The organism is Curtobacterium sp. GC_Cur_3, assembly GCF_026544205.1.
GTDB lineage: Bacteria > Actinomycetota > Actinomycetes > Actinomycetales > Microbacteriaceae > Curtobacterium.
Genome location: NZ_JALNUI010000005.1, coordinates 55,984 through 111,399, shown reverse-complemented (window position 1 = coordinate 111,399; position 55,416 = coordinate 55,984). Strand labels below are relative to the sequence as shown.

The window sequence follows — 55,416 nt, the reverse complement described above, 5'->3', positions numbered from 1 at the left end:
GACGTCGTGCTCGGCCCACCACGAGCGGAACTCCTCGCTGCGGGTGGAGAGCTCCCCGACGAGCGTCACGAGCCCGGGTTCGCAGGGGTTGGCGACAGCCGCGGCGCGCAGGATCGCGACGGAGTCCCGCGCGGTCTGGGACCAGTCGACGAAGAACGTCCGCGCGGCGGGGTCGAGGAACGTGAAGCGCGCGGTGTTCACGGGGCGACCGGGCCCGGCGAACATCGGCGCGTACAGGGCACGGCCGAGCTCGTTCGCCGCGAGGACGTCCCCGCGCTCGTTCCGCACCCACGCCGGCGCACCGGTGATGGCGTCGAGGAGTCGTTGCACGCCGGGACGGATCCGGGTCGGCATGGTCTTGTGCATGGTCTTCACGCCGGAGTTCGCGAGCCGGGCGAGGTCCCACAGGTGGGTGCGCTCGTCCTCGTCGAGCTGCAGTGCCCGCGCCAGCCCCTCGAGCACGCTGTCGGAGACGCCCTTGAGCGTCCCGCGTTCGAGCCGCGTGTAGTAGTCGACGCTCACGCCCGCGAGCATCGCGACCTCGTGCCGCCGCAGCCCGGGCACCCGTCGGACCCCACCGCCGAACGACGGCATGCCCGCCTGCTCGGGCGAGATCCGAGCCCGCCGTGTGGACAGGAAGTCGCGGATCTCCCCGCGCACGTCGATACCCATGCGGCCCAGGCTACGTGCTGGTGCCGCGAGCGTGACAGGCACTGGCCGTACCTGGCCCCGCCGCCCCTGGCACACACCGGACGAGGGGCGTTGCATGGAGCCATGACCGACACCACCTGGTTCATCACCGGCTGCTCCACCGGACTCGGACGCGCGTTCGCCGAGGCCGTCCTCGCTGCGGGCGGCTCCGTCGTCGTCACCGCGCGCGACGCCTCCCGCGTGCAGGACATCGCCGACACCGCCCCCGACCGCGCTCTCGCCCTGGCGCTCGACGTCACCGACCCCGCTGCCGTCACGGCCGCGGTCGCCGCCGCCGAGGAGCGCTTCGGCCGCATCGACGTGCTCGTGAACAACGCCGGCTACGGGTACCGCGCCGCCGTCGAGGAGGGCGAGCCCGAGGCCGTCCAGACCCTCTTCGCCACCCACGTCCACGGCCCGACGGCCCTGATCCGCGCCGTGCTGCCCGGGATGCGCGCCCGCGGGACCGGCACGATCGTGAACATCTCCTCGATCGGCGCCCGCATCTCCCCCGAGGGCTCCGGCTACTACTCGGCGGTCAAGGCCGCGCTCGAGGCCCTGTCGCTCTCGCTCCGCAAGGAGCTCGCCCCGCTCGGCATCGACGTCATGGTCGTCGAGCCCGGCGGCTTCCGCACGGACTTCGCGGGCCGGTCGCTGACGCAGTCCGCCACCCCGATCGAGGCCTACGCCGACACCGCCGGCAAGCGCCGGATCGAGCACGACACCGCGCACGGCACGCAGGCCGGCGACCCGGCGAAGGCCGCGCAGGCGCTCATCACCGCGGTCGAGGCCGACCAGACGCCGTTCATGCTGCTCCTCGGCAACGACGCGTCGGACGGCTTCCGCGCCGCGCTGGACGCGCTGCGCGCCGAGGTCGACGCGTGGGAGTCGGTCAGCCGGAGCACCGACTTCTAGGGGTCCGGCTTCTCAGGTCCGCATCTGCCGGACGGGAGGCTCGTGGCGGCGTCGTCGTGAGCCTCCCGTCCGTCATCTGGCCGCGATCGTGACGCTGGCGACGCGGTGACCGTCCATGGCGGTCACCTCGAGGCGGTGGTCGCCGACCTCGACGACGTCACCGACGGCCGGGACGCGGTCCAGGTGCACCTGCACCAGACCGCCGACCGTCTCGTAGTCACCGTCGGGCAGGGCCGGTCCGCCGTCGGCGTGCAGGTCCTCGAGGACGGTCGCGCCGTCCACGTCGTCGCCCTCGGACACCGGGGCGTCGTACTCGTCGCGGATGCGGCCGACGAGGTCCTCGAGCAGGGCCTCGAGCGTGACCATCCCGGCGCTGCCGCCGTACTCGTCGACGACCAGGGCGATCTGCTGCCCGGCGGTCCGCATCTCGGTGATCGTGCTCGAGAGCGACTTCGTCTCCGGGAACGCGGGGACCGGTCGGGTGATCGTGGCGACGGATGCGGCAGGGTCCTCCGGTCGGAGGAGGTCGCGGAGGTGCACGAAGCCCGTGACCTCGTCCCGGGAGCCGCCCGTGACGACGTAGCGGGTGTGACCGAGGTCGAGCGCGCGGTCGGTGGCCTCGGCGATCGTCAGGTCGTCCTCGAGCGTGGCGACGTCGAACCACGGCCGCATGGACTCGCGGAGGATCCGGCCTTGCGCGTCGAGGGCACTGCGCGCGATGCGTCGACCCTGTTCGTCGATGGCGCTGTGGTCGGACACCAGGCCGCGGAGCTCCTCGGTGCTCATCGACTCGCTGCGCGCGTTCGGGTCGCCGCCGAGCAGCCGGACCACCGCGTTCGTGCTGGCGGACAGCAGCCAGATCACCGGGCGCATCAGGACCGCGAAGCGCTCGAGGGTCGGGACGACGGCCATCGAGAACCCCTCGGCGCGCTGCAGGGCCAGGCGCTTCGGCACCAGTTCGCCGAGGACGAGCGACAGGTAGGCGATGACGAGCGTCATCGCCACCAGGGCGACCGTCTCGGCCGTGGTCTGGGACAGCCCGAGGCCCTGGAACACCGGGGCGACGTCGGGGGCGATCGAGGACGCACCGTACGCGGCGGAGAAGAAGCCGGCGACCGTCACGCCGATCTGCACGGCGGACAGGAAGCGGTTCGGGTCACGACCGAGTGCGGCGACACGGGCGCCCCGGGTGCCGCGGTGCTCGAGCTGCTGGAGCTGGGACTCGCGGAGGGAGACGAGGGCGATCTCGGCGGCGGCGAACACCCCGCCGACCAGGACGAAGACGACGACGAGCGCGAAGGCGATCCAGGTGTCGGCGCCCATCAGCGGTGCGGGTCTGCGTCGAGGTGCGGGCTCGGACTTCGGGGGTCATTCATGCCTGAGAGCCTGCACAGGTCATCTGGACGACCGCCGCGGTGGTGCTGTGGAACGGCCTAGAGCGCGCGACCCGTGTGCGACTCGATCCACGCGCGCGGGTCGACCGGCAGGGTGCCGTCCATCAGGACCTCGAGGTGCAGGTGCGCACCAGTGGAGACGCCCGAGGACCCGACGCTGCCGAGGAACTGGCCGGCGTCGACCCGGTCGCCGACGCGCACCGGGGAGGAGCCCGGGATCATGTGCCCGTAGAGCGTGGAGACCTTGCGGCCGTCGACCACGTGGTCGACGATCACGGTCTGGCCGTAGGAGAAGTAGATGCCGGACACCCGCACGGTGCCGGCGGCGACCGAGCCGATCGGGGCGCCCATGCCGGGGTTGAAGTCGAGGCCCTGGTGCAGGGACGAGCACGCGCCGCACGGGGCCGAGCGCCAGCCGAAGCCGGAGCTCATCCGGACCGGGCCGGGGAACGGCGAGCGGACCGCGCCGCCGTCGGTGACCTCGGCGCCGCTGTTGACCGCGCCGGCGGTGACCGCGCCCGTGCCGCTCGGTGCCGCGACGACGACCTGCTTGGCCTCGTTCACCGTGAAGCCGTCACGGGAGGTCGAGGCACTGGCGACTGCCTGGGTCACGGCGTAGTCCTGCGTGCGGACCGTCGGCGCGATGGTCGACGTCGCCATGGAGGTGTTGGCGCTGGCGTGCGCGGGCATCGCGGCGGAGGCGAAGAGCACGACGGCGGCGACGGCGCTCACGACGGTGAGGCGGCTGGTGCGCCGGGTGCGGGTGGCGGCGGGGATGCTGGCTGCCTCGGTGCTGCGGGTGCGTGCTGCGGGTGTCGTCGGCGTGACGGCCTTCGGCGCCCTGGCTGCCTTCGGGGCTTTCGTGGCCCTGGCGGCCTTCACGGGCTTCAGGGCCTTCGCCGGCGCGGCTGCTCGCGGGGCCTTCGCCGGCGCGGGGGCCGCCTGCGGCTGCTCCGGCACGACCGGCGCGGTGGCGGCTGCGCGCTCGGCCTGCAGGGCCGCTCGACGGGTCAGGTGCACCACCGGGGTGTCCGGGTGCTGGTCTGCGTCGCGTGGAGTCGTCATGGCCGTCGACCATTCTGCACGAAGCTGTCCGGTTGTACAGCCCCCAATCGGCGTCAGGAGGCGTCGGGAGTGCGGTGCCGTCGCGGGTCTCCGGCGTGGTGACGCCGTTCCAGCCGCCCCGAGACCCAGCTGGCCGGGACCAGCAGGAAGAGCCAGTACGGCCCACCGGCGGGCACGATGACGGCTCCGATCAGTGCGACCACGAGCGAGATGAAGGTCACGGCGCCGTCGATCGGGTGGAGCAGGGCGCGGCCGTCCTCGCGGAGGAGCTCCGGGTCGCGCCAGACCGCCCACTGCATCACGGTCATGCTCAGGCTGGTCGCGGCGATCGTGCCGATGTACAGCGCGTTGACGCCGGCGTCGTGGGTCGTCTGCGCGATGAGGTTCGACGCGAACGGCAGGAACGCGATGCTCGCGAGCCAGACGAAGTTCACGCGCAGCACCAGGGGCGAGTACGAGCGCGTGGCCTCGAACAGGCGGTGGTGCGAGAACCACAGGCGCGAGATCACGATGAAGCTCACGAAGAACGCGATGACCGTGCCGACGTGGTCCGCCAGCAGGTCGCCGAGGGACTCGTGCTGGATCTCGTCCGCGATGTCGACGAGCGGCAGGAGCAGCAGCGTGATCGCGATCGCGACGGTGGCGTCCGAGAAGTTGACGAGGCGGTCGAGCCCTCGGTCGGTCCGGAGCGTCGGCGTCATGGCGTCAACCTAGCGGCACGCGGGCGCTCTGCACCGGACATCAGTACTGTCCAGGGCACTCAAGCGGAAGGACCCCTGATGGCCCGAACGCCCCGGGAACGCCACGACCCCGTGGACCTGCAGCACGCCGAGGTCGTCCTCGCCGGCACGCAGGAGCTCCTGCCCGTGCTCCGCGCCGCAGCGGTCCGCGCCGGCGTCGACGCCACGCGCATGCGGGTGGTGGGCGTCGACGACCTGCCCGACCCGACGGACCACGCGGAGGCCGAGCTCGCGGTCATCGCCATCCGCCGACCCGGCGACGACCCCGCCTTCCACCGCGCACAGGACGCTGCCGAGAGGATCGAGCCGCTGATGGCGCCGAACGCTGTCCGCATCGTGGTGACGGTGTCCGGTGCGACGCGGCTGGCGCCGAAGCTCGAGCGGACGCTCACCACCGAGGTGCTGCACCAGATGGGGGCGGCAGCTGCACCGTTCGGGTTCCGGCGCCCCTTCCGGAACCTGCGGAAGCGCCTCGGGCTGGCGGCGCTGCAGACCGCCGGCGTCCGGGTCTTCCGGATCACGATCGGGCACTGAGACGCCGGTCTCCGGGTCGCGCGCGCCGGGCTGGGTGCCTCCCGTCAGACGGTCGGCCCGCCGCGGAGTTCGAGCGCGATCTGCTCGGCGTCGACGTTCTTGAGCACCGACTCCAGCACCTCGGCGTCGAACGTGCCGTCGTCCCGGGCGTCGAGCAGTGCCGCACGCTGGGCGTCGAGGACCCGCAGCCGCCGGACCTTCTCCTGGCCGAACCACGCGCGGAGTTCGGCGGGGTCGGCGGCTTCGAGCTCCTCCCGGGTCCGCGGTGTCGACGGGGTGGGGGCGTCCGCCTGGGTGGGCGCGTCCGCCTGGGTGGGCGCGTCCGCCTGGGTGGCCTCAGCGGCCGCGCGCATCACCACGAGGAGCCGACGGCGCTCCTCGGCGTCGGCCTCGGCGCGGTCGGCGGCCGGAGGGCTGATCCGTCGCAGCAGCGGACCGATCGTGCCGCCCTGGAGCAGCAGGGAGAACCCGGCGACGGCGAAGGCGACGAACACCAGCAGCGACCGCTCCGGGGTGTCCTGCGGCAGCGTCTGGGCCGCGGCGACGGTCACTGCGCCGCGCATCCCCGCCCACACCACCGTGGTGCCCTCACGCCAGCCGAGCGGGGCCTTCCGGAAGTACTGGATGTCCGCGAGCATCTGGCGGACCCGGCCGCCGAACCGCTCGAGGTCCCGTTCGGAGGGCGCGCGGTTCCCGAGCCGGTGCCCCTGGAGGGCGGCACTCGCGGTCTCGTGGTCGGCGTTCCGGTAGTCCTGCAGCCGGCCCTGCATCCGAGCCTGGCGTTCGGCGCTCCGTGTCAGGCCGAAGAGCAGCGGGACGACGTACGCGGCCCGCACCAGGACCGTGAGCACGAGGGCGCCGAGGGCGATGAGGAGCGCCGGCCCGACGCCGGCGTGGTCGTGCTGCACGTCGCCGATGATCGACGCGAGCTCGAGCCCCATCACCAGGAAGACCGCACCCTCGAGCACGAACTCGACCGTGCCCCAGTTCTGCGCGTCCGACAGGCGGTGGTTCGGCGGCAGCACGCGCGGCGCCCGGATGCCGGTGACCAGTCCGGCGACGACGGCGGCGACGAGGCCGGAGGCGTGCAGGGACTCCGCGGGGATCGAGGCGACGAACGGCACCGCGAACGACAGTGCCGTGTTGACGGTGGGGTTCGCGACGCGTGCGCGGACGACGAGGTTCAGCCACCCGACGACCAGGCCGATGGCGACGGCCACCGCCACCGCGAAGGCGAAGTCCCCGACGGCGCCCCAGAACGAGAAGGTCGCGCCCGCGGCGACGATCGCCGTGCGGAGGAGCACCAGCGCGGTGGCGTCGTTGAGCAGCGATTCGCCGTCCAGGATCGCGACCACCCGCCGCGACACCGAGGTCTGCTTCACGATGGAGGTCGCGACCGCGTCGGTCGGGCTGACGATCGCACCGAGGGCGATGCCCCACGCCAGGCCGAGCTCCGGCACCACCCAGGCGAAGAACAGCCCGAGCACCAGGGAGCTCGCGACGACGAGCACGACCGACAGACCGCTGATCGCGCCGAACTCCCGCCGGAAGTTCATCGTCGGCATCGAGACGGCGGACGAGTACAGCAGCGGTGGCAGCACCCCGGCGAGGATCCACTCCGGGTCGACCTCGACGGTCGGGATCCACGGCACCAGGCTCGCGACGATGCCGACGGTCACCAGGACCAGGGGCGCGGCGACGCCGATCCGGGGCCCCAGCACGGCGGCGCCCGCGATCACGAGCAGGGCGACGATGCCGACCACGAGGAGTTCTGTCACGTGCCCAGGGTGGCATCGATCGGCCTCCACAGGTCGGCGTCTCGGGAGCCTCCTCCACAGCCCATGTATCTTGATGTCGAGATACTGCTCACCGCGAGTAGCGTGGAGCCACCGACGCGCGAACAAGGGAGTACCCGCCAGCATGGCCAAGATCATCTACACCCTCACGGACGAGGCGCCGTTCCTCGCCACCCACTCCTTCCTCCCCGTCATCCAGGCGTTCGCCGGCACCGCCGGTGTGGACGTCGAGACGCGGGACATCTCCCTCTCCGGCCGGATCATCGCGCTGTTCCCCGAGCGGCTCAGTGCTGAGCAGCGGATGGACGACGCCCTCGCCGAGCTGGGCGACCTCGCCAAGACGCCAGAGGCCAACATCATCAAGCTGCCGAACATCTCGGCCTCGATCCCCCAGCTCAAGGTCGCGATCACCGAGCTGCAGTCCCAGGGCTACGACCTGCCCGACTACCCGGACGAGCCCAGCACCGACGCTGAGCGCGACGTCCGAGCCAAGTACGACACCGTCAAGGGCAGCGCCGTCAACCCGGTCCTGCGCGAAGGCAACTCCGACCGCCGCGCACCGCTGTCGGTCAAGAACTACGCCCGCAAGCACCCGCACCGCATGGGTGCCTGGAACGCCCACTCGAAGACGAACGTCGTGACGATGGGGGTCGACGACTTCCGCGCCAACGAGAAGACGTGGGTCGCGCCCGCCGACGACACCCTGACGATCACTTTCGTCGCGTCGGACGGCTCCGAGCAGGTCCTCAAGCAGTCGATCCCCGTGCTCTCCGGCGAGGTCATCGACGGCACCGTCCTGCACGTCGGGCCGCTCGAGCAGTTCCTCCGCGCGCAGATCCAGCGCGCCGCGGACGAGGGCATCCTGTTCTCGGTCCACCTCAAGGCCACGATGATGAAGATCTCGGACCCGATCATCTTCGGCCACGTCATCCGCGCCTTCTTCCCGGACGTCTTCGACCGCTACGGCGCCGACCTCGCCGCCGCCGGCCTGACCCCGAACGACGGCCTCAACTCGATCCTCGTCGGGCTCGACGCCCTGCCGAACGGCGCGGAGATCAAGCAGGCCTTCACCGACGGCATCGCCGCCGGCCCCGAGCTCGCGATGGTCGACTCGGACAAGGGCATCACGAACCTGCACGTCCCGAGCGACGTCATCGTGGACGCCTCGATGCCCGCGATGATCCGCACCTCCGGTCACATGTGGGGCCCGGACGGCGACGAGCACGACACCCTCGCCGTGATCCCGGACTCCAGCTACGCCGGCATCTACCAGGCCGTGATCGAGGACTGCCGTGCGAACGGCGCCTTCGACCCGTCCACCATGGGCTCGGTTCCGAACGTCGGCCTCATGGCGCAGAAGGCCGAGGAGTACGGCTCCCACGACAAGACCTTCGAGGTCCCCGGTGACGGCACCGTCCGCGTGACGAACGCCGCCGGTGACGTCGTCATCGAGCACCAGGTCGCCCAGGGTGACATCTGGCGTGCGTGCCAGACCAAGGACGTCGCCATCCGCGACTGGGTCAAGCTCGCCGTCACGCGGGCCCGTGCCTCGGAGACCCCTGCCGTGTTCTGGCTCGACGACAGCCGCTCGCACGACGCCGCCCTCATCGAGCTCGTGCACCGGTACCTCGGCGAGCACGACACCGACGGCCTCGACATCCAGGTGCTCTCCCCCGTCGACGCCATGCGCTTCTCGCTCGAGCGCATCCGCCGCGGCGAGGACACCATCTCCGTCACCGGCAACGTGCTCCGCGACTACCTCACGGACCTGTTCCCGATCATGGAGCTCGGCACCTCGGCGAAGATGCTCTCGGTCGTGCCGCTGCTCGGCGGTGGCGGACTGTTCGAGACGGGTGCCGGTGGCTCCGCCCCGAAGCACGTCCAGCAGCTCGTCCAGCAGAACTACCTGCGCTGGGACAGCCTCGGGGAGTTCCTGGCGCTCGCTGTCAGCCTCGAGCACCTCGCGGGCGTCACGGGCAACCAGCGCGCGAAGATCCTCGGCGAGACCCTCGACCGTGCCACCGGGACCTTCCTCGAGCAGGACAAGTCCCCGGGCCGCAAGCTCGGCTCGATCGACAACCGCGGCAGCCACTTCTTCCTCGCGAAGTACTGGGCCGAGGAACTCGCCGCCCAGACCGAGGACACCGAGCTGGCAGCGGCGTTCGCGGAGATCGCCCGGCAGCTCGACGCCCAGGAGCAGACCATCGTCGACGAGCTCGTCGCGGTGCAGGGTGCCCCGGCCGACATCGGCGGCTACTACCACCCGGACGACGCCAAGACGAGCGCGATCATGCGCCCGTCGGCGACGCTGAACGCGGTGCTCGCCGCGCTCTAGGCGCGACCAGGCCCACCGACAGGAGGCCCGGTGCCAGCTGGCACCGGGCCTCCTGTCCGTCCGCGCACCCGTCCGGCATCGGGGAGCCCGCCGAGTGGTCACGAATCGGTCGGGTCGGGCGGCGGGACCGGCGGGTCAGCGGGACGGGACCGGCGGCCCGACCGTCAGCAGCACCACGAAGACGAGCGCCACCAGGACCACCCCGACCAGCGCGGCGACGAACGGGTGTGCCACCACGAGGAAGAGCAGGCGGTCGAGGGGGCCGGGGCGCCGACCCGGAGACGCGGATCGACGCCAAGGTCCGTCGAGCATGCCGCGGCGGGCGACGCCGACCTCGAACGGCAGCGTCGTGTACGGCACGATCGCGCTCGCCCAGCCGAGCAGCGTCGTGCCGAACGACCACCGCTGGTTCACCGCGACGACCGTGGCCACGACGAGGTAGGCGAGGAACACGAAGCCGTGCACGCTCCCGCCGATGCGCACCGGCAGGTCGCCCAGCCCGGCGCCGTACTTCAGCACCATGCCGACGAGGAGCATCGTCCAGGTCACGAGTTCGGCGACCGCGAGGACACGGAACAGGGAGCGAGGCGTCATGCCCTCCATCGTCCCGGACGGGTCTTGGGAACCACCGCTGAGATCGCACTTGGTGTCGGCTCCCGGAGACCGGAGGCGACACGAAGTGCGATCTCAGCGCGAGCACCGCGAGAGGAACGACCCGCCGCCCAGCGGATCGGAACGATTCGACCGCGCCTCGGGTAGCGTCGTCGGCATGTCGATGACGACCAACACGACCACGGACGCAGCACGCACGCTCCGCGTCGGGGTGGTGGGTCTCGGGTTCGCCGGGACCACGCACCTCGATGCCTACACGGCACTCCCGGGGGTCGAGGTGGTGGCGCTCGCGGGGCAGGAGACCGCGCGGCTGGCCGAACTCGCCGAGACCCGGCACGTGCCGCACACGTACGAGGACTGGCAGGACCTCGTCGCACGGGACGACCTCGACATCGTGTCGATCGGCGTCCCGAACGCCCTGCACCACCCGATCGCGGTCGCTGCGCTCGAGTCCGGCAAGCACGTCTTCTGCGAGAAGCCCCTCGCGACGACCGGCGACCAGGCGCAGGAGATGGTCGACGCCGCGCTGCGGAACGACCGCGTGCTCGAGGTGGCCTACAACCACCGTCGCCGCGCGGACGTGCAGTTCCTGGCGGCCCACCTGCAGAACGGTGGCGGCGAGAACCCGCTCGGCCACGTCTACCACGCCCGCGCCAGCTGGCTCCGGCGTGCTGGCATCCCCGGGATCCGCAGCTGGTTCGCGAACAAGGAGACGGCCGGCGGCGGTCCGCTCATCGACCTCGGCTCCCACGTGCTGGACATCGCACTGCACCTGATGGGCGAGCCCCGGGTCGTGACGGCGAGCGCGGTCACGTACAACGAGCTCGGCCGCGCCGGTCGTGGTGGCAGCGAGCACACGCCGGTGTCCGCCACGACCGACCGCCCCTTCGACGTCGAGGACTTCGCCAGCGCCCTGCTGCGCTTCGACACCGGCGCGAGTCTGCTGCTGCAGGCGAGCTGGGCGTCGTACTCGAAGGACGCCGAGGACATCGAGGTGGAGCTCCTCGGGTCGACCGGCGGTGCGCGGCTGTTCGTCCGCGACTACGCGACCGAGGGCACCGTGACGCTGTACTCCGACGAGCAGGGCGTCCCGACGGTCACCCGCCCCGCCGTGCAGGTGCCGTCCGGGCACCACCAGCGGGTCATCGAGGAGTTCATCGCGACCATCCGCAGCGGCCTGCACGACGGCCACCACGGGGAGTTCGCACTGCACCGGAGCCGTGTCGTCGACGCGATCTACGCGTCAGCGGCTGCCGGACACGAGATGGAGGTACCGGCATGACGAACATCGTCGTCTGGAACGAGAACGTGCACGAGAGCCGCGGCGACACCACCGTCCTCGGCCACTACCCCGACGGCATCCACGCCGTCGTCGCGGACGCCCTGCGCGCCCACCACCCCGACGCCGACGTCACGACGGCCACGCTCCAGGAGCCCGAGCACGGCCTGAGCGCGGAGCGCCTGGCGTCGACGGACGTCCTGTTCTGGTGGGGCCACGTCGCCCACGACCAGGTCGCGGACGAGGTCGTCGACCGCGTGGTGCGGGCCGTGCACGCCGGCATGGGGCTCGTGGTGCTGCACTCCGGGCACTACTCCAAGCCGTTCACCCGGCTGATGGGCACGACCTGCTCCCTGAAGTGGCGCAACGACGGGGAGCGCGAGCTCGTCTGGACGACCGCTCCCGAGCACCCGATCGCCGAGGGCGTCCCGCACCCGATCGTCATCGACCGCCAGGAGATGTACGGCGAGTACTTCGACATCCCCCGCCCCGACGAGGAGGTCTTCCTGTCGACCTTCACCGGCGGCGAGGTGTTCCGCTCGGGCGTCGCCTACCGTCGCGGCCGCGGACGGGTCTTCTACTTCTCGCCCGGCGACCAGGAGTACCCCGTGTACCACCACCCGGACATCCAGCGGGTCCTGGCGAACGCGGCGGGCTGGGCGGCGCCCACCACGGAGCGTCGTGACCTGACCGCCGACCCCCACCCGCGGGACTGGTTCCTCGGCGCGGGTGCGGGTAGACAGGACGGGTGACCACCACCACGGATCAGGGCGCCGACCACCGGGACGCCGTCGTCGAGGCCCTCGAGGTCCTCGGCAGCGGCCCGGAGGAGCGGTTCGACCGCATCACCCGCATGACGCAGCAGGCCTTCGGCGTGCCGTTGAGCTTCCTCAACCTCGTCCACCACGACCTGGTGACGGCGCAGTCGACGCAGGGCTGGGAGCAGGGCGGGAGCGTCCCCGCGAGCATGGTCTTCTGCTCGACGACGGTGATGCAGGGCGAGCCGGTGGTCGTCCCCGACGCGACCCTCGACCCGCGCTTCAGCTCTCTGCCCGCGGTCACAGGTGAGCCGGGCATCCGCTTCTACGCGGGAGCCCCGCTGACCATGCCCGACGGCACCCCGGTCGGGACGCTCTGCATCATGGACCCGCGGCCGCGCGAGCTGTCCGCCGAGGACCTCGCGCTGCTGCAGGACCTGGCCCGCTGGGCCGAACGCGAGCTCGGCCAGGCGATCGACCTCGACCGTGTCCGGAGGACCCTCGACGGGCTCGTCCCCGAGCCCGTGTCGGTGCCCGGGTACGACCTCGACGTCGTCACCGCGCGCAACGAGGACGGCGGCGACGTCGCCGACTGGCGCGTCGCCGACGACGGCGCACTCCACCTGACGATCGGGTCCGTCTCGGCGGCCGGCCGTGCCGCCGGCCTGCTGGCCGCCAACGTCCGCGGGGCACTCGTGGCGCGCGCCGACCGCTCGATCCAGGACGGTGGCCCCGGACTGGAGGCCCAGGTCGCCGCCGACCTGGACGCTGCGGGAGCCGTCGTCTCGCTCTTCCACGCGCGGCTCGACCCGGAGTCGGGCCACGTCGAGCACGTGGACGCCGGGCACGGCCTCGCCGTGCACCTGCACGCCGACGGCCGTCACGACGTGCTGCGGTCCCTCGACCTGCCGCTCGGCCTGCACGCGCCCACGGAGCGACGCGCGACGGGCACCCTGGTGCTCGACCCGGGTGACCGGCTCGTGGTGTTCTCCGAGGGGCTGCTCGGTCTCGGGGGGATCCCGGACGTCGACGCCGTGGTGGCCCTGGCGGCGACCGAGCCGGACGGAGCGGCCTTCGGCGACCGTGTCCGCGCACTCCTGGCGACGGCTCCCGGCGGGGACGTCACCGTCGCGGTGCTCGCCCGCCGCTGACCCCGGCGAGCGTCAGCGCGACGACGACCGGGTGGGACGGGTCAGCGCCACGACGAGCAGCGTCGCCAGCAGCCCGAACCCGCACAGCTCGACGCCGAGTCCGGCGAGCCGCCAGTACGCGCTGCCCACGTGCTGGGGCTGTGTGACGGCATCCGGCCACCACGAGTCGATGAGCGGGAAGGTGCCCGGGAACGGGTCGAGCGCCAGCACGACGAGCCCGCCGAGGAGCATCACCACCCCGAGCGCCGCCATCGCCCCGAGGCTGCCCCGGAGCATGCGCACGACGAGCGCCGCAGCGATGCCGACCAGGCCGGCGACCGCGACGAGGAACGCCACCACGAACACGCTCTGCGGCACCAGCGAGAACCAGTCGAGCACGGCGGTCGGCACGAGCAGCCACCGCCCCGTCCGGGCCCAGCGCGCGGGGTTCCGCCATCCGTCCATGCCCGGAACCGTAGGGCACGCGTCCTGACGGTTGCCGGGAACGTCCCCGACAGGTGTCGCCGTACGGGCGTCCCGGTGGCCCTCGGTACGCTGGGTGCATGGCGCAGGACGGCCGGTCACGGCAGCAGCGGGCAGGGGACACCCGGGCCGCGATCGTCGCCGCGGCCGCCCGTGAGTTCGACCAGCGCGGCTACGTCGGCACGTCGATGGACGCCGTCGCCGAACGGGCCGGGGTCACCAAGGGTGCCCTGTACTTCCACTTCACGTCGAAGGCCGACCTGGCCGGGGCCGTGATCGCCGAGCAGCACGCGATCTCCCGGCGCTACGGCGAGGCCGCCTTCGCGAAGTCCTCGTCGCCCCTCGAGACGCTGATGTGGATGTCCCAGGGGCTCGCGACGCAGATGGTGTCGGAGGTCATGGTGAGCGCGGGCATCCGGCTCTCGACCGAGGCCGCCACCACCGACGTGGCCCGTGCGGCGCCGTACACGGACTGGATGTCCGTGATGTCGGACCTGGTGCGCGCGGGCATCGCCGACGGCCAGGTGCAGGACACCTGGGACCCGGAGCTGGTCGGGCGCGTGGTCGTCCCCGCGTACACGGGCGTGCAGACCGTCTCCGACGTGCTCGCCGGCCGCAGCGACCTGTTCGAGCGGCTCCGCGAGCTCTGGACGGTGCTGCTCGCGGCGATCGTCACGGACCGCGTCCGCCCGGAGATCCCGCGGCTCGTCGGGATCATCGCACCGACCGTGGCCCCCTGAGACCACGACCGGCCGTTGCGGTACGTGGGTCCCCCCAAGCGGCACCCACGTCATCCGACACTGTGAAGCTACCAAGAGTCCGATCCACGCTGAACTCCCCCGTTCGCGGGGAAACGGCGCCCGCTAGCCTGTCGCGATGCCCACCCCCGCCGCCGAGGTCGCCGTCGACGTGCCGCTCGTCCGGGCCCTGCTCGCCGACCAGCACCCCGACCTCGCCGGCCGCCCGCTGCGCGTGGTCGCGAACGGCTGGGACAACGTGGTCGTCCGGCTCGGCGACGACCTGGCGGTCCGACTCCCCCGCCGGACGGCCGCCGCGCGGCTGATCGAGCACGAGCAGCGCTGGCTGCCGGAGATCGCCCGCCGGGTCGCGCCCGTCGTCCCGGTGCCCGCCCCCGTCCGCCTGGGCCGCGCGGCGCTCGGCTACCCGTGGTCGTGGAGCGTCGTCCGGTGGCTCCCCGGCGAGGTGGTCGGCGAACGGGCCGCGGGACCCGGTGTGGCCGCAGCGCTCGCCGCGTTCGTCGACCTGCTCCACGTGCCCGCGCCGTCGGAGGCCCCGGTGAACCCGTACCGTGCGGTCCCGCTCGCCACGCGGAGCGACGCGGTGCTCGACCGGCTGGCGACCGCTGCCGTGCCCCGCGCCCGCGAGCTGGCCGCGCTCTGGCGGACCGCAGCGGCGCTGCCGACGCACACCGGGCCTCCCGTCTGGGTGCACGGCGACCTGCACCCGTTCAACGTGCTCGTGGAGCGCGCACCCGGAGGCGACCGCCTGTCGGCGGTCGTCGACTTCGGCGACGTGACTGCCGGGGACCCGGCCGTCGACCTGGCCACCGCCTGGCTGACCTTCGACCGGGAGGGCCGGCGCACCTTCCGCGCACAGGTGGCGGCCGACGACGCGACCTGGACCAGGGCCCGTGGCTGGGCCGTGTCCATCGCCTCGGCCCTGTGGACCAGCGACGACAGCGCGTTCCGGACCGTCGGACGCCGCGGGATCGACGCGACCCTCGACGACTGAGCAGAACGGCGTTATCGTCGCTCCACACCATCCGTGCACGTGAAGAATCGGAGGGGCCTGATGACCCTCGAGTTCCGCGTCCAGCACGACGTCGACATCGACGCCGCTCCCTCCTCCTCCGCGCCCGCCCGCTCCGGGCTGCGCGGTCTCCTCGACCGGATCGCCGTCCGCCGGGCCGCCGCCAGGGCCCGTCGTGACGCGACCGAGATCGCCGAACTCGCGGACCTCGGTCGGCTGCTCTCCGACGCCCGCGCCGTCGTCGAGCACGGCTGGATCCAGCACGCGTGGTTCGCGTACGTGGACGCCACCGGGCGCACGCGCACGGCCTCCAGTGCGGCGGCCATGGACGTCGTCGGCCGGCCGCTCGTCGGCGCGTGCCTGGTCGGTGCCGTCGTGTCGGCGGCTGGCGGGCCACACGCGGTGCACGCCCAGCCGGTGCAGCGCGCGCTCGACGTCGTCTGGCACGCCCTCGCGTCCGCCGAGGGCACCCCGGTGCTCTGGTGCCCGGCACCGGACGTCCGGATGGGCCGGGTCCGCGACCTGACGAGCTGGAACGACCAGCCGACGCGCAGTGCCACCGACGTCGCGTCGCTGCTGCTCACGGCGGAACGCGTCGCCGTGGCCGAGTCGGAGCGCGTCCGGGCACGAGCGGTGGCACGATCGACCGCATGACCGACTCCCCCGCCACCACCCAGGCCGCCGACCGCTCTGGCGTCCCTCCCGTCCGGAGTGCGCCGGCGTCCGCGACGCCGGCGGCCGTCGGCACGTCGCGGCTCAGCGACGAGGGCCGCGTCCCCGTCACGGACCAGGCCCAGGTGAAGGCCACGCTGCACCGGTACCTGCAGAAGCACCGGGCGGCGCTGGTCGGCAAGCTCGACGGGCTCGCGGAGCGGCAGGCCCGGTGGCCCGTCACCCCGACGGGCACGAACGTGCTCGGGGTCGTCAAGCACGTGGCCTCGGTGCAGCTGCTCTACTTCGGGTCCGTGTTCGACCGGCCCTTCCCCGATCCCCCGGCCTGGGTCACGGCCGAGGACGACACCGACATGTACGCGAGCCTCGACGAGACGATGGCCGACATCGTCGCGTTCCACGACGCCAGTGCCGCGCACGCCGACGCCACCATCGCGGCACTCGACCTCGACGCCCGCGGGGTCGTGCCCTGGTGGCCGGAGGACGTCCGCGAGGTCACGCTGCACCGGATCCTCGTGCACATGGCGTACGAGACCGCACGGCACGCTGGCCATGCCGACATCGTGCGCGAGATGCTCGACGGCCTGGCCGGGGACGGCGACGGCAACCTGGCGGACAGGACGACCGACGAGTGGCGCGACTGGCGCGACCACCTCGCCGACATCGCGGAACGAGCCGGACTGCGCAGCTCGGGGCTGTAGCCGACATCAGACGACCGCGCATCTGATGTCCCAATACTGATATGTTCCAACTCCGGGGGAAGTGCCTCCCGTGGGGAAGGGACACCCATGAAGAAGATGCTCGTGACCACCGTCGGGGCCGCACTGCTGCTGTCGCTGGTGACACCCAGCGCCGCGCATGCAGAAAGCGGTGGAGGGGCGAATGCCGATCGCGCTGCGTCGGCTCGGACCGTCGCGCACGTGGGCGGCGGGTACTGGGAGTACGGAATCGCCAACGGGTTCGTGCAGTCGTTCTACAGCCACGCCTCGAAGACCCACAAGGCCACCGCCTGTGACGGAGCCAACCGTTGCACCTACACCGGGTGGAAGGCCAAAGGCGTGTACGCCAGTGCCATCCGCGACAAGACCGCAACGGGGAACACGGCGTACTGGGGCGTGAAGTAGGACGGAACGGCTGTCCACCCGGGGGTCGCGTCATCCGTGGCCCCCGGGTGTCTGCCTCACGGACATGCACAAGAACTTCCCCCGCTTGCTCGTCATCAGCACACTCCTCCTGAGTGCCGTGCTCTCCGTGAGCGTCGCGTTCGTCGCGTGCGTCGATCGTGACCGAGAGACCTTCCCGACGGCACGCAGCGCGATCGTCGTCCTGGACGTCCCGGAACACGCCGACCTGTGGCGGATGGTGCAGACCTCGGCCGAGGCGACGCACTCGAACACCTACCGGGTGCAACTCGACCCTGATTCCGCTGGCGGACACCTGGTCCGAGCGGCGGTTGGGAACCGAGAGTCGTTCGACTCGGTGTTCCGCCAGGGGCGGCATCGAGCGTTCGCCGATGGTCAGACATCGACGCTGGTCGGGTCGTCGTCGACTGAGCGCGGGCTCTACTTCAGCACCATGTCCCGCGTCCAGGCGGAGGACCTCGTGCGGGGCATGCGAGAAGCCGGCGTCGAAGTCCGCCTCGACGGCGCCGGTTGGGACACGAGCCTGGCCTTCACCGCATCGCGTCCGGGTGTCGTGATCGGCTTGGTCTCCACGCTCTTCGCCCTCCTGCTGCTCGGTCAGACCAGGGGGCTCCTGGTTGCGCGACACGTGGCACTCAGGGAGGTCGTCGGTCGGCGTGGACTCGCCAGGGACCTCTCCGGCGTCCTGGCCACCGCCGGCGGCGTCGCGGTCGTCGTCGGGATGATGGTCGCCACCATCTCCGCGACGCCCCTGGTCGGAGGGCAGGTGATGCCCTTCCTCGTGATCAGCGAGACGCTGTTCCTCATCTGTGCCGTGGTGTTCGCCTCCGGGATCATGACCGGGTCAGCCGTGCGCGCGGCCGACCGGATGCGCGCGGCCTTCAGCGGATGGCGTCCGTGGCAGAAGGCTGGCCACGTGCGATGGGCGGCGCAGGTCGCGGCGATCGCGAGTGTTGCGTTCGCCTCCGTCCCGATCGTCTCCACTGTCGATCTGCTCGACGAGTACGCGCGGAGTTCGCCGCTCGTCGCCCGTTGTGCCGCGTGTGTCCCCCCGTTGCTCTCGGGGACCCTGCGCCCCGAGGACATCGATGCTGCAGCGCCGCGTTTCACCGCCATGGTGAACGAACTCGATGCAGCGGACGGCATCCTCCTCGCTCGACATCCGTCGGACCCGGTGCCGGCGAGCTCCGCACCGGAGACCGGGAACTCCGTCATCGTGAACTCCGCGTTCCTCCAGCGATTCGGCTCGTCTGGGATGCCTTCCGGCGTCGACGGCACCCGAGACCAACCAGGGGCGTGGTCGATCTTCGTACCAGAAGGGGCCGCGTCTTCGACCGGTCCCCTGGTCGACGAGTGGAAGGCCTGGTTCGCGTTCCAGCGCGAGGTCGACCCGGACCTCGTCGAGGCCGACGCCCCGACCGTCGGGACGTACGAACCACAGGAGGTCTTCGACCTCGGAGGCGAGACGAGTGCGACGCCGTTGTTCGCCGCGGCACCGGTCGTCGTGGTCGTCGATGCTCGTGCCCGCCTCCTCAGCGGTGACTTCTACACAGCGGCCGCGTCCTCCGGACAGCTCCTCATCGACACGCCTGATCCGCGCGCGGCGGCCGAGCGCTTCGGACTCTCTACGGTGGTCGGGTCCTTCGTACCGCTCGTCGACGTCCTCGCGTCGAACAGGGTGGTCGTGGTGACATCGCTGCTCGTGAACGTGGCTGCTGGCCTCCTCGCCGTGATCGGGCTCATCACCGCGGTGACACTCCGGGTCTGCGCCTACCGCTGGCGCAGCGCCGACCGCCTGCGGCAGTCGATGGTCCTCGGTGAGTCCTTCCTGTCCGCGCACCGGTCCTTGATCATCCACGAAGCCGCTGCCGTCATCGCTGTCATCGGCCTGACCGGGGTGGGCGGCCGACTCATGATCACCGATCCGGCGGAGGCGGAGCTGATCGCAGCACTCGTCGCAGTCACCGTCGGGGTACTCGCGATCATCATCGCGGTCCGGCCGCACGACGAGAACGGGCGCAGAAATGGCCAGTAGCGGGATGATCACCGTGACAGGGCTCGACCTGACCTACGACGATCGTCGGGTGCTCCATGCGGTCGACCTCACCGTCGGTCCTTCCCAGATGATCGCCGTCACCGGCCCGAGTGGGGCAGGCAAGTCGACGCTCCTCCGCGTGCTGGGGGGCATCGAACCGCCGACGGCCGGGCTGGTCGAAGTCGGAGGTCTGGATGTGGGCGGCATGTCGCCTCGTGAGCGCCGCCGGTACCGCCGCAACGTGGTGGGTTTCGTCTTCCAGGACGGGGGACTCGACGAAGCTCGGACCGTCCGAGAGAACCTGGTGGTGGCTGCACGTGCGATGCCAGCGACGCCGTCGGGCCGACCAGCCCCGCTCCGTGACGCCTGTCATGTCCTCGGCGTCGACTGCTGGTTCGACACGCCGGTCCACCGACTCAGCGGTGGTGAGAAGCAACGAGTAGCGCTCGCCCAACTCCTCGTCCGCCGACCGCCACTCGTCCTCGCTGACGAACCCACCGCCGCGCTCGACCGGGACAATGCCGAACTCGTGGTCCTGTTGCTCCGCGATCTTCGCGACCACGGGGCCACGGTCATCACGGCGACTCACGATGATCGTCTCGTCCTGGCGTCGGACGACGAGTTCCGGATCCCAGCCAGTCGGAACGCAGAAGCGTGAACCGCATCGACGCGATCACGGTCAGTAGCTGACCGTCTCGCCGGATCGTTACCGTTCTCCCAGGGTCACCGGCCCTCACCCTCCCTGACCAGGGGTTTCCGTCTGCGCGGTCGTGCAGGTTCCCGAAGGCAAGCGGTTCCACGGTTGTACAGGTCGCGGACGCCTTGGCTACGTTTGGCCGGGTTCGTGCCCCGATCCGCGGGCCGGACTGCCGACCGGGAAGGGACCGACTCCGTGTTCCAGTACGTCGTGGAGCGGTGGGACCAGATCTGGTTCGCCTCGTGGCAGCACTTCTCACTGGTCGTCCAGTGCGTCGTGCTCGCCACCGTCATCGCCGTGGTGCTCGCAGCACTCGTCTACCGCATCCCCCGCTTCCGGTCGGCGGCGAACGAGCTGTCGACCATCGGGCTGACCCTGCCGTCGTTCGCCGTGATCGGGCTGCTCCTGGTGCCGCTCGGGTTCGGCGTCGTGCCGTCCGTCGTCACCGTCACGTTCTTCGCCGCCCTGCCGATCCTCCGCAACGCGGTCGTCGGGCTCTCCGAGATCTCCCCCGCCGTCGTCGAGTCAGCGCGCGGCATCGGGATGAGCCGCTTCCGCACGCTGGTGCAGGTCGAGCTCCCGATGGCGTGGCCGATCATCCTGACCGGTGTCCGGGTCTCCGCACAGATGGTGATGGGCGTCGCCGCCGTGGCCGCCTACGCCCTCGGCCCGGGACTCGGCGGGTTCATCTTCTCCGGACTGTCGCGGCTCGGCGGCGCCAACTCCCTCAACTCCGTCGTGGTGGGTGTGGTCGGCGTCGTGCTGCTCGCCCTCGTCCTCGACCTCCTGCTCCTCGGCCTCGGCCGCCTGACCACCTCGCGAGGTATCCGTGTCCACTGACAACGCCACCCTCACCGCCCCCGACGGGGACGTCACGGGCCGCAGCATCCTGCTCGACACCGTCACCAAGCGGTACCCGGGCCAGGCCAAGCCCGCCGTCGACGGCATCACGCTCGAGATCCCCGCGGGCAAGATCGTCATGCTCGTCGGCCCGTCCGGCTGCGGCAAGACGACCACGCTGAAGATGATCAACCGGCTCATCGAGCCCACCGAGGGGCGCATCGTGGTCGGCGACGACGACGTCACCTCGATCGACGGCGACGAGCTGCGCCGCCGCATGGGCTACGTGATCCAGGCCGGTGGGCTCTTCCCGCACATGACGGTCGCCGCGAACATCGCGATCGTGCCGAAGATGCTCGGCTGGTCCAAGACGAAGATCGCCGCCCGCGTCGACGAGCTCCTCGAGCTGGTGTCCCTCGACCCCGACACCTACCGCGACCGCTACCCCCGCGAGCTCTCCGGCGGCCAGCAGCAGCGCGTCGGCGTCGCCCGGGCGCTCGCCGCCGACCCGCCCGTGCTGCTCATGGACGAGCCCTTCGGGGCCGTCGACCCGATCACCCGGGCACGGCTGCAGGACGAGCTCATCCGGATCCAGGCGGAGCTGCACAAGACGATCGTCATCGTCACGCACGACTTCGACGAGGCCGTGAAGCTCGGCGACTGGATCGTCATCTTCTCCGAGGGCGCGCACATCGTGCAGTACGACAGCCCGGAGCGCATCCTCGCCGAGCCCGCGAACGAGTTCGTGGAGAACTTCATCGGCTCGGGTGCCGGGCTCAAGCAGCTCACGCTGAACCGGGTCCGCGACGTCGAGGTCGTCGACGCCGTGACCTGCTCCCCCGGTGAAGAGGCCAAGGCCGTCCTGCAGCGGATGCGCGAGGCCGGTGGCCACGGGCACGCCGTCGTCGTCGACCGCCGGCAGCGCCCGATCGGGTGGCCGTCGCGCCGCCAGCTCGAGCGCCTGGAGCGCATCCCCGACGGCATCGACCCGAACCTGCCCGTCGTCGGTGAGGCCGCGACGCTCAACGACGCGCTCGACACCATGCTCGTGTCCAGCGCGGGTGCTGCCCTCGTCACCGCCGGCCGTGACGCCTTCCGCGGGGTGATCACCGTGGAGACGGTCATGGAGGCCATCACCCGCGCCCGCGCCGCCGCGGCCGAGGAGCAGGCGTACACGCCGGTCGGGACGAACACGAACCCGATCGAGACCCTGCCGAAGTCCCCGGTGCAGGCATCGACGACCGGGGGCACCGATGACTGACGTCGTCGTCGACCCCGCGACCACGAAGTCCGGCGGGCACGCGACGTCCTGGAAGGGCCTGGTCATCCAGCCCGTCGCGATCCTGGTCGTGCTGGCCGCGTTCGCCGTCTGGCTGAACACGGCAGACCTCACCGACACCGAGCGCACGACGCTGAACCCGGCGGACCTGCTCGCGCTGACGTGGCAGCACCTGATGCTGACCATCGTGTCGACCGCCATCGTGCTCGTCATCGGCATCCCGCTCGGCATCGTCCTGACCCGCGGTCCCCTCCGCCGGGCCAGCGGCGTGATCCTCGCCGTCGCGAACTTCGGCCAGGCCGCACCCGCGGTCGGCCTCGTCGTGCTCCTGGCGTTCTGGCTGGGCTTCTCGTTCTGGGCCGCCGTGATCGCGCTCGTCCTCTACGCGATCCTGCCCGTGCTGCGGAACACGATCATCGGCATCGAGAGCGTCGACCAGCGCACCGTCGAGGCCGGTCGTGGCATGGGCATGAGCGCGTTCTCGGTCCTGCTCAAGGTCGAACTGCCGCTGGCCGTGCCGGTGATGCTCGCGGGCATCCGCACCGCCCTGGTGCTCCTGGTCGGGTCCGCCGCCCTCGCGACGTTCATCGGTGCCGGTGGCCTCGGGCTGCTCATCACCACGGGCGTGAACCTGTTCCTGCCCAAGGTGCTGGTCGCCGGTGCGCTCCTCATCGCGCTCCTGGCGCTGTCCATCGACTGGCTCGGCCGCATCGTCGAGACGTTCGCCCGACCGAAGGGACTCCGATGACCCGCACGAAGCGCACCCGTCGGATCGCCGCGACCCTCGTCGCCGGTGCCGCCGCCCTCGCCCTGACCGGGTGCGGCCTGCAGCCGGCGACCTCGTTCGTCCCCGCGGCCGAGCCCGGCACCATCAAGCGGATCGCCGACCTGCCCGAGGACGCCCACATCACCGTCACGTCGAAGAACTTCACCGAGCAGCTCGTGCTCGGCAAGATCGCCGTGCTCGCCGCGAAGGCCGCCGGGTTCCAGGTGACCGACGAGACGAACGTCCCGGGCAGCGTCGCCGTGCGGCAGCTCATGACCGGACACGACGCCGACATGACGTACGAGTACACCGGCACCGCGTGGCTGACCTACATGGGCCACAAGGAGGGCATCCCGGACAAGCAGGAGCAGTACCAGGCGGTCAAGGACGAGGACGCCGGCAACGGCCTCACCTGGCTGCCGCCGGCGCCGATGAACAACACGTACGCGTTCGCGGTGCGGAAGGAGGCGGTCAAGGGCCTCGGCGGCATCACGAAGCTCTCGCAGATCGCCGACCTGCCCGCGGAGGACCGCACGTTCTGCGTCGAGTCCGAGTTCAACTCCCGCGCCGACGGGTTCAAGCCGATGCTCGCGAAGTACGGCATGCAGCTCGGTGGCTCCGGCGACGGGGCGATCCCGAAGCGCAACGTCGACATCCTCGACACCGGCACCGTGTACACGGCGACCGACCGCGGGACGTGCAACTTCGGCGAGGTCTTCACCACCGATGGCCGCATCAAGTCGCTCGGGCTGCAGGTGCTCGAGGATGACGAGGGCTTCTTCCCGGCGTACAACGTCGCGCCCGTGCTCGACAGCGTGACGCTCGAGGAGTACCCGCAGCTCGAGGGCATCTACGACCAGATCTCCCCGAAGCTGACCGACGCCGTGCTGCAGGAGCTCAACCGGCAGGTCGACGTCGAGGGTCGCGAGCCGGTGGACGCCGCCTTCGACTGGATGGTCAAGGAAGGCTTCATCACGAAGTAGCCGGACGCCCCCGGTTACGCTGTCCCCGTGTCAGAACCACGCCGGAGTCCGGGCAGCCAAGCTTCACTGCGTGAAGCCAACCGGGGACGGGTGGTCGAGGCCGTCAAGCGCCACGGGGGACTGACCCAGGTCGAGCTGGCGGGCGCGACGGGGCTCTCGCCGGCCACGGTGTCGAACATCGTCAAGGAGCTCGTCGCCACGGGCGCCCTGCACGCCACCCCGAGCACCTCGAGCGGGCGCCGGGCCCTCCGGGTGACGCTGCCGCACGGCCTCGGGCTCGTCGCCGGGGTGCACGTCGCGCCGCGGCACCTCCGCGTGGCGCTGTCCGACCTCAACGGCGCCGTGCTGGCCGAGCGGCACATGCCCCTGGCCCGTGACCACCGCGCCGACGCCGAGCTCGACAAGGCCGCCCTGCTCGTGATGGACATGGCCGAGTCGGTGGACTCGTCCATGGCCGAGGTCCTGTCGGTCGGGCTCGCGGTGGCCGCCCCGATCGACAAGCGCACGGGGATGACCGCGCGCGGCGGGATCCTCCGCGGGTGGGACGGCATCGCGATCGGGAAGTCCCTCGGCGAGCGGCTCGGCAAGCCCGTGCAGCTCGACAACGCCGCCACCCTGTCGGCCCTCGCGGAGCACCGCAGCGGCGCGGGGCGCGGCCGGAGCACCGTCGTCACGCTCGACGTCGGCAACGGCATCGGCGCCGGGCTGGTGCTCGACGGCCGGCTGTTCCGCGGCCACCACGGCGTCGCGGGCGAGTTCGGACACACGCCCGTGGTGCCGCACGGACCCATCTGCCGCTGTGGGAACCGCGGGTGCCTGGAGGCCGTCGCCGGCGCCCCAGCGGTCCTCGAGTCCGTCCGGGACGAGGTGGGCACGCTGAAGCTGACCGACCTGATCCTGCGGGCGATGTCCGGCGACCCGACCTGCATCCGCGCGGTGGCGGACGCCGGGCGGGCGATCGGCACCGCGGCGGTCGGGCTCTGCAACGTGCTGGACCCCGAGCGGGTCGTCGTCACGGGGGAGTTCGCCCGCGCCGGAGAGCTCCTGCTCGGCCCGATGCGGCACGCCCTCGAGTCGATGCTCATCATCGACGCGGACGGCACCCCCGACGTCGTGCAGGGGCAGCTCGGCGAGAAGGCCGCCGTCACCGGGGCCCTCGCCGTGGCGATCGAGGCGGTGGACGTCACCCGAGCGAGGTGACGAACCTCCTTCGATAACGATTTCGTCACGGGCCGCACCCCTTGCGTTCAACTCTTGCAGCCAAGAACGCCCGCTGGCACACTCAGGGCACCGCCAACGTGGGCGGTCCACCTGTCGGAGGACGTTTCAATGAAGAAATCCACCACACGCGCCATGCTCGGCGTCGGCGCGCTCCTGATCGCGATCACCACCCTGGCGGGCTGCTCGAACGGTGCCGGTGCCGGAACGGGGTCCGGCAGCGGCGGCGGCGACGCCTCGAAGGCCAAGATCGGGCTGCTCCTGCCCGACTCGGTCACCGCCCGATACGCCAGCGCCGACCGTCCGCTCTTCACCGCCGAGATCAAGAAGCAGTGCAGCGGCTGCTCGGTCGTCTACGCCAACGCCGACGGTGACGCGTCGAAGCAGCTCCAGCAGGCGCAGTCGATGCTCACGCAGGGCGTCAAGGTCCTGGTCCTCGACCCGTTCGACGGCGAGGCGGCAGCGTCCATCGTCCAGCAGGCCAAGGCGAAGAAGGTCCCGGTCATCTCCTACGACCGGCTCATCGACAGCCCGGACCTGAGCTACTACATCTCGTTCGACAACGAGAAGGTCGGACAGCTCCAGGGGCAGGCCCTCGTGGACGCCCTCAAGGCGAAGAAGGTGCCGGCCGGCTCGGGGATCATCATGGTCAACGGCTCGCCGACCGACAACAACGCGTCCCAGTTCAAGAAGGGCGCGCACTCGGTCATCGACAAGAGCGACTACAAGGTGCTCGCCGAGTACGACACACCCGGTTGGGACCCCGCCAAGGCGCAGGACTGGGCCTCCGGGCAGATCAGCAAGCTCGGCGCGGACAAGATCACCGGCGTCTACGCGGCGAACGACGACACCGGCGGCGGTGTGATCGCGGCGCTCAAGTCGAGCGGCGTGAAGACGCTGCCCCCGGTCACCGGACAGGACGCGTCGCTCGCGGGCATCCAGCGGATCCTCTCGGGGGAGCAGTACATGACCGTCTACAAGGCGTTCAAGCCCGAGGCCTCGCAGGCCGCGGACCTGGCGATCCAGTTCGCCCAGGGCAAGTCGCCGAAGGGTGACTCGACCGTGAAGACCGCCAAGGGCGACAGCGTGCCCTCGACCCTGCTCGACCCGGTGGCCGTCACGACGGACAACGTCCAGGACACGGTGATCAAGGACGGCCTCTACACGACGAAGCAGGTCTGCACGTCGCAGTACGCCGCCGCCTGCTCCACCGCCGGCATCAACTAGTCCGAACAACCGCCCGCCCGGTCCCACGCGGACCGGGCGGGCCCCACCGATCGAGGACGACCCCGTGAGCAACGAGTCCCCAGCAGCACACCCCACCTCCGAGCCGGTGATGTCCCTCCGCGGGATCACGAAGCGGTTCGGCGCCGTCCAGGCCCTCAGCGACATCGACTTCGACGTGCACGCGGGCGAGGTGATCGCCATCGTCGGCGACAACGGCGCCGGCAAGTCCACGTTCGTGAAGATCCTCGCCGGCGTCTACACGCCCGACGGCGGCACGATCACCTTCAACGGCGAGGAGGTCACCGTCCCGAACCCGGCGGCCGCCCAGTCGCTCGGCATCGCCACCGTGTTCCAGGACCTCGCGCTCGCGGACAACCTCGACGTCGTGTCGAACCTGTTCCTCGGCCGCGAGATCAGCCACCCCTTCCTCGACGAGGAGGAGATGGAACGCCGCTCGTGGGAGCTCCTGCAGCAGCTCGCCGCGCGGATCCCGTCCGTGCGCATCCCGATCGCCTCGCTCTCCGGCGGCCAGCGCCAGACGGTCGCCATCGCCCGGTCGCTCATCGGCAACCCGCAGGTGGTCGTCCTCGACGAGCCGACCGCAGCGCTCGGGGTCGCCCAGACCGCCGAGGTGCTCAACCTCGTCGAACGACTCCGTGAGCGCGGCCTCGGCGTCGTGCTCATCAGCCACAACCTCGCGGACGTGCAGGCCGTCGCCGACCGGGTCGCGGTGCTCCGCCTCGGCCGGAACAACGGCACGTTCCGCATCGACGACGTCTCCTACGAGGAGATCATCGCGGCCATCACCGGAGCGACCGACAACGCCGTCACCCGTCGCGCCGCCGCCAGGACCGAGCAGGAGACCACCGCATGAGCAAGGCCGACGAGACCCTGACCGCCGCGACGCCCACCCCGTCAGCGGCCGACCTGCAGGACGAGCGACTGCTCCGCGACCAGGGGATCGGCGGGGCCGCGAAGGCCTTCGTCCGCCGGGTCCGCGGCGGTGACATCGGCTCCCTGCCCGTGGTCGTCGGCCTCGTGGTGATCTGGGCGGTGTTCCAGGCCCTGTCGCCGGACTTCCTGTCGCCCGGCAACCTCGTCAACCTCGCGCTGCAGTGCGCCGCGGTCGGCACCATCGCGATCGGCATCGTGCTGGTCCTGCTCCTCGGCGAGATCGACCTCTCCGTCGGCAGCGTCAGCGGGCTCTCGGCCGCGATCCTCGGCCAGGGACTGACGACGCTCGGCTGGCCGCTGTGGCTCGTGCTCGTCGTGGCGCTCGCCGTCGGTGCCGCCGCCGGCCTGCTCTACGGCCTGCTCTTCACCCGGTTCGGCGTCCCGAGCTTCGTCATCACGCTCGCGGGGCTGCTCGGCTTCCTCGGCCTGCAGCTGCTCATCCTCGGTCCGAACGGCTCGATCAACCTGCCGTACTCGTCGCCGATCGTGCAGTTCGCCTCGGCGTCGTACCTGCCCCCGTGGCTCGCGTACCTGCTCGCCGCGGTCGCGGCCGGTGGCCTGTTCGTCACCGAGGTCCGCCGTGCCGGTCGTCGACGCCGTGCCGGGCTGTCGACGGGCGCGATGTCGCTGACGATCGCCAAGTCGCTCGCGCTGTTCATCGGCCTCGGCGTCATGGTCTGGTACCTGTCGCGCGACTTCGGCACGGGCACCTCGTTCGTGTTCTTCGTCGTGCTCGTCGTGCTCATGAACTTCATGCTGAAGCGCACCCGCTGGGGCCGCTCGGTCTTCGCGGTCGGCGGCAACGTCGAGGCCGCTCGGCGCTCGGGCATCCGGGTGAACCGGATCTACATCTCGGTCTTCGTGCTCACCTCGCTGTTCGCCACGATCGGCGGGATCCTGGCCGCGGCACGCCTCAACTCCGCGAGCCTGTCCTCGGGTGCCGGCGACACGAACCTCAACGCGATCGCCGCTGCGGTGATCGGCGGCACGAGCCTGTTCGGTGGTCGAGGCAGCGCCTGGTCGGCCCTGCTCGGCATCATCGTGATCCAGTCGATCTCGAACGGCCTGACCCTGCTCAGCCTCGACTCGTCGATCCGCTACATGATCACCGGCGCGGTGCTCCTGCTCGCGGTCATCATCGACTCGCTCTCGCGACGCAGCCGCGCCAGCCACGGCGCCGCCTGACGGACCACGGACAGACGGGAGGCTCCCCACCGGTCCGGTGGGGAGCCTCCCGTCTGTCCGTCAGCCGGCTGCGATGCGGGCCGCGGTGTCGCGCATCAGCGCGACCACCCGACTGCGGACCTCGTCCGGGTCGGTGCCCTCGTGCCGGGCCGCGCTGCGGAGCGCGGTCATCACCATGCCGAGCAGCATCTCGGCGGCCTGCGCGGTCGCCGCCTCCGGACCCCAGGCCGGGTCGCGCTCCAGGACCGTGCGGACGGCCCCGGTCATGGCCTCGGCCACGGTCGTCATCCGGCTGACCTGGCGGCGCATCAGCTGCGGGAAGCGCACGATCAGCTCCTTGCGGGCGAGCCGTTCGCGCTCGTCGCCGAACGTCTCGCCGAACACCAGGAACGCCAGGTCCACGACGGCCTGCGCCGCGGGTTCGCCCGCGACGGTGCGGAGGTGGGCGTCGAGCGCCTCGGGGGACAGGTCGAGCTCGGTGTGCCCGAGGACCGCGTCCTCCTTGCTCTCGAAGTAGTTGAAGAAGGTGCGCGGCGAGATGTCGGCGCGCGCGGCGACCTGCTCGATCGTGGTGTGGTCGATGTCGTTCTCGAGGGCCAGCGAGCGTGCGGCCTCGGCGATCCGGTGGCGCGTCTCGATCCGCTTGCGGTCGCGGAGACCGAGTGCGGGGGGCGCGACGGACTCAGGCATGGGACGACTGTAACCGGAACGTCACGTGGTTTGCAGCAGATGCAAACTTTCACTCGTGCATCGGCCACTACGCTCAGGCCCATGACCACTCCCGTGCTCGAGGTCCGAGACCTCACGAGGACCTACGGCCGCGGCTCGTCGCGGTTCGACGCGCTCAAGGGGGTGTCGCTCGCGGTGAACCAGGGTGAGAGCCTGGCGATCGTCGGCAAGTCCGGTTCGGGCAAGTCGACGCTCATGCACCTGCTGGCGCTGCTCGACAAGCCCTCCGCCGGGCAGGTGCTGCTCGACGGCACCGACGCGGCGACGCTCAGCGCCCGCGACGTCAACCGCACCAGGAACAGCACCTTCGGGTTCGTGTTCCAGCAGTTCTTCCTGACGCCGAAGACCACGGTGCTCGACAACGTCGTGCTGCCGCTGAAGATCGCCGGCGTCTCCGGAGCCGAGCGGAAGCGCCGGGGGATGGCCGCCCTCGACGCCCTCGACCTGGCGGACAAGGCCAAGAACGACGCCAACGACCTGTCCGGCGGGCAGAAGCAGCGCGTCGTCATCGCCAGGGCGCTGGTGGGGGAGCCGAGCGTGATCTTCGCCGACGAACCGACCGGCAACCTCGACACGAACACCGGGCAGGTCGTCGAGGACCTGCTCTTCGGCCTGCAGCGCGAGCGGGGCATCACGCTCGTCGTGGTCACCCACGACGAGGAGCTCGCCGCGCGGTGCGACCGGAGCGTCAACGTGCGCGACGGGCTCATCGTGGGCGGGTCGGACGGCCCCGCTGCCGCCGTCGCGTCCCCTGGCGCCGCGACCGCCTCGGACGCCACCGACCAGCACGGGAGGCACTCCGCATGAACTTCCTCGACCTCCTCCGGACCGCGGTCGGCAACACCTTCCGCTCCAAGCTCCGCACCACGCTCACCGTGATCGCGATCTTCATCGGCGCGTTCACCATCACGTTGACCTCGGCGATCGGCACCGGTGTCGGCAACTACATCGACACCCAGGTCGCCTCCATCGGTGACACCGGCTCGCTGACCATCACGAAGGCCGTCGACTCGTCGAGCACCGACAGCGGCCCGGCGAAGTACGACCCGGACGCCTCCACCCAGAGCGTCGACCGGGGTCCGGCGTCGTTCGGGTTCCTGTCGGCGTCCGACATCGACAAGGTCAAGGGCGTCGACGGCATCGGCACTGTCCGCCCGGCCGTCGCACTGAGCCCGAAGTACGCCGAGCACGGCGACGACGGCAAGTACGTCGTCACGCTGACCGCCAACGCGGGGGAGCTCAAGGCCGACCTGGCGTCGGGGAGGCAGCTCGACGACGACACGAAGTCGAACCAGGTGATCCTGCCGACCGACTACCTGAAGAACCTCGGGCTCGGGAGCGCGAAGGCCGCCGTGGGTGAGGACCTGACGTTCGCGGTCGACGACTACCAGGGCGCGGAGCACACGCTCACCGCCAGGGTCGTCGGCGTGCAGAACGAGTCGCTCTTCGGCGGCGGCGCCGGTGCGAACACGGCCCTGACCGACGCCATGCAGTCCGCGCAGGAGATCGGCAAGCCCTCGTCGATCGCGACCTCGTACGCCAGCGCCTCGGCCACGGTGCAGTCCGGCGCTGACGTGTCCGACGTGAAGAAGGCCCTGGCGGACGACGGCTACACGGGCCAGAAGATCCAGGACCAGCTCGGCCAGTTCCAGACGGTCATCAGCGGCATCGTCGGCGTGCTCAACGCCTTCGCCGTGATCGCGCTGATCGCCGCCGGGTTCGGCATCATCAACACGCTGCTCATGAGCGTGCAGGAGCGCACCCGCGAGATCGGCCTGATGAAAGCCATGGGCATGGGCGGCGGGAAGGTCTACACGCTGTTCTCGCTCGAGGCCGTGTTCATCGGCTTCCTCGGCAGCGCCATCGGGGCGGGCGTCGCGATCGGGCTCGGCACCGCGATCTCGAACGTGCTCGCGGGCACCCTGCTCAAGGACCTGCCGGGCCTGCAGATCCTGCAGTTCGCACCGTCCTCGGTGATCACGATCATCCTCGTGGTGATGTTCATCGCGTTCCTCGCTGGCACGCTGCCGGCACGTCGGGCGGCCCGGCAGAACCCGATCGAGGCGCTCCGGTACGAGTAACGCGCGGCGGCGGTCGGCATCGCGCCCCGCTCTGGTCATCGCGCCCCGTCACACCGGGGCGCGACGACCGGGGCGGGGCGTGACTCGTAGGGCACGGGAGTCAGGAGCCGTGGACGGACCGCTGCCAGAGCGCGAACGTGTGGGCACCGACGGCGAGCACCAGCAGCACGACCCAGATCGCCAGGGCGACGACGGCGAGCAGGACGCCCCAGCCCGCGCGGCCCCGGGCAGCCGGTTCCCTCCGGAGCGAGGCGATCCCCAGGCAGAGGCCGACGACCGGGGCGAAGAACGTCCACCCGGCGAGCAGTGAGCAGATGCCCAGCACCAGGCTGGCGGTGCCGAGTCCGGTACGGGTGGGTTCGGGTGCGGTGAGCATGTCGACGACGCTACGGACGCCGTCGGGGCGAGTCGTCCCTCCAGGCGGTGATCCGGGTCCACCTGCGGGCTGACGGACACCGGACGCCGGTATCGTTCGGGGCATGGCTCTGTTCGGACGGCGCAGCAAGACCTCGACCGAGCGACCCATCAGCCAGGTCGAGCTGAAGCGGGCCGTGGACGAGGGCTTCCTCATCTCGCGCGCGGCCATCGTGATCGCCGTCGCGAACCGGATCATCACGACCTCCCTCCGCGAGAACGGGTACTTCGACCACGCCGTCGCCGCCGAGGCCACGCGTGAGGAACTCCTCCGCATGGCGACCGAGCAGCGCGGCGACGCCGAGCGCATGCGGGAGATCCGCTCGAAGGCCATGAAGCAGAAGGGCCGGTCGAAGCACCAGCACGACTACCGCCGCGGGGACGACCTCAAGCTCCGCACGCGGGAGGCCACCTACGAACAGCTCGCCACGATGCTCGAGCAGCGTCGGGACGACAAGGGCTTCGTCGACCGCATCGTCCTCGCCGCCCGGGCCCGCGCCTGGGACGACATCGGCACGACGGTCGTGGGGCGCCTCGGGTGGGCGCAGCGTCCGACCGAGGGCTACGAGATCGGCCGCGACGACCGCGTGCAGCAGATGCTCGACGAGGACTTCGCGGCGCTGCTCGCAGAGCACCCCGTCGGCTCGGGTCCGGACTCCGTGGAGGACACCGACGAGCCCGACGACGCCGATGCCGGCGACGAGGGCACCGACGCCTCGGACGCAGACGCGGCGCGCAGCTGACCCCTCGGTGTTTGACATATTGGTCGGCTGCGGTAGGCTGAAGGAGTAACGCCCCAGGACCATTCGGCTCAGCCGGACTCCTGGGGCAATTGCTTTCTCTGGGGGAGTGCGCGTGATCGATCCAGCCGAACTCCCCGACCTCCCGGGCCTGCTCGGCGTCCCACGCTTCGATCGGTACCTCCGATCCGCCGGGGGCGACCGCGCGAGGGCAATCCGGCTCTCCGCCTGGAACAGCGAGATCGCCTCGGCCTTCTGGGGTCCGCTCGGCTGCCTCGAGGTCGTCGTCCGCAACGCCATCCACGACGCCCTGCGCTCGGGACGCCGCGACGACTGGTGGAACGACCCGGACGTGTCCCTGATGGACCGGGAACGACGTGCCATCGACAGTGCGCAGCGGACACTGACGCGACGGGGGACCGACGCGCCCGCCGCTGATGACGTCGTCGCGGCCACGAGTCTCGGCTTCTGGGTGGGCCTCACCGATGCGGGAATCCCGCGGCACCCTCGGCTCAGCTACGAGACCGCGCTGTGGCAGCCGCGTGTCCGTCGGGCGTTCCCGCGGATCGAGCCGTTCGTCGGAAGCAGCTGCACCGCGAGCTCGACGAGGTCCGTCGTTTCCGGAACCGGCTCGCGCACCACGAACCCGTGTTCACCGCACCACTCGAACGAGTCCGTGACGACGTCCTGGAGATCGTCGGCTTCGTCCACCCCGACGCTCGCCGCTTCATCGAGGGAGCACATCGGATCGACGAGGTGCTCGCGCGTCGCAGCGACGTCGTGGACCGCGGTTGGGCGGTCATCTGACCCGCCGGCTCCGAAGGCGCCGAGGCACACGGCCGTAGGCTCGACGCATGGTCGATGCGGTGGTGGTCGGGGCGGGGCCGAACGGGCTCGCCGCAGCGGTGACGCTCGCGCGGGCAGGACTGTCCGTCGAGGTCGTCGAGCGGAACGACACGATCGGTGGCGGTGCCCGCACGTCGGAGCTCACGCTGCCCGGGTTCCTGCACGACGTCTGCTCCGCCGTGCACCCGATGGCGCTGCAGTCCGAGTTCTTCCGGCGCTTCCGGATGGAGGACCGCATCGAGCTGCGCCTGCCCGAGGTCCAGTACGGCCACCCGCTCGACGGCGGCCGCGCGGGCATCGCGTACCAGGACCTCGACCGCACCGCCGCGGAGCTCGGCGTCGACGGCCCCGCGTTCAAACACCTGATGGCACCGCTCGCACGGAACGCCGACCAGGTCGCCGACTTCGCCACCGACGCCCTGCTGCACGTACCGCGCCACCCGCTGACGGTGCTGCGCTTCGGCCTGCGGGCACTCGAGCAGGGCAGCGCCGCGTGGAACCTCCGGTTCCGCGGTGACACCGCCGCGGCCATGGTCTCCGGCGTCGCGGCGCACTCGATCCAGCACCTGCCCTCGCTGTCCACCGCCGCTGCGGCCCTGTCGCTCGGCTCCTACGCCCACGCCAGGGGTTGGCCGGTGCCGATCGGTGGCAGCCAGGCGATCGTCGACGCGCTCGCCGCCGACCTCGTCGCACACGGCGGCACGATCACCACGGGGCACGAGGTCCGGTCGCTCGCCGACCTGACCCCCGCCAAGGCCGTGCTGTTCGACACGAGCGTCCCCGGCATGCTCCGGATCGCCGGGAAGCAGATCCCGACCCCGAGACGCGGTGCCCTGCGACGCTTCAGGTTCGGCAACGCCGCGGCCAAGGTCGACTTCGCGCTGTCCGACGCCGTGCCGTGGACGAACGCCGAACTGCGCCGCGCGGGCACCGTGCACATCGGCGGGACCCGTTCCGAGATCGCCGACGCCGAGGGCGCCGTCTCCCGCGGACAGCACGCCGAGCGGCCGTACGTCCTGGGCGCCGAACCCACCGTCGTCGACCCGAGCCGGGCGCCGGCGGGCAAGCACGTCTTCTGGGCCTACGCGCACGTGCCCGCGGGCTCGGACGTCGACCCGACCGAGATGGTCACCCGTCAGATCGAGCGCTTCGCCCCGGGCTTCCGCGACACGATCCTGGCGTCGAGCTCGCGGACGGCTGTCCAGATGGGCGAGTACAACCCCAACTACGTCGGCGGCGACATCGCCGCCGGTGCCGCCAGCTTCTGGCAGCTCGTCAAGCGCCCGGTCCTCTCGAGCGACCCGTGGCGGATGGGCGGCGGCATGTACCTCTGCTCCGAGGCGTCCGCCCCGGGGCCCGGCGTGCACGGCATGGCCGGGTGGCACGCCGCCAAGAGCGCCCTGCGCCACACCTTCGGTCTGCCGGAGGACGTCGATCTCACCCCGGAGGACTGATCCACCATGGCCAAGAACGTCCGCATCATCCACTGCTCGCCGGAGGCCGTCTTCGACGTGCTCCGCGACGGCTGGCTCTACCCCACGTGGGTGGTCGGCGCGTCCCGCATGCGGGGAGAGGACCCGGGCTGGCCCGCCGTCGGCACGAGGATCCACCACTCGTTCGGGATCTGGCCGCTGGTCATCAACGACACCACGACGGTGCTCGAGTACGACGAGTCCCGGCGCATGGTCATCCAGGCGCGCGGCTGGCCGGTCGGTGAGGCCCGCGTCGAGGTCGAGGTGGAACCGCACCCCCGCGGCAGCCGCGTCACCCTGCGGGAGAACCCGGTGAAGGGCCCCGGCTCACTGGTCCCCGGCTTCATCGCGCAGCCGGGCATCTGGTTCCGCAACCACGAGAGCATCCGCCGGCTCGGCTGGGTCGCGACGGGTCGCGTCACGAGTCGTTGACCTGCGGACTGGAGGCCCGTCACCAGCTGGTGACGGGCCTCCAGTCCGTCTCCTGGCCGGCTACACGGCCCGGCTGAACTCGCTCGCGCGCCGCACCTGGTCGTCGGTCAGGGCGATGCCCGTGTACCGCTCGAACTGGCGGGCCGCCTGCAGGGCGATGACCTCGGCGCCCGTGATGACGTGCTTGTCGGCCGCTCGGCCGGCGCGCACCAGCGGGGTCTCCGACGGGAAGGCGACCACGTCGAAGACCGTGTGGGCCGCGTCGATGCGGGCCTGGTCGAAGGCGAGGGTCTCTGCCTGGTCGCCGTCCATGCCGAGCGGCGTGACGTTGACGAGCAGGTCGGCGTCGCCGGCGTCCGCCTCGGTCCGCGCCCACGCGTAGTCGTACTGCTCGGCCAGGGCCGGGCCGGTGTCCTCGTTGCGGGCGACCACGGTCAGGTGGTCGAAGCCGGCGCCGCGGAACGCCGCCGTGACCGCCTTCGCCATGCCGCCGGAGCCGCGCAGCAGCACGCGGGCCGCCGGGTCGACGTCGTGCGAGGCGAGGAGTGCGGCGACGGCTTCGTAGTCGGTGTTCGACGCCGTGAGGACGCCGTCGTCGTTCACGACCGTGTTGACGGACTGGATCGCGGCGGCCGAGGCCTCGATGGTGTCGACGAGCGGGATGATCGCCTCCTTGAACGGCATCGACACGGAGCAGCCGCGGATGCCGAGCGCCCGGATGCCCGCGACGGCACCCGGCAGGTCGGTCGTCGTGAACGCCTTGTAGATGAACTGCAGCCCGAGCTCGTCGTACAGGTAGTTGTGGAACCGGGTGCCGATGTTGCTCGGACGGGCCGCGAGCGACATGCACACCTGCATGTCCTTGTGGAGGATGGGCATGCGGCCAGTCTCCCACGAGGACAGCGATGGAGCGGTCCACTGGATGTCGCTCACGCACGAGGACGGGGGAGCAGCGTAGGGTCGCGGACGATGAGCGATCTGCCTGAGACCATGCGAGCCGTCCGCTTCGACCAGTGGGGAGACCGGAGCGTCCTCCGTGTCGACGAGGTCCCCGTGCCACCGGTCGAGCCCGGTCGGGTGCTCGTGCGCGTGCGCGCCGCCGGGATCAACCCGGGGGAGTCCGCGATCCGCCAGGGCCTGTTCGACGGGGAGGACCCGTCGAAGCTGCCCTCCGGCCAGGGCACCGACTTCGCCGGCATCGTCGTCGCGGTCGGCGAGGGCGTCGACGGCGTGGACGAGCGCGAAGAGGTCATCGGCTGGTCGTGGGACCGCGCGAGCCACGCCGAGTACGTCTCCGTGCCGGCCGGCCAGGTCGTCCAGAAGCCCCGCCTGCTCGACTGGAACGTCGCGGGCGGACTCGACGTCGTCGCCACCACCGCGGCCGCTGCCGTGCGTGCGGTCGACCCCCGCGCCGGGGAGACCGTCGTGGTCTCCGGTGCCGCTGGCGGCGTCGGTGGCTTCGTCACGCAGCTCCTGACGAACGAGGGCATCGACGTCATCGCCGTCGCGTCCGAGGCCAACCACGAGTGGCTCGCGTCCAAGGGCGCCCGCCCCGTGGCCTACGGCGACGGACTGCAGGAGCGCATCCAGGAGCTCGCGACGAACGGCATCGACGCCCTCATCGACACGCACGGCGCCGAGTACGTGCGCCTCGGCATCGCGCTCGGGATCCCCGCCGACCGCATCGAGACGGTCATCGCGTACGAGGCCGCGGCCGAGGTCGGCGCGAAGACCTCCGGCAGTGTCGACACCGCCGACCCGGAGATCCTCGGGGCGCTCGCCCGGATGGTCGCCGACGGTGAGATCGAGGTGCCCGTCGCCGCCACCTACCCGCTCGACCGCGTGCAGGACGCCTACGAGGAGCTCGAACAGGGCCACACCCGCGGCAAGATCGTCCTGATCCCCTGACACGACGGGTGGGGGCAACCCCACCCGGCACCCGGGGGCGATCCGTCTGTCGTCAGCCGGTCGGACGCCGTAGCGTCGTCCGCATGACCTCACTCATGCGTCCTCGTTCCGGCCGTGTCCTCGCGGGTGTCTGCGCCGGACTGGCCGACCGTTTCGGCTGGTCGCGGTTGTTCGTCCGCGTCGCCTGGATCATCCTGAGCCTGTTCCCCGGCCCGCTGTGGATCACCTACGTGGTGCTGTGGATCGTGATGCCGGCCGAGGGCGCCCGCCGCCGCTGACGGTGCCCGTGAGATCGCACTTCGTGTCGCCTCGGCGTCGGTCGACCCGACACGAAGTGCGATCTCACCGGCTGTGCGCGCGCCCGAGACACCGGTGTCCCGCCGAGACGCCGGTGTCTCGCGCCGGCGGGGAGGTGCTCCGTCCGGACGGGTTAGGGTGGCGGACGTGCCGGTCTCCGTCTTCGATCTGTTCAGCATCGGTGTCGGCCCGTCGAGCTCGCACACCGTGGGGCCCATGCGGGCCGCAGCCGAGTTCGCCGAGCGCGTCGCACCGCTGCCGGTCCTGACGATCCGCGTCGACCTGTACGGCTCGCTCGCGTCCACCGGCCAGGGCCACGGCACGCTCGGGGCCGTCGCAGCGGGACTCACCGGGGAGCTGCCCGAGTCGGTCGACCCCGACGCGATGGCGCAGTCGCTCGAGGACCTCGAGCGCACCGGCACGCTGCGCCTCTCGGGCGGGCAGGTCGTCCCGTTCCGGCTCGGGGACATCGTCCAGCACCCGCTGACGATGCTGCCCCGGCACCCGAACGCGCTGCGGCTCCGGGCCTTCGACGACACCGGGAGCCAGCTCGCCGTCGAGACCTACTACTCCGTCGGCGGCGGGTTCATCACCCGCGACGGCGACGACGCACCGGCCGACGTGGCCGAGGCCGCGATCCCGGTCGACGACACCGTGCCGTACCCGTTCTCCAGCGGCGCGGAACTGCTCGCCGCGTGCGCCGCGACCGGCCTGCCCCTCAGCGGCATCGCGATGGCGAACGAGACCGCCACCAGGACCGAGGACGAGGTCCGTCGGGGCCTGCTCGAGATCCACGCCGTGATGGAGTCCTGCGTCGACCGCAGCGTCCGACGGTCGGGCACGCTGCCGGGTGGGCTCGAGGTACGGCGCCGGGCAGCGAACTGGTTCGAGCAGCTCACCCGCGACGACCCCGGCCACGACCCGCTCTTCGCGATGGAGTGGACGAACCTGACCGCGATGGCCGTGAACGAGGAGAACGCGTCGGGCGGACGGGTCGTCACGGCCCCGACCAACGGCGCCGCCGGCATCATCCCCGCCGTGCTCTTCTACGCGCTGACCTACGTGCCGACGATCACCGCCGACCGCCGCGACGACGCCGTGGTCCGGTTCCTGCTCACCGCCGGGGCGATCGGGTCGATCTACAAGGAACGCGCGTCGATCTCCGGCGCCGAGGTCGGCTGCCAGGGCGAGGTCGGTTCGGCCGCGTCGATGGCCGCCGCCGGGCTCGCCGAACTCCTCGGGGGGACGCCCGAGCAGGTCGAGAACGCCGCCGAGATCGCGATGGAGCACAACCTCGGACTGACCTGCGACCCGATCGGCGGACTCGTGCAGATCCCGTGCATCGAGCGCAACGCCATCGCGGCGAACAAGGCCGTCAACGCCGCGCGGATGGCACTCCGGGGTGACGGCGTGCACCACGTGTCGCTCGACCAGGTCGTCGAGACCATGCGGCAGACCGGCGCCGACATGTCCACCAAGTACAAGGAGACCGCCATGGGCGGGCTCGCGGTGAACGTCCCCCTCTGCTGACCGGACGTGCCCACCGGGGGTACGCCGAGCCTCCCGTCCGCCCGTCACCACCCGTCGGACGGCCGCGTGCTCCACAACTGGGGGCGGACCCGAGGGCCGTTCCCGGGGTAGCGTGCACCGTCCCCCTGACGTCATCGGGGGGCCGGCGCCCACGGACCGGGCACCGTCCCGAGTCACGGAGCGACCACCGATGCCCCCTCGTACCCCGTCCCTGCTGACCGCTGCGGCCATCGTCACGGCGTTCGCCGTCGTCGGTGTCGCCGTCCCGGCCGCGAGCGCGTCGGCCACCGCGCCGACACCGGTCCGGGTCGCACCCGAGCAGACGCTGCCCACGTCGACGGACCCGACCACGGGTGCGACGCCCGACGGCGAGGTCGTCGACCTGACGGTCGTCCTCCGCCCCACCGACCAGGCCGCACTGCGTGCCCTGCCGACCACGACGACCGGCGCCACGACGGACGAGCGCGCCGACGCCGTCGCCGAGGTCGCACCGGAGACCGACGACCGCGCCACGGTGCGTGCGGCGCTCACCACGGCCGGGTTCACCGTCACCGACCTCGACACCTGGCAGGTGGAGGCCCGTGGCACCGCCGCGCAGGCCGAGGCCGTGTTCGGTGTCGAGCTCCTCGGCACCGGCGACGGGATGCACCCGGCGTCCGAACCGGTGCTCTCGGGCGTCCTCGGCGGCGCGGTGACCGGCGTCCTGGGCCTGGACACCCGGCCGGCCGTGTCGCACGCTGCCGTGCCGGCCGGCTACGCGCCGGCCGACATCGCGTCGGCGTACGCCTCTTCGACGAGCGCCACCGCAGGGGCCGGGGCGACGATCGCCACCGTGCAGTTCTCCGGCTGGGACCGCAACGACCTCGCCGCCTACGCGGCCGCCGTGGGGCGCCCTGTCCCGGCGGTCGACCAGGTGGCCGTGGCCGGCGCCGACGTGCACCGTCCCGACGGCACCGGTGGTGAGACCGAGGTCGCGCTCGACCAGGAGGCGCTGCTCGCCGTGGCACCGGGAGCCCGCCAGCGCGTCTACGTCGCGCCGAACACGTTCCAGGGCATGTACCAGGCGTACAGCCAGATCGCGGACGAGGTCGGTCCCGCCGGCATCACCGCGGTGAGCATCTCGTGGGGCGGCTGCGAGTCGCTCATGTCCGGTGGCGCCCGCGCGGCGCTCGACGACGCGCTCGACCGGATCGTCGCCGCCGGCGCGACGGTCTTCGCCGCGACCGGTGACGACGGTGCGCAGTGCCCGACCGGGCCGCGCACGGCGATCCGGGACGTCTCGTACCCGGCGTCCTCGGCCGCCGTGGTCGCCGTCGGTGGCACCAGCCTGAAGCGGTCGGGGTCGGGCTTCAGCGAGAGCGGGTGGTCGAACCAGTACGGCGCCGGCGGCGGCGGGACCTCGTCGGTCACCCCGCGTCCCGCCTGGCAGACGGGTGCGGGCATCAGCGGCACGCAGCGTCGGGTCCCGGACATCGCCGCGGTCGCCGACCCGGAGACCGGTCCCGGCATCTACCTCGGCACGGCGCACGGCTTCGTGTACGGCGGCGGGACGAGCCTCGCCTCGCCGATCGTCGCCGGGCAGCTCGCCACGGCGCTCTCCGCCCGGGGGTGCGCTGCGGGCGTCGGTGACCTGCACGCCGTGCTCTACGGCAACCCGTCGGCGTTCCGCGACGTGACGACCGGGTCGAACGGCACGTGGAAGGCCACCGCCGGCCACGACCTGGCGACCGGTCTCGGCACCCCGCGGTGGTCGACGCTCGGGCCACTCCTGCCCGTCGCGGCCTCGTGCCCGCCGGCGGCCGGACCGTCCGTCGCCGGTGCCACGCCGACCACGATCACGGCGTCGAGCAGCACCGTGCCGTCGGGGACCTCGATCCACTCGCCGAACGGGCAGTACTGGCTGGATCTGCAGCGCGACGGCAACCTCGTCGAGTGGGGCAACGGCCGCGTGCTGTGGTCCACGAAGACCCCGGGCACGGGGAACACCCTGTCGCTCGGGACGAACGGCGTGCTCAGTGTCCGGACGGCCTCGGGCGCGGTGGTCTGGACCACGACGAAGACCAGCGCGGCCGGCACCCCCGTGCTCTCCGTCACCGACGGCGGTGACGTCCGGGTCTCGGTGGGCACCACGGTGCTCTGGCGCAACGGCGCACCCGGGGCCGACCAGATGGTGACCGGGGCATCACTCGTGCCGGGTCAGAACCTGTACGACACGACGGGCCACCGGCGGCTCACGGTCCGTTCTGACGGGCAGATGCGCGTGGTGCTCGGCACCCGGACGGCGCTCGCGGTCAGCGGCCGTGGAGCCGGTGCGTCGCTGCGCATGGAGTCGAACGGCAACCTGGTGCTCTGGGACCGGTTCGGCAAGCAGGCGTGGGCGTCGGGGACGTCCAAGTCCGGCGGCGCGAAGGTCACCCTGCGGATGATGACCAACGGCGACCTGGTGCTGCGGAAGAGCACGACGATGATCTGGCACAGCCGGACGAAGGGCTGACGTCGAGCGGCGGCGCGGGAAGCGCGCCGGTGCTCGTCGCTCCGGTGCTCGTCAGGCCGTGGCGAGCAGGGTCAGCAGGCGGCTCGTCTCGGCCGTGATCGCGTCCCGCCCCGCGGCGACGTACTTCCGTGGGTCGACGACGTCCGGTCGCTCCTCGAGCACCGCGCGGAGCGCCCGGGTGAACAGCCCGTTCAGGTGCGTGGAGATGTTGACCTTCGTCATGCCCGCGCGGACGGCGCCCTGCAGCTCCTCGTCCGACAGACCCGACGACCCGTGCAGCACGAGCGGCACCGGCACGGTGTCGCGCAGGCGGGCGACGAGGTCCCGGTCCACTGATGCCTCCCGTGTCTGCATCGCGTGCGAGGTGCCCACGGCCACGGCCAGGGCGTCGACGCCGGTCGCCGCGACGAAGGCCGCCGCGTCCGTCGGGTCGGTGCGGACTCCTGGCGCGTGCACGCCGTCCTTGCCGCCGACCTCGCCCAGCTCGGCCTCGAGCGCGATGCCGGCGCGGTGGCAGCGTTCGGCCAGGACCGCGGTGGCGGCGACGTTGGCGTCGTAGTCCAGGTGCGAGCCGTCGTACATGATCGAGTCGACGCCGAGCGCGATGCCCTCGGCGACCAGGTCGACGTCCTCGATGTGGTCGAGGTGCACGAGGACCTCGACGTCGGCCGCGCGGGCGATCGCCTGGGTCGCGGTCGTGATCGGGGCGAGGCCGCCGTGGTAGCGGACGCAGTTCTCGCTGATCTGCAGGATGACGGGCAGGCCGGCGAGCTCGGCGCCGGCGACGATCGCCTCGGCGTGCTCGAGCAGGACGACGTTGAAGGCACCGACGCCGTGGCGCGTCGAGCGGGCCGTGTCGAGCAGTCCGGTGAGGGCGAGGTCGATGGTCATGCGGTGCTCCGGGTCGGTTCGGTGTCGGACAGGAATCGGTGGACGGCGGCGCGGTCGACCTCGCCGGCGACGGGGCGCAGGACGGCGGCGGCGCCGAACGCGGCGGCGGTGCGGAGGGCGGAGGGGACGTCGGTGGCGTCCCGCGTGAGCGCCAGGACGAGGCCCGCGGTGGCTGCGTCGCCCGCTCCGGTCGGGTTGCCGGTGACGCCGGGGACGGCTCCGACCTCGACGACCTCGGTGCGGGTGTGGGCAGCGATGCCCTCGGCGCCCCGCGAGACGACGACCATGCCGGCGCCGCGGTCGAGCAGCGCGAGGGCCCCGTCGCGTTCGTCCGGGAGGCCCGTGGCCTCGGCGAGCTCCTCGCGGTTGGGCTTGCAGACCGTGGCGCCGGCGTCGGCCGCGGCCAGGAGCGCAGGCCCCGAGCAGTCGGCGACGACGAGCACGCCCGAGCCGACGGCGGCGGCGATCCACGGGGTGACCACCTCGGCGGCGGTGCCGACGGGCAGCGAGCCGGAGACCACGAGCGCGTCGGCCGTCGGGAGCAGCGCCCGGACGGCGTCGTCCACGGAGAGCCAGGCGGCGGGTGGCACGGACGGGCCCGGCTCGCCGAACATCGTCGGGTGCGCGCGGTCGTCGACGACCGTCACGGTGGTGCGCGTCTCCCCGGGGACCGGCACGGCGGTGGCGTCGAGCCCGAGGGCGGCGACGGCGTCCGCGACCCAGGTGCCCGCCGACCCGCCGAGCGGCAGGACCGAGTGCGTCTCGATGCCCTCGCCGGCCAGGACCCGCGCGACGTTGAGGCCCTTGCCGCCCGGCAGTCGATCGACGGACCGGACGCGCTGGGTCGTGCCGATGCGCTGCTCGTCCACGCGGTAGGTGACGTCGACGGCGGGGTTGGGGGTGACGACGACGATCATGCGGACAACTCGGTGTGCGGGCGGACACGGCCGGTGGTCGTGTCGACGACGATGCGGGCTGGGTCGGCAGGCAGCCCGAGGAGCGCCAGCGCCCGCCCGGAGCTGGCGTCGACGGCCTCGTCGAGCGGCGTCCCCGCTGCCAGCAGGCGCAGGAAGCCGTCGAGCACGGTGCTCGTGCTGCCCGCCAGGGAGGACCCGTCGGCGAGCATCGCGACCCCGTCCGAGACGACGACGTCGGACCCGGCGATCCGGTACCGCCCGTCGGCGCACCCGGTGGCGGCCATCGCATCGGACACCAGGACCATCCGGTCCCCGGTGCTGCGGCGGACCAGGTCCACGGTGACGTCGTCGAGGTGGTGCCCGTCGACGATCGCCTCGACGTGCAGGCGCGGGTCGGTCAGGGCGACCCCGACCGGACCGGGAGCGCGGTGGTGCAGCGGCGGCATGCCGTTGAAGACGTGGGTGACGAGTCGTGCGCCGGCGTCGACGGCACGTGTGACCGTGTCGGCGTCGGCGTCCGTGTGGCCGATCGCGACGACGACCCCCGCCGCGGTCAGTCGTGCGACGGCGTCGAGCGCACCGGGCAGCTCGGGGGCGAGCGTCACGATGCGGAGCGTGCCCGCGGCGGCGTCGAGGTACCCGTCGACCTCGGCGGGGGTCGGGGCGTGCAGGAGTCCGGCGGCGTGGGCACCGCGGCGGGCCGGCGACAGCCAGGGCCCCTCGAGGTGCAGGCCGGCGAGCACGCCCTCGTCGACGAGCGGTCCGAGGCGTCGGAGTGCGGCCACGGTGGCGTCGGGCGTCCCGGTGGCGATCGAGGCCACCATCGTGGTGGTCCCGCGGCCGGCGTGGTGGGCGACGGCTGCGCGGGCCTCGTCGGCGGAGCAGGTGGCGAAGTCGTGGCCGAGGGCGCCGTGCGCGTGCACGTCGACGAACCCGGGGACGACGAGGTCGCGGGCGGTCATGCGCGGGCGCCCGTCGGGTTCCCGGTCAGTGCGTGTGGGTCGAGGAGCTCCCGCGCGAGCAGCCCGGCACCGATGGCCCCGGCGGCGTCGCCGTGGCGCGCGGGCAGGAGCGTCGGTGGACGGAGCCCGACGAGCCGATCGGCCACGGCGGCACGGAGGGGGTCGAGCAGCATCGCGCCGGACTCGGCCAGGCCGCCGCCGACGACGACCGCGTGACAGCCGGCGACGGCGGTGATCCAGGCGATCGCCTCGCCGAGCACGTCGACGCACTCGTGCCACACGGCGGTCGCCACGGGGTCGCCCTGCTGGACGCGGAGCATCGCCGCGTGGGCGGACGCCGTGCCGGCACGACGGGCGACGGCGCCCGCGGAGGCGATCTCCTCGACACGGAGCCCGGCGTGTGGGCCGTGCTGGATGCGGACCTGTCCGATCTCGCCGGCCCATCCGCCACCGGACACGACGGCACCGTCGACGACCAGGGCACTGGCGAGGCCGGTGCCGACGGGCACGAAGCCGACGGACCCACGGTCGAGGGGCTGGGACGAGCCGGGCAGTGGGCGCGTCTCGGCGAGGGCACCGGCGCGCACGTCGTGGCCGAACGCCACGGGGACGTCGACACCGCGGGCGACGAGTGCCGCGTGGATGCGCTCGCGGACGGGGACGCCCTGCCAGCCGAGGTTCACGGCGAGCACGGACACCCCGGTGGCCTCGTCGACCACTCCGGGCACGACCACGCCGACGGCCGCCAGGCGAGCCGCGCCGGACGCAGCAGCCGCGGTGGCCGCCAGCTCGGCGACCACCTCGGCGAGCTGCACGGCGTCGGGGTCGGAACGCGGGGTCGGGACGCGGTGCTCGCCGAGCACCGTGCCTGCCGCGTCGGTGACCCGGGCCTTGATGCCCGTGCCGCCGACGTCGACCCCGAGCACCAGCCCCGTCGAGCCCATCAGGTGAGGATGACCGACCGGGTCAGCGACCGCGGGTGGTCCGGGTCGAGACCGCGGCGCTCGGCCAGGGCGACGGCGAACCGGTGCACGACGACGAGCCCGGCGATCGGGTCGAGCTCGTGCCGGACGAAGCGGGCACCGGTGGCGGCGACCTCGTCCTCGAGGCCCTCGGGCGACTCGCCGAGCGACCAGACCAGACGGCCCGGCTGCGCGATGGCGATCGGCCCGTGGCGGTAGTCCATCGCGGGGTACGACTCGGCCCAGAACTGCGCGGCCTCGCGCGTCTTGAGCGCTGCCTCGAACGTCAGGCCCACGGCGGCACCACGGCCGACGAAGGACACCTGCTCGGCGTCGAGCAGGTCGTCGATCGGGAGCGTGAGTGCGGTCTCCGCCTGGGCGGCGAGGGCGTCGACGTCGTCGCCGATCGACGCGCGCAGCAGTGCGAGCGTCGTGGTGGCGAAGCGGGTCTGCACGACGCTGCGCTCGTCGGCGAAGGGCAGCGCGACGACGTCGTCGGCCTCGGCAGCGGCGGGGCTGTCGGGGACCGCGGTGATGAGCACGGTGCGCTGGGTCGGCAGCGCGGCGAGCAGCGAGACGATCTCGGTCGTCGTGCCCGAACGGCTGATGGTGACGACGCGGTCGTACTCGCGACCGGTCGGGTACTCCGAGCCGGCGAAGGCGTCGGTGACGCCGAGCCCGGCCTGCTCGCGGGCGACGGCGTAGCTCATCGCGATGAACCAGCTGGTGCCGCAGCCGACGACGGCCACACGCTCTCCGGGCTGGGGGAGGGAGTCGACGAACGAGGGCAGCAGGGCCGCGGCAGCGCGCCACGTCTCCGGCTGCGACGCGAGCTCTTCGCTCACGAAGGTGTCGGTCATGGGTGCCTTCCGATCCATGGTCGATCCGGTGTGATCGACGTGGTTGGGAGCATAGCGAGCGATCGTGCTCGAAGCGAGGGCAAAACGTCATTTCCGATCAGAGCGACGGTGGTCTGCGCCCGTAGGATGGCCCCCATGACTCCGCAACAGCGGCTCAACGCCCTGCTCGAGCTCGTGAGCGACCGGGGGAACGTGTCGATCTCCGAGATCGGCGACGTGCTCGGGATCTCCGCGGCGACCGCGCGCCGCGACCTCGCCACGCTCGCCGACCAGCGCCTCGTCACACGCACCCACGGCGGGGCCGCTGCGCTCGGCGCCGGGTACGAGCTGCCGCTGCAGTACAAGATCGCCCGGCAGGCCGAGGCGAAGACCGCCATCGCCCGTGCCACGGCCGCGCTCGTGGCCCCCGGCGACACCGTCGGGCTGAACGGCGGCACGACCACGACCGAGGTGGCGCGTGAACTCGGCAAGAGCGAGCGCTTCATCCGCTCCGACGGCGAGTACGGCATCACCATCGTCACGAACGCGCTGAACATCGGGTACGAGCTGTCCGTCCGCGCGAACGTCAAGATCGTGGTCACGGGTGGTGTCGCCCGTCGCCAGTCCTACGAGCTGATCGGGCCGCTGGTGCGCGACACCCTCGACGAGTTCGCGCTCGACGTGGTCGTCCTCGGCGTCGACGGCCTCACCGGGCAGTACGGCGCCACCACCATGCACGAGGGCGAGGCCGAGGTCAGCCGGCACTTCGCCTCCGTCGGGCGTCGCGTCATCGTCGTGGCCGACTCCACCAAGGTCGAGCGCTCCACGTTCGCGCGGATCTGCCCGCTCGACCGGATCGACGTCCTCGTCACCGACCAGCCGGTACCGCCGTCGTTCGCGTCCGACCTCGCCGCTGCCGGCGTGGAGCTCGTCGTCGCGGACTGATCCCGAGCCTCCCGGCTCGTCCTGCCACGTCCTGGAACGCTCCGGACGTTACCGGCGTGTAAAACCCTTGCATCTCGCTTCCGTGAGCGATCTGTGATCGCATATTGTGCATCCATGATCGATTTGGCATCATTGCCGTCACAATCACGCAAGGGAGCGAGATGACCGTCAACACGAACGAAGCCCTCCGCGTCGCGGTGATCGGGATGGGTCAGCGGTCGTACATCGCCCGTCACGTCGCCGACGCCGTCGCGTCCGCCACCGACCTGGAGGCCCGGGTCACGGCCGTCGTGGACGTCACCGCCGCCGGGCGGGAGCGCGGGCACGCCGAGTACCCCGACGCGCAGGTGCTGGAGGACCACCGGGCCCTCGCCGGGCTCGTCGACGCCGCCATCGTCACCACGCCGGACTGGACCCACGCCGAGATCGCGACCGACCTGCTCCGCGCGGGCATCGCCGTCTACCTCGAGAAGCCCCTCGCCATCACGGTCGAGGACGCCGACGCGGTGCTCAACACCGCCGCCGAGACCGGCACCCCGCTCTACGTCGGGCACAACTTCCGGCACGCGGCCGTGGTGCGCCTGATGCGCCAGGTCATCGAACGCGGCGAGATCGGCGAGGTCAAGGCCGTCTGGGTCCGCCACTTCGTCGGCAACGGCGGCGACTACTACTTCAAGGACTGGCACGCCGACCGCACCAAGGTCAACTCGCTGCTCCTGCAGAAGGCCAGCCACGACCTCGACGTGATCCACGCGCTCGCCGGTGCGTACACGACCCGCGTCGTCGGCATGGGCTCGCTGTCGGTCTACGGCGACGTGACCGACCGCCGCGACCGCAGCGACGAGCTGATGACCGACTGGTTCTCGTTCGACAACTGGCCGCCGGCCGAGCAGACCGGGCTCAACCCCGTCGTCGACGTCGAGGACGTCTCGATGGTGATGATGACGCTCGACAACGGCGTGCAGGCCAGCTACGAGCAGTGCCACTTCACGCCGGACTACTGGCGGAACTACACGGTGATCGGGACGCACGGGCGCCTCGAGAACATCGGCGACACCGGCGGCGGCGTGGTCAAGGTCTGGAACCACCGACGGAACTGGGACGTCCAGGGCGACGTCGAGTACCCGATCGACGGGGTCGAGGACGGCCACAGCGACGCCGACCTGCTCACCATGACCGAGTTCCTGCGCTCCGTCGCCTTCGGCGAACCGACCAGCCTGTCGCCCCTCGCGGCACGCGCGGCGGTCGCCACCGGCGCCCTCGCCACCCGGTCGCTCCGCAACGGGTCCGAGCCCATCGACGTCCCACCGCTGCCCGAGGCGACCCTCCGGCACTTCGCGACCACCTCCGTTCCCGAAAGGACCACCCGATGACCGCTCCCACCGCCCGCCCGGGCCGCGGCCGACGCCGCGCACTGCTCGGTCTCGCCGCCGCCGTCAGCGCCGTCGCGCTGCTCGCCGGCTGCAGCACCTCGTCCTCCGGCAGCGCCGGCGGCTCCGGCGAGGTCGCGAAGGACACCAAGGCGAACCTGACGTACGCCGTCTGGGACCAGAACCAGGTGAAGGCGATCAAGGCCAACATCAAGGGCTTCAACGAGAAGTACCCCGACATCAAGGTCAACGTCGACGTCACCCCGTACGCCAGCTACTTCACGAAGCTGCAGACGCAGGGCTCGAGCAACACGCTGCCCGACCTGTTCTGGATGAACGGCCCGAACTTCCAGCTGTACGCAGGCAACGGCAAGCTCGCCCCGATCACCGACGAGGTCAAGTCCGGCGCGATCGACCCGAAGAACTACTCCTCGGCGCTCAACAAGCTCTACACGCTCGACGGCAAGCAGTACGGCGTCCCGAAGGACTTCGACACCATCGGCGTCTGGATGAACAAGTCGCTGTTCGAGCAGGCCGGCGTCCCGATGCCGTCCAAGGACTGGACCTGGGACGACTTCCAGAAGACCGGTGCCGAGCTCTCCGCGAAGCTGAAGAGCCAGGGCGCCTACGGGGCCGCCGCGGGCATGGACGGCCAGACCACGTACTACGACACGATCTTCCAGGCCGGTGGGTCCGTCGTCGACGGCAAGAAGTCGGAGTACGACTCGAAGGCGGCCGAGGCCGGGCTGGCCTACTGGACCGACCTCATCAAGTCCGGTGCATCGCCCACGATGCAGCAGCTGACCGACACCACGGCCGACCAGTGGTTCACGTCCGGCAAGGTCGCGATGTACCAGGGCGGCAGCTGGTTCCGCTCCGCGCTGATCGGCACCGACATCGAGAAGGACGTCGTCGCCTACCCGCTGCCCAAGGGCAAGGAGCAGGCCACGGTCATCCACGGTGTGTCGAACGTCGTGGCCGAGGCCTCGAAGAACAAGGGCGCCGCGCAGGCACTGCAGGCCTACATGGCGTCGAAGCCCGCCCAGCAGCAGCAGGGCGACATGGGCGCGATCATCCCCGCCTACAACGGGACGCAGGACGCCTTCACGAAGACCATGCCGGACGCCGACCTGCAGGTCTTCCTCGACGCGGTGAAGTACGCCAAGCCGCTGCCGGTGTCGAAGAACACCGCCGCGTGGAACACCCTCGAGACGAACCTGCTCCCGAGCGCGTTCGACGGCTCGAAGCCGGTCGACCAGGTCGCGAAGGACCTGGCCACCAAGATGGACGCAGCACTCGCCAAGGAGTGACGGACCCGGTCGACAGGTCGGGACTGATCCCCGACCGGTCGACCGTCCCGCGTCCCACCCGCACCGTCCCACCAGCAGCACCCGATCCGACCGCCCTGGCCGAGGAGCGACCCGATGACGACCAACACTCAGCGACGCGATGCCGTACAGGCGTCCCCGCCCCCGACGACGAAGGCGCCGCGCGCCACCGGAGCGCCGCGCACCGACGGCTTCTGGCCGTGGCTGTTCGTCCTGCCGCTGCTCATCGGCGTCGGCACGTTCTTCATCTGGCCGATCATCCAGACGTTCTACTACTCGTTCACCAGCTGGGGGGTGTTCGGCGGCTCGAGCTTCACCGGGATCGCGAACTACGTCCGCCTGGTCTCCGACCCCCAGCTGTACCAGTCGCTGCTCAACACGATCATCTACACGGCGATCGTCCTGGTCGGCATCCCGATCGCGGTGTGGCTCGCGAGCCTGCTGAACACCCCGGGCCTGCGCTTCGCACAGTTCTACCGCGTGCTCTTCTTCCTGCCCTACGTGGCGATGCCGGCGGCGATCGCCCTGGTGTGGCGGATCATGTTCAACGGTGACTTCGGCATCGTGAACGCGTTCCTCAAGGTGTTCGGCATCGACGGCCCGTACTGGATCTCCACCCCGGGCTTCGCGCTCGTCGCCGTCTCCCTGGTCGGGCTCTGGTCCTCGCTCGGCTTCTCGATGATCATCCTCGGCGCCGGCCTCAAGGACATCCCGCCGGAGCTCTACGAGGCCGCGGAGCTCGACGGAGCCAGCCGGTGGCGCCAGTTCCACTCGGTCACGGTGCCGCTCCTCAGCCCGAGCATCTTCTTCGTGCTCATCGTCACGACGATCTCGAGCTTCCAGCTGTTCGACCTGCTCTACGCGATCCTCGGGCCGCTGAACCCGGTGATCCCGAAGACGATGTCCCTCGTCTTCTACTTCTACAACTCCGGGTTCGTCGACGGTGACAAGGGCTTCGCGGCCGCGATCGCGATGGTCATCTTCCTGCTGATCGGCATCATCACGGTCATCCAGTTCCGCGTCCAGAAGAAGTGGGTCCAGTCATGACCGGCATCATCGAGGCGCGCGGCCCGAAGGCCGCCGTCGCCACCAAGGCCTCCAGCCGCGCCAGGACCAGCACCCGGTCCCGCCCCCGTCGGCGGCAGGGCAGCCACTGGTGGATCCACGTCGTGCTCGGCGTCGGCGGGTTCGTCATGGCGTTCCCGTTCATCTGGCAGATCATCATGGCGCTGTCGACCAACGCGCAGGTGACCTCACCGACGCCGGTGTTCTGGCCGGGGCAGCTGCAGTGGCAGAACTTCGCGCAGGTGTTCGAGCGGCTGCCGTTCCTGAGCCAGCTCGCGACGTCCGTCTGGGTCACGCTGATCCGCACCGTCGCGCAGATCATCCTCTGCACGTTCGCCGGGTACGCGTTCGCGCGCATGCGGTTCAAGGGACGCGGGCTCATCCTCGGGATCGTGCTGTCGATCCTGCTGGTGCCGTCGCAGGTGTACCTCATCTCGCAGTACCAGATCGTGCAGGGCCTCGGCTGGCTCGACACCCTCGCCGGCATCGTCGCGCCCGGCCTGTTCAGCGCGTTCGGCACCTTCCTGATGCGGACGGCGTTCCTGAACATGCCGGCCGAGCTCGAGGAGGCCGCCCGCATGGACGGCGCGAACCCGTTCCAGACGTTCTGGCGGATCATGCTGCCCCTGGCGCGCCCGTCGATGAGCGTCCTCGCGATCACCACCGTGCTCTGGTCGTGGAACGAGCTGCTCTGGCCCCTCGTGGTGTCGACCCGTGCCGAGTCGATGCCGCTGGCCGCCGGGCTCGCGACGCTGTCGAGCGACCGCACCGTCAACTACCCGGTGCTGATGGCCGCGAGCCTGATGGCCATGGCCCCGGTGCTGATCATGTTCATCGTGCTCCAGCGTCGCGTGATCGACGGGCTCGCCTCGTCCGGTCTGAAGTAGGGACGGGACCGATGGCGGACACGACCAGCCTGGAGGCCCTCCCCGCCTCCGTCACGCTCCTCGCGGCCGCCGTCGGTTCCGACCAGGACCCCGACGAGACCGCACAGGCGCTCGCCGCGAGCGTCGCGCACGCCCCGGCGGCCGAGCAGGACGAGCTCGCGTTCGCCGCGGTGCTCGCGGTCCTGCCCACGACGCGCGCGTGGCTCGTCGCCCAGGGTCTGTCGGCGGCCCAGGCGGACGCGAGCATCGCGGACGTGCCGCGGAAACGCGACCGCTACGGGATCGTCGGCACCGGGATGGGCTGGTTCTGCGGGATCGTGACCGGGCGCGTGGTGGCCGTGGGGCGCCTCCAGTTCGAGGTCGGCACCCACCTGCCCGACGGCACCCCCGCGTGGGGCGTCCACGTCCCCGAGACCGGCCCGCTCGACCCGGAGGCCTGTGCGCGGTCGTTCGCCGCCGCGCCGGACGTGCTCCGTCGGCTGGCACCTGAGCACCAGGCGACCGTGTGGAGCTGCCGCTCCTGGACCCTCGACGAGGGGCTCGCCGCCGCGCTCGGCCCCGAGGCCAACCTGGTCCGGTTCGCCGAGCGCTTCGAGCTGCTCCCGCCCGGCCCGGACGACGAGCACGAGGGCGACGACAGCGCCGCGAAGTTCGTCTTCGGCACCGACCTCGCGGCGGCCCGCGACGCCGTCCCGCGCGGCCGCGTGCAGACCGCGGTGCACGAGCGGTGGGCGGCCGGCGGGCACTGGACGGAACGCACCGGCACCGCGCCCGTCGGGGTACCGTCCTCGGCATGAGCGAAGCGGACCGCGACCACCTCGACGACGGCGTCGACATGACCTTCGACGAGCGGCGCCACGACACCCTGCGCCGGATGTCCGGGTCGGACGCCCACGACGAGGCACCCCGGGTCGAGGTCGACGAGCTCGAGGACGGCACCGTGCGCATCGACGTCGCGGACAGCGCTGCCGTCCGTCCGGGTGACCCCGACGGCCACGCTGCGGAGCACCCCGGACGCTGACGACGGTGGGGCACGGCATGATCGGTGCGTGCACCTCGTCCTCAGCCGCGTCGACGGCGGCGTCCTCGCGACGCCCCTGACCGACTCGGGGACCCCGCAGGGCGAGCCGACCCGGATCGCCGAGCCGAGCCTCCCGGCCTTCGTCGCGCAGCACGAGGCGACCGGGGTCCGGTGGGTGTGGGACGACACCGCCCGGTGGTACCCGGCCGTGCTCGCTGCGGGCGGCCGCGTCGCCCGGTGCGTCGACCTGCGCCTCGGCCACCGGATCCTGCGGTCGGCGCTCGCGGCCCGCGGGTCGGCGCTGCAGCAGGCACCGGACGGGCCCTGGGACCAGGCCGCTCCGCTCGAACGCCCCGCGCGGTCGGCCCAGACGCAGCTCTTCGACGACGCCCTGTTCGGCAGCGGGCGCCCCGACGACGCCGCCGACCCCGTGGCCGAGCTCCGCGCGCAGCTCGCCGCCGTGGCCGGGGCGACCGACCCCGGGGCGCTCCGGCTGCTGCTCGCGGCGGAGTCCGCCGGTTCCCTCGTCGCGGCGGAGATGCGATTCGGCGGCCTGCCCTGGCGGGTCGACGTGCACGAACGGCTGCTCGAGGACACCCTCGGCCCGCGGGTGCCGTACGGCGTCCGACCCCGACGGCTCGAGGAGATCGCGGACGTCCTCCGCGCCCGGCTCGACGACCCCGCGCTCAACCCCGACTCGCCCGCCGAGGTGCTGCGGTCCCTGCGTCGCGCGGGGCTCGTCGTCGAGAGCACCCGGAAGTGGGAGCTCCAGCAGCTCGAGCACCCGGCGATCGAACCGCTGCTCGAGTACAAGCGCCTGTACCGGCTGCTCACCGCGAACGGCTGGTCGTGGCTCGACGAGTGGGTGCAGGACGGCCGCTTCCACCCGGAGTACGCCGTCGGCGGGGTCGTCACCGGGCGGTGGGCCGCGAACGGCGGCGGGGCGATGCAGCTGCCCAAGGCCGTCCGGGCCGCGGTGGTCGCCGACGAGGGGTGGAAGCTCGTCGTGGCCGACGCCGCACAGCTCGAGCCGCGGGTGCTCGCCGCGATGGCGGGGGACCTCGCGATGGCGTCGGCGGGCGACGGGCGGGACCTCTACGACGGCGTCGTCGCTTCGGGTGCGGTCGAGACCCGGCAGCAGGCCAAGGGCGCGATGCTCGGCGCGATGTACGGCGCCACCCAGGGCGAGGGCGGCCGGCTCGTGCCGCGGTTGGCGCGGGCGTTCCCCCGGGCGCTCGAGCTCGTCGAGCAGGCGGCACGGGCGGGGGAGCGCGGCGAGCCCGTGACCACGCGGCTCGGGCGGACCTCCCCGGTGCCCGAGGCCTCGTGGTTCGAGGCCAGGAACCGCGCGTGGAGCGTCGAGGGCACGCCGGCGATGCAGCGCGCCGTGGAGTCCCGCGCCAGGAGCTGGGGGCGGTTCACGCGGAACTTCGTCGTCCAGGGCACGGCGGCCGAGTGGGCACTGTCGTGGATGGCGTCCCTGCGCACGCGGCTCGCTGCCCGGTGGCAGGGGCGCCTCCGGGACGGCGCCCACCTGGTGTTCTTCGTGCACGACGAGATCGTGGTTCACGCACCCGCAGCCGATGCCGCCTGGGTCGCCGAGCAGGTCGCGGCCGCGGCGGTCGACGCCGGGCGGATCCTGTTCGGCACGTTCCCGATCACGTTCCCCCTGTCGGTCTCGGTCGTCGACGACTACGGCAGCGCGAAGGACTGACGCGCGCCGAGTGCGGTGCCGGTGCGGGTGCGCGTGGTGGTGGTGCGTGGTGCGAGGTTGGCCACGTGGTGCGCCGTTGTGTCCGCGCACGGAGTGGTCGAGCTCGCACCAGGCGGGGGAGCGCGCACCGTGCGGGACCGCATGCGGGGCTCTCGGGTGGGGACGGGCACGCTGGGCAGATGGACAGCGAGCAACGAGCACGTGAACCCGGGCACCCGGAGCAGGCCGACCGGACGCTCGGCGACGTCGACCTCACCACGTGGCGCACCCCGGCCGGCCGGGCGTCGGCCGAGGCGTCGGTGCGGCTCGGGCACCGCTTCGGCGCCCTCCCCGTGCTCGTCGTCACGCTGCTCATCGGCATCGCGATCGCCGCGCTGGCCACCCTGCTCGCGTCCGAGGTCTACGACGCCGTGCGCGAGGCCGACGACGTCGCCGTGCTCGACCGCCCGGTGCTCGACTGGATGATGTCCGTGCGGACGCCGGGCCTCGACACCGTCGTGACGTGGTGGACGAACGTCGCCGGGACGATCGGGATGCCCATCGTGGCGAGCGTGTTCCTGGTCGGCTTCACCATCCAGCGCCGCCGGTGGACGCCCGTCGTGCTGCTCGTCGCCGCGAGCGGTGGGTCGCTCCTGATGACCATCGCCGGCAAGGACCTCATCGGCCGGGCCCGTCCGCCGCTCGTCGACGCCGTGCCGCCGTACGAGCACTCGCCGTCGTTCCCCTCGGGGCACACCCTCAACGCCACGGTCATCGTCGGGTCGATCGTCTACCTGCTCGTCCTGCGGCAGTCCCGGCGGGTGGCCCGGGTGACGACGATCGTCGTCGGGACCCTGTTCGTGCTGTCCGTCGGGGTCTCCCGCGTGTTCCTCGGGCACCACTGGCTGACGGACGTGCTGGCCGCGTGGGCACTCGGCATCGCCTGGCTCGCGCTGGTGGTGACGGCACACCGGCTCTACCTGACGGCACTCGCCCGCGACCGGCACGGCGACCGGGCACCCGTCGCCCGGCACGAGGGCTAGCACGCCGCCCACGTCGTCGTGGTCAGGTGCTGCCGGTAGGTTTCCGGGCAT

The 55,416-nt window shown here is 71.8% G+C and carries 55 protein-coding genes and 1 pseudogene (2 of these 56 cut by a window edge); 41 read left to right on the top strand and 15 right to left on the bottom strand.

Features of this window, described 5'->3' with window-relative positions:
- Window positions 1–672, bottom strand: the 5' portion of a protein-coding gene (locus OXR63_RS04005; protein WP_194659502.1) for a helix-turn-helix transcriptional regulator. The gene continues 234 nt to the left of window position 1, outside the view; 672 of the gene's 906 nt are visible here — the first part of the coding sequence; its start codon is at window positions 670–672; the stop codon falls past the left edge of the window.
- Window positions 673–774: 102 nt separating this feature from the next.
- On the opposite strand from OXR63_RS04005, the gene OXR63_RS04000 reads away from it, so the two are divergent.
- Window positions 775–1,605: an oxidoreductase gene (locus tag OXR63_RS04000; protein WP_267420238.1), complete on the top strand. Its 831-nt coding sequence runs from the start codon at window positions 775–777 to the stop codon at window positions 1,603–1,605.
- A 72-nt stretch (window positions 1,606–1,677) separates the two neighbouring features.
- Here the strand turns inward: OXR63_RS04000 and OXR63_RS03995 are convergent, their stop codons facing one another.
- The 3 genes from OXR63_RS03995 to OXR63_RS03985 all read right to left on the bottom strand — a co-directional run bounded on the left by OXR63_RS03995 (window position 1,678) and on the right by OXR63_RS03985 (window position 4,765).
- Window positions 1,678–2,928, bottom strand: coding sequence for a hemolysin family protein (locus OXR63_RS03995; RefSeq protein ID WP_267420236.1), 1,251 nt, complete (start codon window positions 2,926–2,928; stop codon window positions 1,678–1,680).
- A gap of 110 nt (window positions 2,929–3,038) precedes the next feature.
- Window positions 3,039–4,064 carry a M23 family metallopeptidase gene (locus tag OXR63_RS03990; protein ID WP_267420234.1) on the bottom strand — a complete coding sequence of 342 codons (1,026 nt, stop codon included), beginning with the start codon at window positions 4,062–4,064 and terminating at the stop codon, window positions 3,039–3,041.
- Between the two features lie 53 nt (window positions 4,065–4,117).
- Window positions 4,118–4,765, bottom strand: coding sequence for a TMEM175 family protein (locus OXR63_RS03985; protein WP_267420231.1), 648 nt, complete (start codon window positions 4,763–4,765; stop codon window positions 4,118–4,120).
- A 78-nt stretch (window positions 4,766–4,843) separates the two neighbouring features.
- On the opposite strand from OXR63_RS03985, the gene OXR63_RS03980 reads away from it, so the two are divergent.
- Window positions 4,844–5,338 (top strand): hypothetical protein, encoded by a 495-nt coding sequence (locus OXR63_RS03980; RefSeq protein WP_267420230.1) that lies wholly within the window; start codon window positions 4,844–4,846, stop codon window positions 5,336–5,338.
- 44 nt (window positions 5,339–5,382) lie between these two features.
- On the opposite strand, the gene OXR63_RS03975 is transcribed toward OXR63_RS03980, so the two are convergent.
- Window positions 5,383–7,116 (bottom strand): cation:proton antiporter, encoded by a 1,734-nt coding sequence (locus OXR63_RS03975; protein WP_267420229.1) that lies wholly within the window; start codon window positions 7,114–7,116, stop codon window positions 5,383–5,385.
- A 142-nt stretch (window positions 7,117–7,258) separates the two neighbouring features.
- On the opposite strand from OXR63_RS03975, the gene OXR63_RS03970 reads away from it, so the two are divergent.
- A complete protein-coding gene (locus OXR63_RS03970; protein WP_267420228.1) occupies window positions 7,259–9,469 on the top strand; it encodes an NADP-dependent isocitrate dehydrogenase in 2,211 nt (736 codons plus the stop codon).
- Between the two features lie 135 nt (window positions 9,470–9,604).
- Here OXR63_RS03970 and OXR63_RS03965 read toward each other — a convergent pair whose 3' ends face one another.
- Window positions 9,605–10,063 carry a DUF3817 domain-containing protein gene (locus OXR63_RS03965; RefSeq protein WP_267420227.1) on the bottom strand — a complete coding sequence of 153 codons (459 nt, stop codon included), beginning with the start codon at window positions 10,061–10,063 and terminating at the stop codon, window positions 9,605–9,607.
- 175 nt (window positions 10,064–10,238) lie between these two features.
- Between OXR63_RS03965 and OXR63_RS03960 the strand changes: the two genes are divergently transcribed.
- From OXR63_RS03960 to OXR63_RS18320, 3 genes are read left to right on the top strand one after another with little or no spacing between them, the layout of a single operon-like run.
- Complete coding sequence (locus tag OXR63_RS03960) at window positions 10,239–11,363, top strand: Gfo/Idh/MocA family protein (protein ID WP_267420225.1); 1,125 nt, start codon at window positions 10,239–10,241, stop codon at window positions 11,361–11,363.
- Window positions 11,360–12,112, top strand: coding sequence for a ThuA domain-containing protein (locus OXR63_RS03955; protein ID WP_267420224.1), 753 nt, complete (start codon window positions 11,360–11,362; stop codon window positions 12,110–12,112). Before OXR63_RS03960 ends, OXR63_RS03955 begins: the two co-directional genes overlap by 4 nt.
- Window positions 12,109–13,269, top strand: a complete 1,161-nt coding sequence (locus OXR63_RS18320; RefSeq protein ID WP_267420223.1) for a GAF domain-containing protein — start codon at window positions 12,109–12,111, stop codon at window positions 13,267–13,269. The genes OXR63_RS03955 and OXR63_RS18320 overlap by 4 nt, the downstream gene beginning before the upstream one ends.
- Before the next feature lie 12 nt (window positions 13,270–13,281).
- On the opposite strand, the gene OXR63_RS03945 is transcribed toward OXR63_RS18320, so the two are convergent.
- Window positions 13,282–13,713, bottom strand: a complete 432-nt coding sequence (locus OXR63_RS03945; RefSeq protein WP_267420221.1) for a hypothetical protein — start codon at window positions 13,711–13,713, stop codon at window positions 13,282–13,284.
- A gap of 98 nt (window positions 13,714–13,811) precedes the next feature.
- Between OXR63_RS03945 and OXR63_RS03940 the strand changes: the two genes are divergently transcribed.
- From OXR63_RS03940 to OXR63_RS03870, 15 genes and pseudogenes are all read left to right on the top strand, one after another.
- On the top strand, window positions 13,812–14,471 hold the full coding sequence (locus tag OXR63_RS03940; RefSeq protein ID WP_267420219.1) for a ScbR family autoregulator-binding transcription factor: 660 nt from the start codon (window positions 13,812–13,814) through the stop codon (window positions 14,469–14,471).
- 136 nt (window positions 14,472–14,607) lie between these two features.
- Complete coding sequence (locus OXR63_RS03935) at window positions 14,608–15,483, top strand: aminoglycoside phosphotransferase family protein (RefSeq protein WP_267420218.1); 876 nt, start codon at window positions 14,608–14,610, stop codon at window positions 15,481–15,483.
- A gap of 60 nt (window positions 15,484–15,543) precedes the next feature.
- The gene (locus tag OXR63_RS03930; protein ID WP_267420217.1) at window positions 15,544–16,155 is read left to right on the top strand and encodes a DUF6197 family protein; all 612 of its coding nucleotides are present in this window, start codon (window positions 15,544–15,546) and stop codon (window positions 16,153–16,155) included.
- Window positions 16,152–16,874: a DinB family protein gene (locus OXR63_RS03925; protein ID WP_267420216.1), complete on the top strand. Its 723-nt coding sequence runs from the start codon at window positions 16,152–16,154 to the stop codon at window positions 16,872–16,874. Before OXR63_RS03930 ends, OXR63_RS03925 begins: the two co-directional genes overlap by 4 nt.
- An 87-nt stretch (window positions 16,875–16,961) precedes the next feature.
- A complete protein-coding gene (locus OXR63_RS03920; RefSeq protein ID WP_267420215.1) occupies window positions 16,962–17,297 on the top strand; it encodes a lactococcin 972 family bacteriocin in 336 nt (111 codons plus the stop codon).
- Window positions 17,298–17,361: 64 nt separating this feature from the next.
- On the top strand, window positions 17,362–19,350 hold the full coding sequence (locus OXR63_RS03915; protein WP_267420214.1) for a hypothetical protein: 1,989 nt from the start codon (window positions 17,362–17,364) through the stop codon (window positions 19,348–19,350).
- Between the two features lie 58 nt (window positions 19,351–19,408).
- Window positions 19,409–20,008 (top strand): annotated as a pseudogene (locus tag OXR63_RS03910) (ABC transporter ATP-binding protein); the annotation flags it as partial.
- Window positions 20,009–20,242: 234 nt separating this feature from the next.
- Window positions 20,243–20,887: an ABC transporter permease gene (locus OXR63_RS03905; RefSeq protein WP_071277029.1), complete on the top strand. Its 645-nt coding sequence runs from the start codon at window positions 20,243–20,245 to the stop codon at window positions 20,885–20,887.
- A complete protein-coding gene (locus tag OXR63_RS03900; RefSeq protein ID WP_267420211.1) occupies window positions 20,877–22,148 on the top strand; it encodes an ABC transporter ATP-binding protein in 1,272 nt (423 codons plus the stop codon). Before OXR63_RS03905 ends, OXR63_RS03900 begins: the two co-directional genes overlap by 11 nt.
- The gene (locus OXR63_RS03895; RefSeq protein WP_267420209.1) at window positions 22,141–22,914 is read left to right on the top strand and encodes an ABC transporter permease; all 774 of its coding nucleotides are present in this window, start codon (window positions 22,141–22,143) and stop codon (window positions 22,912–22,914) included. Before OXR63_RS03900 ends, OXR63_RS03895 begins: the two co-directional genes overlap by 8 nt.
- Entirely contained in the window at window positions 22,911–23,915 is a 1,005-nt protein-coding gene (locus tag OXR63_RS03890; protein ID WP_267420207.1) for a glycine betaine ABC transporter substrate-binding protein, read from the top strand. Before OXR63_RS03895 ends, OXR63_RS03890 begins: the two co-directional genes overlap by 4 nt.
- Window positions 23,916–23,942: 27 nt before the next feature.
- A complete protein-coding gene (locus tag OXR63_RS03885) occupies window positions 23,943–25,115 on the top strand; it encodes an ROK family transcriptional regulator (RefSeq protein WP_267420205.1) in 1,173 nt (390 codons plus the stop codon).
- 129 nt (window positions 25,116–25,244) lie between these two features.
- A complete protein-coding gene (locus OXR63_RS03880; protein WP_267420203.1) occupies window positions 25,245–26,360 on the top strand; it encodes a sugar ABC transporter substrate-binding protein in 1,116 nt (371 codons plus the stop codon).
- 109 nt (window positions 26,361–26,469) lie between these two features.
- Entirely contained in the window at window positions 26,470–27,234 is a 765-nt protein-coding gene (locus tag OXR63_RS03875; protein WP_194660142.1) for an ATP-binding cassette domain-containing protein, read from the top strand.
- On the top strand, window positions 27,231–28,499 hold the full coding sequence (locus OXR63_RS03870; RefSeq protein WP_267420201.1) for a sugar ABC transporter permease: 1,269 nt from the start codon (window positions 27,231–27,233) through the stop codon (window positions 28,497–28,499). Before OXR63_RS03875 ends, OXR63_RS03870 begins: the two co-directional genes overlap by 4 nt.
- Before the next feature lie 60 nt (window positions 28,500–28,559).
- On the opposite strand, the gene OXR63_RS03865 is transcribed toward OXR63_RS03870, so the two are convergent.
- On the bottom strand, window positions 28,560–29,189 hold the full coding sequence (locus OXR63_RS03865; protein WP_267420199.1) for a TetR/AcrR family transcriptional regulator: 630 nt from the start codon (window positions 29,187–29,189) through the stop codon (window positions 28,560–28,562).
- A gap of 81 nt (window positions 29,190–29,270) precedes the next feature.
- On the opposite strand from OXR63_RS03865, the gene OXR63_RS03860 reads away from it, so the two are divergent.
- Together OXR63_RS03860 and OXR63_RS03855 are read left to right on the top strand one after the other, a co-directional pair.
- Complete coding sequence (locus OXR63_RS03860; protein WP_267420198.1) at window positions 29,271–30,035, top strand: ABC transporter ATP-binding protein; 765 nt, start codon at window positions 29,271–29,273, stop codon at window positions 30,033–30,035.
- Complete coding sequence (locus OXR63_RS03855) at window positions 30,032–31,309, top strand: ABC transporter permease (protein ID WP_267420197.1); 1,278 nt, start codon at window positions 30,032–30,034, stop codon at window positions 31,307–31,309. Before OXR63_RS03860 ends, OXR63_RS03855 begins: the two co-directional genes overlap by 4 nt.
- 100 nt (window positions 31,310–31,409) lie before the next feature.
- On the opposite strand, the gene OXR63_RS03850 is transcribed toward OXR63_RS03855, so the two are convergent.
- Window positions 31,410–31,685, bottom strand: coding sequence for a hypothetical protein (locus OXR63_RS03850; RefSeq protein WP_267420196.1), 276 nt, complete (start codon window positions 31,683–31,685; stop codon window positions 31,410–31,412).
- A 103-nt stretch (window positions 31,686–31,788) separates the two neighbouring features.
- Here OXR63_RS03850 and OXR63_RS03845 point away from each other — a divergent pair, with 103 nt between their 5' ends.
- The 4 genes from OXR63_RS03845 (at window position 31,789) to OXR63_RS03830 (ending at window position 35,213) form a co-directional block, all read left to right on the top strand.
- Entirely contained in the window at window positions 31,789–32,466 is a 678-nt protein-coding gene (locus OXR63_RS03845) for a hypothetical protein (protein WP_194659469.1), read from the top strand.
- Between the two features lie 645 nt (window positions 32,467–33,111).
- Window positions 33,112–33,270 carry a hypothetical protein gene (locus OXR63_RS03840; RefSeq protein WP_267420192.1) on the top strand — a complete coding sequence of 53 codons (159 nt, stop codon included), beginning with the start codon at window positions 33,112–33,114 and terminating at the stop codon, window positions 33,268–33,270.
- Between the two features lie 47 nt (window positions 33,271–33,317).
- Window positions 33,318–34,763: a phytoene desaturase family protein gene (locus tag OXR63_RS03835; RefSeq protein ID WP_267420191.1), complete on the top strand. Its 1,446-nt coding sequence runs from the start codon at window positions 33,318–33,320 to the stop codon at window positions 34,761–34,763.
- A gap of 6 nt (window positions 34,764–34,769) precedes the next feature.
- Window positions 34,770–35,213, top strand: a complete 444-nt coding sequence (locus OXR63_RS03830; RefSeq protein ID WP_267420189.1) for an SRPBCC family protein — start codon at window positions 34,770–34,772, stop codon at window positions 35,211–35,213.
- 60 nt (window positions 35,214–35,273) lie between these two features.
- Here OXR63_RS03830 and OXR63_RS03825 read toward each other — a convergent pair whose 3' ends face one another.
- A complete protein-coding gene (locus OXR63_RS03825; protein ID WP_267420187.1) occupies window positions 35,274–36,092 on the bottom strand; it encodes a shikimate 5-dehydrogenase in 819 nt (272 codons plus the stop codon).
- A 90-nt stretch (window positions 36,093–36,182) separates the two neighbouring features.
- Here OXR63_RS03825 and OXR63_RS03820 point away from each other — a divergent pair, with 90 nt between their 5' ends.
- The 4 genes from OXR63_RS03820 to OXR63_RS03805 all read left to right on the top strand — a co-directional run bounded on the left by OXR63_RS03820 (window position 36,183) and on the right by OXR63_RS03805 (window position 41,442).
- The gene (locus tag OXR63_RS03820) at window positions 36,183–37,121 is read left to right on the top strand and encodes an NADP-dependent oxidoreductase (RefSeq protein WP_267420185.1); all 939 of its coding nucleotides are present in this window, start codon (window positions 36,183–36,185) and stop codon (window positions 37,119–37,121) included.
- 83 nt (window positions 37,122–37,204) lie between these two features.
- A complete protein-coding gene (locus OXR63_RS03815; RefSeq protein WP_267420183.1) occupies window positions 37,205–37,399 on the top strand; it encodes a PspC domain-containing protein in 195 nt (64 codons plus the stop codon).
- Window positions 37,400–37,565: 166 nt separating this feature from the next.
- Window positions 37,566–38,948 carry an L-serine ammonia-lyase gene (locus tag OXR63_RS03810; RefSeq protein ID WP_267420181.1) on the top strand — a complete coding sequence of 461 codons (1,383 nt, stop codon included), beginning with the start codon at window positions 37,566–37,568 and terminating at the stop codon, window positions 38,946–38,948.
- Window positions 38,949–39,138: 190 nt separating this feature from the next.
- Complete coding sequence (locus OXR63_RS03805; RefSeq protein WP_267420179.1) at window positions 39,139–41,442, top strand: S8 family serine peptidase; 2,304 nt, start codon at window positions 39,139–39,141, stop codon at window positions 41,440–41,442.
- Window positions 41,443–41,493: 51 nt separating this feature from the next.
- On the opposite strand, the gene OXR63_RS03800 is transcribed toward OXR63_RS03805, so the two are convergent.
- Genes OXR63_RS03800 through OXR63_RS03780 form a run of 5 tightly spaced genes read right to left on the bottom strand, consistent with a single transcriptional unit; the run spans window position 41,494 to window position 46,034 of the window.
- Complete coding sequence (locus tag OXR63_RS03800; RefSeq protein ID WP_267420178.1) at window positions 41,494–42,333, bottom strand: class II fructose-bisphosphate aldolase; 840 nt, start codon at window positions 42,331–42,333, stop codon at window positions 41,494–41,496.
- Window positions 42,330–43,250 (bottom strand): 1-phosphofructokinase family hexose kinase, encoded by a 921-nt coding sequence (locus tag OXR63_RS03795; RefSeq protein ID WP_267420177.1) that lies wholly within the window; start codon window positions 43,248–43,250, stop codon window positions 42,330–42,332. Before OXR63_RS03795 ends, OXR63_RS03800 begins: the two co-directional genes overlap by 4 nt.
- Complete coding sequence (locus tag OXR63_RS03790; RefSeq protein WP_267420176.1) at window positions 43,247–44,212, bottom strand: N-acetylglucosamine-6-phosphate deacetylase; 966 nt, start codon at window positions 44,210–44,212, stop codon at window positions 43,247–43,249. The genes OXR63_RS03795 and OXR63_RS03790 overlap by 4 nt, the downstream gene beginning before the upstream one ends.
- Complete coding sequence (locus tag OXR63_RS03785; RefSeq protein ID WP_267420175.1) at window positions 44,209–45,156, bottom strand: ROK family protein; 948 nt, start codon at window positions 45,154–45,156, stop codon at window positions 44,209–44,211. Before OXR63_RS03785 ends, OXR63_RS03790 begins: the two co-directional genes overlap by 4 nt.
- Window positions 45,156–46,034, bottom strand: coding sequence for an SIS domain-containing protein (locus OXR63_RS03780; RefSeq protein ID WP_267420174.1), 879 nt, complete (start codon window positions 46,032–46,034; stop codon window positions 45,156–45,158). The genes OXR63_RS03785 and OXR63_RS03780 overlap by 1 nt, the downstream gene beginning before the upstream one ends.
- 135 nt (window positions 46,035–46,169) lie before the next feature.
- Between OXR63_RS03780 and OXR63_RS03775 the strand changes: the two genes are divergently transcribed.
- The 10 genes from OXR63_RS03775 to OXR63_RS03730 form a co-directional block, all read left to right on the top strand.
- The gene (locus OXR63_RS03775; protein ID WP_267420173.1) at window positions 46,170–46,958 is read left to right on the top strand and encodes a DeoR/GlpR family DNA-binding transcription regulator; all 789 of its coding nucleotides are present in this window, start codon (window positions 46,170–46,172) and stop codon (window positions 46,956–46,958) included.
- A gap of 161 nt (window positions 46,959–47,119) precedes the next feature.
- Window positions 47,120–48,331 carry a Gfo/Idh/MocA family protein gene (locus OXR63_RS03770; RefSeq protein WP_267420172.1) on the top strand — a complete coding sequence of 404 codons (1,212 nt, stop codon included), beginning with the start codon at window positions 47,120–47,122 and terminating at the stop codon, window positions 48,329–48,331.
- Window positions 48,328–49,638, top strand: a complete 1,311-nt coding sequence (locus OXR63_RS03765; protein WP_267420171.1) for an ABC transporter substrate-binding protein — start codon at window positions 48,328–48,330, stop codon at window positions 49,636–49,638. The genes OXR63_RS03770 and OXR63_RS03765 overlap by 4 nt, the downstream gene beginning before the upstream one ends.
- A gap of 114 nt (window positions 49,639–49,752) precedes the next feature.
- Window positions 49,753–50,703, top strand: a complete 951-nt coding sequence (locus OXR63_RS03760) for a carbohydrate ABC transporter permease (RefSeq protein ID WP_267420170.1) — start codon at window positions 49,753–49,755, stop codon at window positions 50,701–50,703.
- Window positions 50,700–51,608 carry a carbohydrate ABC transporter permease gene (locus OXR63_RS03755; protein WP_267420169.1) on the top strand — a complete coding sequence of 303 codons (909 nt, stop codon included), beginning with the start codon at window positions 50,700–50,702 and terminating at the stop codon, window positions 51,606–51,608. The genes OXR63_RS03760 and OXR63_RS03755 overlap by 4 nt, the downstream gene beginning before the upstream one ends.
- Before the next feature lie 11 nt (window positions 51,609–51,619).
- On the top strand, window positions 51,620–52,405 hold the full coding sequence (locus tag OXR63_RS03750) for a hypothetical protein (protein WP_267420168.1): 786 nt from the start codon (window positions 51,620–51,622) through the stop codon (window positions 52,403–52,405).
- Complete coding sequence (locus OXR63_RS03745; protein WP_267420167.1) at window positions 52,402–52,629, top strand: hypothetical protein; 228 nt, start codon at window positions 52,402–52,404, stop codon at window positions 52,627–52,629. The genes OXR63_RS03750 and OXR63_RS03745 overlap by 4 nt, the downstream gene beginning before the upstream one ends.
- A gap of 28 nt (window positions 52,630–52,657) precedes the next feature.
- A complete protein-coding gene (locus tag OXR63_RS03740; protein ID WP_267420166.1) occupies window positions 52,658–54,343 on the top strand; it encodes a bifunctional 3'-5' exonuclease/DNA polymerase in 1,686 nt (561 codons plus the stop codon).
- Window positions 54,344–54,522: 179 nt separating this feature from the next.
- Window positions 54,523–55,365 (top strand): phosphatase PAP2 family protein, encoded by an 843-nt coding sequence (locus OXR63_RS03735; protein ID WP_267420165.1) that lies wholly within the window; start codon window positions 54,523–54,525, stop codon window positions 55,363–55,365.
- A 49-nt stretch (window positions 55,366–55,414) separates the two neighbouring features.
- Window positions 55,415–55,416, top strand: partial view of a serine/threonine-protein kinase gene (locus tag OXR63_RS03730; protein ID WP_267420163.1) — a 2-nt sliver only. The gene runs 1,636 nt beyond the window's last position; only 2 of the gene's 1,638 nt are visible here; the start codon is cut by the window's right edge — 2 of its three bases fall inside, at window positions 55,415–55,416; its stop codon lies off the right edge, out of view.

Coding starts and splice junctions, on each gene's coding strand:
- OXR63_RS03780 (WP_267420174.1), bottom strand. CDS start 46,034: ATGACCGACACCTTCGTGAGCGAAGAGCTCGCGTCGCAGCCGGAGACG.
- OXR63_RS03940 (WP_267420219.1), top strand. CDS start 13,812: ATGGCGCAGGACGGCCGGTCACGGCAGCAGCGGGCAGGGGACACCCGG.
- OXR63_RS03785 (WP_267420175.1), bottom strand. CDS start 45,156: ATGGGCTCGACGGGGCTGGTGCTCGGGGTCGACGTCGGCGGCACGGGC.
- OXR63_RS03835 (WP_267420191.1), top strand. CDS start 33,318: ATGGTCGATGCGGTGGTGGTCGGGGCGGGGCCGAACGGGCTCGCCGCA.
- OXR63_RS03870 (WP_267420201.1), top strand. CDS start 27,231: ATGAGCAAGGCCGACGAGACCCTGACCGCCGCGACGCCCACCCCGTCA.
- OXR63_RS03770 (WP_267420172.1), top strand. CDS start 47,120: ATGACCGTCAACACGAACGAAGCCCTCCGCGTCGCGGTGATCGGGATG.
- OXR63_RS03745 (WP_267420167.1), top strand. CDS start 52,402: ATGAGCGAAGCGGACCGCGACCACCTCGACGACGGCGTCGACATGACC.
- OXR63_RS03805 (WP_267420179.1), top strand. CDS start 39,139: ATGCCCCCTCGTACCCCGTCCCTGCTGACCGCTGCGGCCATCGTCACG.
- OXR63_RS03990 (WP_267420234.1), bottom strand. CDS start 4,064: ATGACGACTCCACGCGACGCAGACCAGCACCCGGACACCCCGGTGGTG.
- OXR63_RS03765 (WP_267420171.1), top strand. CDS start 48,328: ATGACCGCTCCCACCGCCCGCCCGGGCCGCGGCCGACGCCGCGCACTG.
- OXR63_RS03735 (WP_267420165.1), top strand. CDS start 54,523: ATGGACAGCGAGCAACGAGCACGTGAACCCGGGCACCCGGAGCAGGCC.
- OXR63_RS03865 (WP_267420199.1), bottom strand. CDS start 29,189: ATGCCTGAGTCCGTCGCGCCCCCCGCACTCGGTCTCCGCGACCGCAAG.
- OXR63_RS03755 (WP_267420169.1), top strand. CDS start 50,700: ATGACCGGCATCATCGAGGCGCGCGGCCCGAAGGCCGCCGTCGCCACC.
- OXR63_RS03750 (WP_267420168.1), top strand. CDS start 51,620: ATGGCGGACACGACCAGCCTGGAGGCCCTCCCCGCCTCCGTCACGCTC.
- OXR63_RS03980 (WP_267420230.1), top strand. CDS start 4,844: ATGGCCCGAACGCCCCGGGAACGCCACGACCCCGTGGACCTGCAGCAC.
- OXR63_RS03925 (WP_267420216.1), top strand. CDS start 16,152: ATGACCGACTCCCCCGCCACCACCCAGGCCGCCGACCGCTCTGGCGTC.
- OXR63_RS03915 (WP_267420214.1), top strand. CDS start 17,362: ATGCACAAGAACTTCCCCCGCTTGCTCGTCATCAGCACACTCCTCCTG.
- OXR63_RS03860 (WP_267420198.1), top strand. CDS start 29,271: ATGACCACTCCCGTGCTCGAGGTCCGAGACCTCACGAGGACCTACGGC.
- OXR63_RS03775 (WP_267420173.1), top strand. CDS start 46,170: ATGACTCCGCAACAGCGGCTCAACGCCCTGCTCGAGCTCGTGAGCGAC.
- OXR63_RS03970 (WP_267420228.1), top strand. CDS start 7,259: ATGGCCAAGATCATCTACACCCTCACGGACGAGGCGCCGTTCCTCGCC.
- OXR63_RS03855 (WP_267420197.1), top strand. CDS start 30,032: ATGAACTTCCTCGACCTCCTCCGGACCGCGGTCGGCAACACCTTCCGC.
- OXR63_RS03815 (WP_267420183.1), top strand. CDS start 37,205: ATGACCTCACTCATGCGTCCTCGTTCCGGCCGTGTCCTCGCGGGTGTC.
- OXR63_RS03895 (WP_267420209.1), top strand. CDS start 22,141: ATGACTGACGTCGTCGTCGACCCCGCGACCACGAAGTCCGGCGGGCAC.
- OXR63_RS03800 (WP_267420178.1), bottom strand. CDS start 42,333: ATGACCATCGACCTCGCCCTCACCGGACTGCTCGACACGGCCCGCTCG.
- OXR63_RS03875 (WP_194660142.1), top strand. CDS start 26,470: ATGTCCCTCCGCGGGATCACGAAGCGGTTCGGCGCCGTCCAGGCCCTC.
- OXR63_RS03930 (WP_267420217.1), top strand. CDS start 15,544: ATGACCCTCGAGTTCCGCGTCCAGCACGACGTCGACATCGACGCCGCT.
- OXR63_RS03760 (WP_267420170.1), top strand. CDS start 49,753: ATGACGACCAACACTCAGCGACGCGATGCCGTACAGGCGTCCCCGCCC.
- OXR63_RS03985 (WP_267420231.1), bottom strand. CDS start 4,765: ATGACGCCGACGCTCCGGACCGACCGAGGGCTCGACCGCCTCGTCAAC.
- OXR63_RS03960 (WP_267420225.1), top strand. CDS start 10,239: ATGTCGATGACGACCAACACGACCACGGACGCAGCACGCACGCTCCGC.
- OXR63_RS03790 (WP_267420176.1), bottom strand. CDS start 44,212: ATGACCGCCCGCGACCTCGTCGTCCCCGGGTTCGTCGACGTGCACGCG.
- OXR63_RS04000 (WP_267420238.1), top strand. CDS start 775: ATGACCGACACCACCTGGTTCATCACCGGCTGCTCCACCGGACTCGGA.
- OXR63_RS03890 (WP_267420207.1), top strand. CDS start 22,911: ATGACCCGCACGAAGCGCACCCGTCGGATCGCCGCGACCCTCGTCGCC.
- OXR63_RS03935 (WP_267420218.1), top strand. CDS start 14,608: ATGCCCACCCCCGCCGCCGAGGTCGCCGTCGACGTGCCGCTCGTCCGG.
- OXR63_RS03850 (WP_267420196.1), bottom strand. CDS start 31,685: ATGCTCACCGCACCCGAACCCACCCGTACCGGACTCGGCACCGCCAGC.
- OXR63_RS03920 (WP_267420215.1), top strand. CDS start 16,962: ATGAAGAAGATGCTCGTGACCACCGTCGGGGCCGCACTGCTGCTGTCG.
- OXR63_RS03955 (WP_267420224.1), top strand. CDS start 11,360: ATGACGAACATCGTCGTCTGGAACGAGAACGTGCACGAGAGCCGCGGC.
- OXR63_RS03880 (WP_267420203.1), top strand. CDS start 25,245: ATGAAGAAATCCACCACACGCGCCATGCTCGGCGTCGGCGCGCTCCTG.
- OXR63_RS03965 (WP_267420227.1), bottom strand. CDS start 10,063: ATGACGCCTCGCTCCCTGTTCCGTGTCCTCGCGGTCGCCGAACTCGTG.
- OXR63_RS03820 (WP_267420185.1), top strand. CDS start 36,183: ATGAGCGATCTGCCTGAGACCATGCGAGCCGTCCGCTTCGACCAGTGG.
- OXR63_RS03845 (WP_194659469.1), top strand. CDS start 31,789: ATGGCTCTGTTCGGACGGCGCAGCAAGACCTCGACCGAGCGACCCATC.
- OXR63_RS03795 (WP_267420177.1), bottom strand. CDS start 43,250: ATGATCGTCGTCGTCACCCCCAACCCCGCCGTCGACGTCACCTACCGC.
- OXR63_RS03830 (WP_267420189.1), top strand. CDS start 34,770: ATGGCCAAGAACGTCCGCATCATCCACTGCTCGCCGGAGGCCGTCTTC.
- OXR63_RS03825 (WP_267420187.1), bottom strand. CDS start 36,092: ATGCCCATCCTCCACAAGGACATGCAGGTGTGCATGTCGCTCGCGGCC.
- OXR63_RS03995 (WP_267420236.1), bottom strand. CDS start 2,928: ATGGGCGCCGACACCTGGATCGCCTTCGCGCTCGTCGTCGTCTTCGTC.
- OXR63_RS03945 (WP_267420221.1), bottom strand. CDS start 13,713: ATGGACGGATGGCGGAACCCCGCGCGCTGGGCCCGGACGGGGCGGTGG.